Origin of the sequence: Actinotalea alkalitolerans (genome assembly GCF_023369855.1) — a bacterium.
Taxonomy (GTDB): Bacteria; Actinomycetota; Actinomycetes; order Actinomycetales; family Cellulomonadaceae; genus Actinotalea.
The window spans coordinates 182448-239814 of record NZ_JAMBPP010000002.1 but is presented as its reverse complement, the minus strand read 5'-3'; the positions used below and the strand labels follow the sequence as shown (position 1 = coordinate 239814).

The following is a 57367-nucleotide window of genomic DNA, read 5'->3' as shown; positions in this document are numbered from 1 at the left end:
AGCGCCAGGACCTTGCCCAGACCGCGACGGTTGGTCCGCAGCAGCCGGCCCGTGTGCTCGCGCAGCATGGGTCCGTCAGCGATGGGCAGCTTCACGGGGGTCCTCCTCTCGGTGGTGCTCGTGGGTGAAGGGGGTGGCCGGGCGCGGGATGACGGTGCCGGTGGCCGGCGCCCCGTTCGAGGTCTGCGGACCGGTGCGGCTGACGACCGCTCGGTAGAGGGCGGCGACCCGGGCGTCGCCGTCGAGCAGCTCGCGGTGCGTGCCGCGCCCCTGCACCACGCCGTCGGCGACGAGCACCACGTCGTCGACGCGGTCGAGCACGAGCGGGCTCGCGGAGACGATCACCGTGGTGCGCCCGGACCGGGCCTGCGCGAGACGCTGCGCGATGCGTGCCTCGGTGTGCGCGTCCACCGCACTGGTCGGCTCGACCAGCACGAGGACCTCGGGCTCGGTGAGCAGAGCCCGGGCCAGGGCGACCCGCTGGCGCTGACCACCCGAGAAGGACCGGCCCTTCTCGGCCACCAGCCCGTCGAGACCGTCGGGCAGCGAGTCCAGGACGTCGCCCGCATCGGCTGTGGCCAGGGCGCGCATCAGGACCTCGCCGCGGGCGTGGTCGCGCACGTCGAGCTCGTCGCGCAGCACCCCGGTGAACAGCTGCGGGGTCGACTCGGCGACCACGATGCGGCGTCGGACCTCGGCCAGCCCCAGCTCGTCGAGCGGGACCCCGCCGAGGGTCACCCGAGGGGCGTCCTGGAGGTGCTCGCGGCCGAGCAGGCCGACCCGGGTCGCGATCCGGGCGGTCTCGTCCGGGTCAGCGCTGACCAGGGCCGTCACCCGGCCTGCGTGCAGCACCAGACCGCTCGTGATGTCCACGAGGTCTGCGCCGGCTGACGCCGTGGAGCCCCGCACACCCTCGTCCGAGGGGAGGTTCTCCGGGTCGCCCCCGGTGACTGGCACCCGCAGCACGCGCAGGATCTTCTTGACCCCGACCAGCGCGCGGGTCATCACCTGGACCGCCTGGGTCGCTGCGGTGAGCGGCTCGGTGAGGAAGGCCGCGTAGCCGTAGAACGTGACGAGCTGGCCGGGGGTGATCTCCCCGGTGATGGCCAGGCGTGCGCCGAACCACACCACGGCGGCCAGGAAGAGGCCCGGCAGCAGCGTCTGCATCGCGTCGAGCAGTGACTGGGTGTGCGCGACACGCACCCCCGCCCGGCGCACGGCCTGGGACTGCTCGCGGTAGCGCGCGGTGAAGACCTCCTCGCCGCCGATGCCCCGCAGGATCCGCAGACCCGAGACGGTGTCGGCTCCCAGGGTGGTGAGCCGACCGGCGGCCTCGCGCTGCACCGACTGGCGTCGCTGGAGCGGCCGGACCAGCAGGGCCAGCACCGCCGCGACCGCGGGCAGTCCGACCAGGACGGCCACCCCGAGGGTCACCGAGCTGTTGAGCAGCAGGAAGGCGACCATGACGTAGGCCACGACCCCGCCGATGAAGCGCGCCGCGACGAAGAAGACCTCGCCGACCCGCAGCGAGTCCGAGGCCACGGTCGCGACCACCTCGCCGGTGGGCAGCTCGGCGGTGACCGCGTCGCCCGTGCGGCTCACGTGGTGGCCGACGAGCTGGGAGGTGCGGAAGGCGGCGCGCAGCCAGTTCTCGACCTCGAGGCGGTGGCCGACGACGTTGGCCACGACCTGCACCAGGCCGACGGCCAGGAGCAGCAGGCAGCCCACCAGCAGGCTGCGCGAGAGACCGTCGGACAGGCCGGTGTCGACCAGGCGGCCGAGCAGGAAGGGCATCGCGGCCTGCGAGACCGCGGCGACGACCCCGACGGCCGCGCCACCGAGCACGAGCCGACCCTGACGGCGCGCGACCCACCACAGGTAGGCAGGGGCGGACGTCAGCGGAGGGGTACCCGGGTGGGCCGAGGGGAGGGGTCGCACGAGGGGCAACGCTACGTGCCCGGTACGACACCGGGCGACGGATTATCTGGGGGAGGATGGTCCCCGGACGGATCGGCGACGAAGGAGGCTCTGGTGGCGGGCAAGGACTGGGCGACCAAGGCGCGCGCGGCCCTCGGGCGGTACCGCGTGATGGCCTGGATCACGGGTGTGATGCTCCTGGTGCTGTGCGTCGAGCTGCTGCTCAAGTACGTCGTGCAGGCCGGTGACGACGTCATGCGGTGGATCGAGTGGGTGCCGTTCGCGCACGGCTGGATCTACGTCGTGTACCTGGTCACCGTGGTCGACCTGTGGTCGACCATGCGGTGGGGGCTGGGTCGTCTCGTCGGGATGGTGCTCGCCGGTGTGGTGCCGGTGCTGTCCTTCGTGGTCGAGCGCCGTGTGCACCGCGACGGCCTGGACCAGGTCGTGGCCGGCCGACCGCGACGAGGTGACCGGAAGGACCTCCACGCGGTGTCCGCCGGACCGCCGTCCGACTGAGCCCTCGACCACGACCTGCGGTGGGTCCAGGGGCTCATGACCGCCCGGCGCCCGTAGGCCCGTGAGGGGGACCGCGGGCCCTGGGTGGGGCCGACCCCGCGGCCCACGATGGTGGGATGACCTGTCATCCCCGCGCAGCCTCGTCAGACGAGGCCCGTCGGACGGTCACGGTGCTCCCCGCCGACAGCCCCCACCGGGCGAAGCTGCCCGCCGGGGCCTCGAGGACGTCGGTGACGCCGCGGCGGGGCCAGGTCATGCCGAAGGGCCGCAGCAGCAGGACGTCGACGACCGTGCCTGCGCCGTCGAGCAGTGCGACGTCGAGCCGGACGAGCATGCCCACGCCGTGGACCGAGTTCGACGGGCTCAGCAGCAGCGACTCCGGCAGCCGGCGGCGCGCGGCGAGCCCGCGCAGGCGGGTGGCGAAGGTGTCCGCCACCACGACCTGCGCCACGTCGAGCCCGTCCACCACGAGCCGGGGTCCCGCGCTGCCGGGCATGTCACCTTTGCGACGTCTCATCCCGATAGCATGCCCGAGCGCTCACCGGTCGTCGCTCACCAGGGGTACGAGAGCTCAGCTGACGACCGACAGTGACCTTGGTCCACCGAACGGGTGAAAGATTCCGCAGCGGTGTCCTCAGCGGCCGGGGTCAGGCAGGGTGTTCCCGCACGATCAAACAGGGGTGGATGGTTCATGCAGAAGGTCGCCGTCGGTGCCCTCGTCGCTCCCACGGACGACCTCCTCCCACTGCTGGGCGAGCGGACCGTGCTCCTTGCCGACCCGCACAGCGTCGAGGACATGTGGACCGTGGTCGGAGCCGACGTCACGCACCTGGTCCTCCTCGGTGAGCAGCGGCACGAGGCGCTGGTGCGCCGGCACGCAGCCCTGGTCGGCGACCGCGGGGTGGCCGTGTCATGGGTGTGCGTGCCGCACGGCCCCGCCACGGTCGCGGTCCTCGCGCTCCAGGTCGCCTCGTGCGAGCTCGATGCCGGCCTCCTGCCGCTCTTCGCCCGCGAGCTGGAGCGGCGCACCTGGAGCGGCGCGTGGCTGCCGACCGTCGCCCGGCTCGAGCAGCCGGCTCCCAGCCTGGGCCAGCACCTGCGGTCCTGGATGCCCAGCGGTGCCGGCTACCTGGCGACCCTCTCCGGTGAACCGGGTGTCGTGCGGGTCGGGCGACCTGTGCGGGCCTCCGAGCCGGTGCTGGCGCGCTCGGCGCTGGTCTGCGCCGGTGAGGCGATACCCGCCCCGGCGCTCCAGGACGCTCTCGAGCTCGCCGGCGCGCACGAGCACATCGAGCTGCCCGGCCTGAGCCTGGATGCCCGAGGCCGCTTCGGCACGGCCCGCGCCGTCGAGCTGCTCGCGCTGCCGGCCGGCGACGTCATCCCCTACCCGCGGGTCGAGACCCTCGACCGGTGCGCGGTCTGCGGTGCCGTCGTGCCGCAGGAGTTCTGCCAGTACTGCCACGTGCGCCCCGTGCACGCCTCCCTCGAACTGCAAGGAGACCCGAAGTGAATCCCCGTCAGCGTCGTGGAGTGCTGTTCATCCTCCTCTCGGCGCTCCTCGCCGTGGTGGTCTTCTTCGTGGTCGCGAGCTACGTCGCCAACGTCTCGAGCCAGGTGGGGTCGCTCGTGACCGTCTACCGCACGGTCGACACCGTGGCCGCCTACGAGACCCTCGACGAGTCGACGATCGTCGCCGACGAGGTCCCCGCGCGATGGCTGTCGGAGACCGCCCGGATGACCCGTGAGGAGCTCCTCGGGCAGAAGGTCGCGGTGAACCTCGCGGCGGGCACCATGCTCACCGCCGACGTCATCGTCCCGGCCTCCGACCTGAGCCCCACCGAGCGGGAGATCGCGGTCAACGTCGACTCGGTCACCGGCCTGGCCGGGCGGGTCGAGACCGGGGACTTCGTGGACATCTACGCCGTCTTCGCCGACGTCCCCGGACTCTCCAAGCAGGTCAGGGTGCTCGTCCAGAACGTGCGGGTGGTCTCGGTCCGGGGTGAGCAGCGTCGCGTGGACGAGACGGCGATCGGGGGCCAGCAGTCGGTGATCCCGGTCACGCTCGCGCTCGAGCCCAACGACGCGCTCGCGGTCACCTATGCGAGCGCCTTCGCCGACGAGGTGCGGCTGGTCGGCCTGCCCACCGGGACCGGCGAGAACCGCACCGGTGAGAAGTCGGAGTTCGATGCCGAGGACCTCGGCGGGCAGTCGATCCTCGAGGGAGGCAACTGACATGGCGGGCATCGTCGTCATCGGCTGCGCGGACCAGTCGCTCGCCTACGAGCTGCGGTCGCAGCTCGCCGAGGCCGCCGAGGTCGAGGTGGTGGGTGTCGCCGAGACCACCACCGAGCTCACCGCCATGGTCGTCCAGCACGACCCGAACCTCGTGCTGGTCCACGACCAGCTCGGTCCGGAGCCGGTCCACCAGGTCGTGCGCGACCTGAGCCTGCGCCGACCCGCGGCCGTCTCGATCGTCGTCTCGAGCGACAGCGAGCCCGAGGCGCTCGGTGCGGCCATGGATGCCGGTGCGCGGGGCGTGCTCGCGTACCCATTGTCCTTCGCGGACGTCCAGCTCCGGGTGGTCAACGCCCTGGACTGGTCCCGCCACATGATGACCCTGCTCGCGCACTCGGGCCCGGACGAGGCGAACGCCCGGGGTCGGGCGACGGTGGTGGCCGTCACAGGCTCGAAGGGCGGGGTCGGGACCTCGACCGTCGCGACGCACCTCGCCTGGGACGTCAAGCGTGAGGTGCCTTCCTACAAGGTGCTGCTGGTCGACCTCGACCTGGAGAAGGGCGACGTGACCAGCCTGGTCGAGGCCAGGTACCGCACCTCGATCGCGGACCTGTCCAAGGTCGCCCAGGACCTCTCGGTCCGTACGGTCGCCGACGCGGTCTTCGAGCACGAGTCGGGGCTGCACCTGCTCCTCCCGCCCCAGGACGTCCGGGACGTGGAGTGGGTGACACCGGCGGCGATCCGGCAGATCGTCGCCCTGCTGCGCCAGCAGTACGACCTGGTGATCGTCGACGCGGGGGCCCACGTGACCCCGGTCCAGGCAGCGGTCGTGGAGATCGCGGACGAGGTGGTCTCCGTGGTCACCCCCGACCTGATCAGCATGAGGGCGCTGCGGCGCAACCTGGGGTGGTGGGAGTCGCTCGCGGTGCGCAAGCCCGAGACCGTCCATGTCCTGCTCAACCGGCAGTCGCGGCTCGACGAGGTGCAGCCCGAGACCGTCCGGCGGCTGTCACCGAGCCCCCTGCTGGGGACGGTGCTGCCCGACCTGGGACGCAAGCTCCAGACGGCGTCGAACTCCCGTTCGCCCGAGATCCTGACCGACACCGGCTGGTGGAAGGCGCTGCGCGGCGTGGGTCGCGAGCTCGGCCTGGTCCGGGACCTCGCCCAGCCGGCACCCGACGCCCCGGCACCTGCTGGCGAGGCCGCCACCGGTTCGCTCGACCTCGCCCCGGTGGGTCGGCGGGCCACCCGCTCGGCACGGCGCGGGGACCGCGGTTCGGCGTCGGTCGACCTCCTCGGGGTCATCCCGTGGCTCGCGCTGGTGTGCCTGATCGCGTGGCAGCTCGGGGTGGCCGGGATGACCTACGTGTGGACGGGCCATGCGGCCTCCGCCGCGGCCAGATCGGTCTCCCTGCAGGAGACGCTCCCCGAGACACGTGCCGCCGCCGCCGAGCGGATGCCCTCGGGGATGCGATCGGCCATGAGCGTGGAGACCAGCCCGGTGGACGCGTCCTGGGTCTCGGTGCGCACCAACGTCCCCCTGGTCGCCCCCGGGGTGTTCAGCACGCCGTGGCAGGTCCGTATCGACCGCCGGGTCGTGATCGAGCCATGAGCGGGCCACGGATCCGCCCCCCCGGCCGCCGTCGCGACGAGCGCGGCAGCTCGGCGGTCGAGCTGCTCGGTGTCGTCCCGGTCCTCGTCGTGGTGGTGCTCGTCCTGCTGCAGGTGGTCGCGGCCGTGTACACGACCCAGGCGACCAACCAGGCGGCACGGGACGGTGCCCGGGCCCTGAGCATGGGGCAGTCCGCCGAGGTCGCGATCGACAGGTCGCTGCCGAGCGGTCTGTCGCCGCAGAGCATCAGCTACGTCCACGGCGGCCAGGGGGTGCGCCTGGAGGTCCGGGTGCCACGGTGGTCGGTCTTCCCCGTGCTGACCGTCGACCGGACGGCCGTCATGCCCAGGCTCGTCCCGTGAGGGCGGGCTTCAGCGACTGGGCCGGGGCGGGCCGCGAACGGGCCGAGGCCGCGGCCCCGGTCGTCGCGGCGGCGGCCGACCTCGACGAGAACCTCGTCTCGACCTTCAAGCGGAAGCTTCTCGACGAGGTCGACCTGCACGAGCTGGGTCGCCTCGAGGCAGGCCAACGGCGGATCCGGCTCGAGCGGGTCGTCGCCCACCTCGTCTCGACCGAGGGCGTCATCCTCACCACGCGCGAGCGCAACGCCCTCATCCGCAGGGTGGTCGACGAGTCGATCGGCCTGGGTGTGCTCGAGCCGCTGCTCGCCGACGACTCGATCAGCGAGATCATGATCAACGGGCACGACACGATCTACGTCGAGCGTTTCGGCATGATCGAGAAGGTCGCGTCGGGCTTCGCCTCGGAGGAGCAGCTGCGCCAGACGATCGACCGGATCGTGTCGACCGTCAACCGGCGCGTCGACGAGTCGAGCCCGATGGTCGACGCGCGCCTGCCGCCCGACGACCGCATGCCGCGCGGCGCACGCGTCCACGTGGTGCTGCCACCGCTGGTCCTCAACGGCCCCACCGTGACGATCCGGCTCTTCCCCAAGGCCTACGGCCTGGACGAGCTGCTCACCCGCGGCAGCCTGGACCACGCGACGGCCGACCTGCTCGCGGCGTGCGTCCGCGCGCGGATGAACATCATCGTCTCGGGGGGGACGGCGTCGGGCAAGACGACGATGCTCAACGCCCTCTCGGCCTTCATCCAGGGTCGGCAGCGGATCATCACCATCGAGGACGCGGCCGAGCTCTCGCTGTCCCAGGAGCACGTGGTGCGGATGGAGACGCGTCCGGCGAACGTCGAGGGCAGCGGTCAGGTGACCATCCGCGACCTCGTCCGCAACGCCCTGCGCATGCGTCCCGACCGGGTGATCGTCGGTGAGGTCCGCGGCGGTGAGGCCCTGGACATGCTCCAGGCCATGAACACCGGCCACGAGGGCTCGTTGGCCACGGTCCACGCGAACTCGAGCACGGACGCGCTCAACCGGCTCGAGGTGCTCGCCTCGATGAGCGACGTGGAGATCCCGTTCCACGCCCTGCGGGACCAGGTCAACAACGCGATCGACCTCGTCGTGCAGCTGCTGCGCGGGTCGGACGGGACGCGGCGGGTGGTCGAGGTCGGCTACGTGACCTCGCGCAACCGTGAGGACTTCGTCATCCAGCCGCTGATGCGCTGGGACCCGGAGGCGCCCAACGAGAGCGGTCCGCCGGGGCGCTTCCTGCAGTTCGCCGTCCCGCAGGGCCTGGTCGACCGGCTGCGGATCGCCGGTGAGGTGATCGGCCAGGGCACCGACCTGCCGCTCGGCGGCCCGCCGCCGCCCGCGCCGCCGGTCGTCCACGACCCGCTCCTCGGGGGCGTCCCGTGACCGTCCTGATCATCCTCTTCGGCGTGCTCTCGGCCTGTGTGCTCTTCATGGCGGGGGTGCGCGACGTCGCCTCGGTCACCTCGCGTCGTCGTGCCCTGATCCAGGGCATGGCGGCCGACGCCACGGCCGGGCCCGAGACCCGGGTCGAGCGCTGGGACCGTGCGTTCGGGACGACCTCGGCAGGTCGGTGGGTCGAGCGCAGGCTGCTCCTCGCCGGCGAGGAGGACCGGCCGGCGGTGGTGGTCGCCGGGGTGGCCGTGGCGGGTGGTGTGGTGATCGGCTACGTCATGGCCGTCGGCCTGGCACCCGTCTTCGGGCTGCTCGGGATCGTGGCTGTCGTCGTGGGGATCCGCGCGTACCTCGCCCGGGCCACGGAGCGTCGCAACGAGCAGTTCATCGCCCAGATGCCCGAGCTCGCCCGGGTGCTGTCCAACGCCACGAGCGCCGGGCTGTCGATCGCCGCGGCGATCGTCATCGCCGCCGAGGAGCTGTCCAGCCCCGCAGGCCCCGAGCTCGACCGGGTGGTCAGCCGGATGCGTTTCGGGGACAGCCTCGAGACCGCCATGTCGGGTCTCGAGGACCGCCTCCCCTCGCGCGAGGTGTCGGTGCTCGTCTCGACGCTGCTCGTCAGTGCCCGCTCGGGCGGGTCGTTGGTGACGTCGCTGCGCGACATCGCTGACACCCTCGACCAGCGCAAGGAGATCCGCCGCGAGGTCCGGACGACCCTCGCGCAGTCGACCTCGACCGGGTACATGGTGATCGGGATGGGGTTCGGCCTGCTCTTCCTGCTCAACCTCATCCAGCCGGGCACGGTCGAGGCGATGGTCTCGGAGTGGGTCGGGCGTGGCGCCCTGCTGGTGGGGTCCTCGCTGTTCGTCGGAGGCTTCCTGCTCATCCGGAAGATGACGAGGTTCGACGGATGACGCTCACGGTCGTACTCCTGATGGCGCTGGTCGCGGCGGTCGCGGCGGTCCTCATGCTCTACGGGTACCGCCTCATGCGGACCGACGCGATGGACCGGCTCGCGGTCGAGGACCTCGCCCTGCTCAAGGGCCGTGAGCGTCGGCGGGCCGAGGGCGAGTCCCCGCTGCAGCGCCTGGCCCGGCGCCAGGTGCCGCGGCTCCGGCGGCTGCTCGGCCCCGACCGCGTCCACGCCCTGCAGCGCCGGATCGACGAGGCAGGCCGCCCCGACGGTCTGACGGTGGACGGATATCTCGAGCGCACGGCCTGGTGGGCGCTGCTGGTCTCACCGGTCATCCTGGTGCTGCTGCTCCAGGGCAACGTGCTGATGGCGCTGCTGGGTGTCACGGTCCCGGTGATCATGCCGCTGAGCCGGCTCGCCGCGGCGCAGCGCAAGCGCCGCGAGCGCATCGACCGAGACCTGCCCGACTTCCTCGACGTCCTCGCGGTGACCGTGATGGCCGGCGTGAACTTCCGGGCCGCGCTCGCGCGGGTCTCCGAGCGGTTCCGGGGGCCGCTCGCGGAGGAGGTCACCCTGACGCTGCAGCAGATCGCCAACGGCGCCTCGGTCCGTCAGGCCTTCACCGACCTGCGGCGGCGCAGCTCCTCCGAGCCGGTCGCCCAGTTCGTCTCGGCACTGCTGCAGTCCCAGGAGCTCGGTGCCCCGCTGGCCGAGTCCCTCCAGCAGATCGCCGAGGACATGCGCCGCGACAGCGGTCAGCGCCAGCGGCGGGCGGCGGCCAAGACGGCTCCCCGGGTGACCCTGGTGACCTCGATGGTGCTGGTCCCCGGGGCCCTGGTCTTCATCGTGGTGGGGCTGTACGTGGGCGCCGACGTCGACCTGGGCTCCCTGGTGGGGGTGGGCGGATGACTGCCGTCGACCGGGGCTTCGCCCACCGGGTCGTGAGCGCCGCCCTCGTGGTGCGCCTGCTCTCGATCATGATCTCGACCGTTGCCCTGGTCGGGCAGACGATGACCTTCGCGCTGCTGCTCAGCACCATCGCCCTGAGCGCCTCGAGCTTCCTGTGCCTGGTCTACCCCAAGGTGCTCGACTTCGTGATCCGGCACCCGCTCGCCCTCGTGGTCGACATGCTGGTGACGCTGGCCGTGGTCGCCGCCCTCGGGGTGGAGAGCCCGCTCGTCCTGGCGACGTTCTCGACGGCCCTGGTGCTCGGCGTCCTGTTCGAGATGCGGACCGCGGTGGTGGCGACCGTGGTGCTGGTCTCGGGCTACCTGCTGGCCGCCCGCATCGAGGACGCCCCCGGAACCAGCTTCATGACGGCGCTGGGCGTCCCGGCCCTGTACGTGTGCCTGGTGGCCATCGGGTCGGTGGTCCGGTCGGCCCACGACCAGCAGCTGCGGGCGCAGCGCGACGTCGCCGTGGCTCGTGAGAGCGCGGCTGCGTCGGACGAGCGTGCCCGGTTGGCCCGCGAGATGCACGACTCGCTCGGCAAGACCCTGCACGGCATCGCCCTGGCCGCCGACGCGCTCCCGCTGTGGGTCGAGCGGGACCCGGCGGTCGCGGTGGCGCAGGCGAGGGGCCTGGCCGGGGGTGCCCGTCAGGCCGCCGACGAGGCCCGACGTCTGCTGGTACGGATGCGTGTCGACCAGCCCGACCGGCCGCTGGTCGAGGTGCTCGTGTCGTTGTGCGAGCGCTGGCAGGCCGAGCACGGCGTGCCCTGCCGGGTGACCTGCGACGGGGCTGTCGACCTCTCGACCGACGCGCGCTACGAGCTGCTGGCGATCGTGGGCGAGGCGCTCGAGAACGTCGCACGGCACGCCGACGCGACGTCGGTCGAGGTCTCGCTGGACGGTCTGGCGGACGGGGCGGTCCTCGTCGCGGTCGAGGACGACGGCCGCGGCTTCGTGGCACGGGCGGACGGCACGAGCCCGAACGGGCACTTCGGGCTGACCGGCATGCACGAGCGCGCCCGCGAGGCGGGCGCGACCCTGACCGTGGACTCCGCGGTCGGTCAGGGCACCAGGGTTCTCATCCACCATCCGACGAAGGAGCCGGCCGAATGACCGCTGACCCAGGCGCGTCCCCCGCAGGTGTGAGTGCCGACCACCCGGTGCTGTCCCAGGTGAGCGTGGTGATCGTCGACGACAACGCGGTCATCCGGATGGGGTTGCGCAGCCTGGTCGACGCCTCCGACCGGATGCGCGTGGTCGGTGAGGCCAGTGACGGGGAGGAGGCGGTCAGGGTGATCCGGGCGACCCAGCCCGACGTCACGCTGCTGGACGTGCGCATGCCACGCCGTGACGGTGTCCAGGTCGCGGCCGAGGTCGCCGCGTGGACCAAGGTGCTGATGCTGACCTACACCGACTCGCCCGAGGTGATCCGGGCCGCCGTGGAGGCGGGCGCGAGCGGCTACCTCGTGCACGGGCAGTTCGCCTCGCACGAGCTCGAGCGCACCGTGCTCGCCGTGGCCGAGGGCGCCTTCCTGCTCTCCGAGGGTGCGGCGGCGGTGATGCGCACCGTGTGGGCGCAGCCGGCGACCCCGCCTGCGGTGCAGCGTCCCGACGCCGGCCTGAGCGAACGTGAGCGCGAGGTCATGGAGCTGGTGGCCGCGGGGCGCACCAACGGGGCGATCGCCAAGGAGTGCTTCCTGTCGGAGAAGACCGTCAAGAACCACATCAACCACATCTTCGCCAAGCTCGGCGTGCGGACCCGCGCCGAGGCCGTCTCGGTCTGGCTCGGTGGGTCGTAGGGGCCCAGGGGCCCGCGACGTCGGCGGCAGGGTTTGGGCCCAGGAATGGGCCCACGGACCCTGCGGGTGCGCAGCGGCCGCCCGTAGCGTTGCTGGAGTCAGGGCGGGACAGAACGTCTCACACACGGACACGCAGACAGACCAGTGCAGCACACGGGAGCCGGCCGATCATCGGTCGGCCGGCAGAATGGGGAATGACATGACTCGCATGCTCGTCAACACCAGGATCCGCGTCGAGAAGGCTCTCGAGGAGCGCGAGCTGGGCCAGGGCACGCTGGAGTACCTGGGTATCGTGATCGTCGCGGCGATCCTCGTGGTCGCACTCGTCACCGCCTTCAACAGCTTTGACCTGGGCTCCAAGATCACCGAGCAGCTCAACAAGATCACCTCCGCCTGAGCGGAGAGGTCGACCGCCGATCTGGCGTCTGGGCAGGTCGTTCACAGAGCAGGGAGCACGGATGAGTCGGCGGATGCGGGTGCTCGGACGCGGTGACGACGGGCTGGTGACCAGCGTGGTCGTGGCCGTCGTGGCGGTGGCGATCGTCGCGCTGCTCTTCGTCGCGGTGATCCCGCTGCTGTCGGGGACCGAGCAGAGCAGCCGGACCCAGACCTCGGCCGACGCCGCGGCCCTGGCCGGCGCACGCGACGTGCGCGACCTCGTCCTGTCCGAGCTCGGCACGGTCATCACCCCGACCGGCGGTGTGACGCTCGCCGAGCTGCTCGGCTCCGCGCGCGGCTACGGGTCGGCCCAGGCCTACGCCTCCGAGAACGGCGCCGATCTCGTGGAGTACCGCTACGACGCCTACGCCGACGAGGTGGTCGTGCTGACCCGGTTGCGGGAGGCGGCCGACAACGGTCGTCGGCCCGAGGCGCGGGCGACCGCCTCGGTCGGGGTCGAGCTGGCGCGCTGCGGTCTGGACCGCAGCCAGGTGATCATCGGCTACGAGCCGCCGCCCGAGCCCGAGCCCGAGCCGGAACCCGAGCCCCCCGCCCCGGGCGAGCCGGAGCCCGAGCCGGAGCCCGAGCCGGAGCCGGAGCCCGAGCCCGAGCCGGTCCCCATCTACGGCGACGAGTTCCGGTTCCGGTGCCCGGGCTTCGACTCGGGTGCACGGAGCGACATCGGCACGGTGCTCGGGGCGGCCCGTGGCTGGCTCGAGTCCGCACTCCTGCCGCGGCTGGTGCAATGATGCGTCGTCCAGTCGTCACCCGCCGGTCGCTCCGGCAGCTCTCGCAACGCACCACCGGAAGGCCGCCCCGATGACCTCCACCCCGCATGCACGCCCCTGGACCCGGTCCGCGGGAGTGGTCGGCATCGCCGTCCTGCTCCTGGGCGGTGGGGCCGCAGCGGCGACCACCGAGGACCGCAGCACGCTCCCCACGGGGACGGTCGAGGTCGAGGGTCAGCAGACTCCGATCGAGGGCAGCTTCGTCTACCACCAGTTCCACACCGACACCAACCCCGAGATCCGCGGGCTCGTGCACGGTGTGCACCGGGTCGACGGCGCGACGGTGCTCTACTACTCGGTCGGCACGCCTGACGGAGGAGGTGCGACCGACTTCACCGGTGCGATGGCCTTCCCCAACTCGAGCCACCCGTACCGCACCGGTTTCGGGGTCGACCTCAAGCTCATCGACTCGACCAACCTGGTCGCCTACCGGCCCCTGTACGACGGTGAGACCACCTTCGCCTCGCGGACGGTCGACCTCGACGGTGGCACGGGAGACCTGAGGGTCGGCTTCGCCGTCTTCCCCGAGATCGACCCGACGGTCGACGCGGTGCAGGTCGTCATGGCCTGGGGGACCGCCGTCGGCGACGTCGCTGTGCAGGACGGTCCGCTCGAGCCGGTCGGGTCGGACGCGGCGCCGCTGCTCGGCGAGGGCTGGCCGGCGATCCCCTCCGCCGCGGACCTGTCAGGTGCCGACCCCGCTGCGGTCACCTACTCCCTGGTGCGCCGGTTCGGTGACGCCTCGGGGACAGCGGCGACCGAGGAGACCCCCGAGCAGGTGGCCACCACGCTCGACGCCAACGTGCTGTTCGCCGTCAGCTCGGCTGACCTGTCACCGGCCGCCCAGGACGCCCTGGCTGCGGTCGCCGCCGACATCAGGCAACGGGGGACCGGTGAGGTGGTCGTGACGGGTCACACGGACTCCGACGGTGCGGATGCCTCGAACCAGGTGCTCTCCGAGCAGCGCGCGGCCTCGGTGCTGGCTGTGCTCGAGCCCGCGAGCGGGTCCGACGTCACCTTCACCGCAGTCGGTCGGGGCGAGAGCGAACCCGTGGCCAGCAACGCGACCGACGAGGGCAAGCAGCTCAACCGTCGTGTCACCGTGGTCTACAGCGTCAAGGGGGACTCATGAAGAAGCCGCTGCTCATCGGCCTCGGTTCGGTCGGGGTCGTCGTCGTGGGGCTCGTCGCCTTCGCCGCCTGCACACCGTCGGACCCCGAGCCCACGCCCGGGCCGACGTCCTCCGCCTCGCCGGACGCCACGCAGGAGCCCGAGGCCGACGGGTGGACCCGCGCCGAGATCGCCGCTGCGCTCTTCGACGGGGACATCGGCACGTCCGAGGTGCTCGGATCGGTGGACGGGCAGGTGACAGGGCCGTCCTCGGCCTACCCCGCGACGATCGAGGTCACCGACGTCCTCGCGGGCCAGGAGAGCACCCTGGTGCGCTTCACGCTGCGCAACGTGGACGACTCGGACCCGTTGGTGCCGCTCGAGGCCTTCAACGCCGCGACCCCGCTCACGCGTGACACCCGGGACGTGGCCCTGGTGGTCAGCGCCGAGGACCAGCGGCTCCAGCCGTTCCTGGCCGTGACCGACGGGGACAGGACCACCTCCTTCTGCACGTGCTCGACCGCGCCCGTGCAGATGTCGCAACGTGGTCAGCTGCTCTCGGCGACCTTCCCCCCGCTCGATGCCGGCACCGAGCAGGTCTCCCTCGAGCTCCCGGGCTTCCCCCTCGTCGAGGACCTGCCGGTCCGTCGAGACTGAGACGTCGTCGCCGCGGCGACGCTCGGGAGTCCTGTGGCCGGCTGCCACCCCGTGGGCCCAGCCAGCCGGCGCATCTGGGCCCAGCGGTGGGTCCCCGGGCTCAAGGGCTCTCCCGAGCGCGCACCTAGCGTGGATGCACGAGGCCTGCAGGCCGGCGACCGGGAGGGACGACCATGCACCGCAGCATCCGGCGCGACGACCGCGGGGTCAGCTCGCTCGAGCTGCTCGGTGTGGTCACCCTGGTCGCGCTGCTCGTCGCGGGGGTCACCCTGGGCGTCGCACGCTACCCCGACCACCTCGCCTCGGTGCTGTGCCGGTTCGTGGTCGCCGCCGGCGGCGGGGCGGGGTCGTGCGACGTCGGCCCCGTACCGGTGGCCGACGCACCCACCGACGCGGACTTCCAGCCAGGCGTGTGCATGCTGAACTCGACCTCGGAGCAGTACAACGCCGAGGTCAAGGTGTGGTTCCTCTCGATCGGCGACAGCTCGGGCTTCATCGTGCAGGAGTTCTCCGACGGGTCGGTCCGGGCGACGCTCACCGACGGCGCGTCCGTCGGTGCCAGCACGGCCGTGAGCAGCAACACCTTCGACACCGACAAGCTCGGGGACGGCAACGCGGCCGGGCTCGACGTCAACCTGGGTGGCAACCTGACCTTCGGGTACGGGGACACCTGGGAGTTCGACGACGCGGCCCAGTGGACCGCGATGAAGGACCAGCTCGACGACTACCTGATCCAGCGGGTCCAGCTGCAGAACGACCAGTACGGCGGTGTCGCGCTGTGGCTCTGGATGAGTGACGGCTACGTCTCGGCTCCCAAGGACCCGATGGTCTCGTACGCGACCATCGGTGTGGACGTCGCCCTCGACGCGAGCGGTGGGGTGCGGGTGCCGACCGGTCACGACTCGACCGGCAAGGAGACCTTCCTCGACCCGCAGGCGGGCCTGAACCTCGAGGTCTCGGCCGGCGGCTCGGTCGTGGTCGAGACCAACCACGAGACGGGAGAGCGCAGCTACACCTACGAGCTGACCGGCTCGGGGGAGGCCGGTGCCGACGCCGTCGTCGCGCACGCCTCGGGCGAGGGGGAGATCCAGGGAGCCTTCACCACGACGTACGACGCGAACGGTGAGCTGAGCGAGCTCTCGTTCAAGAGCTCGTACGAGGTCGGGTACCAGGCCAGCCTGGGCAACGGCTCGCTGCCGGTCTCCGGCTCGTACGGCGAGGGGGAGACGACCTCGGTGGTGACGACCACGACGATCGGCATCGACGACTCCAACCGCGCACTCGCCGACGAGTGGCTGTCCTTCCGCAACGGTGCGTCCCAGACCCTGTCGCTGCCCTTCGGGGCGATGGTGCCCGACAGGCCCTCGTCCGACCCGTTCCTGCAGCTCCTCTACGAGCAGGGCAGGACCAGCCAGATCGCCTACCACGGGGTCAGTGACGGCTGGGAGTTCGGCCTCGCGGTCAAGAAGGGCTGGGAGTTCGGCTTCAGCATCAGCGCCGAGGAGGCGACCGCGACCAAGACCGACGCGGCCTTCCTCGGAGCGCCCGGCGTGGACGGTTCGCGCGCCTTCATCGACGACGCCCTGTGCAACTGACCGGGAGGACCCCGCTGTGACCTCGACGACCTCGACGACCTCGATGACCCCGACGCCGTCGGTGGCCCGCTCGTACCTGCGTCCCTGGGTGGTGGGCGCCGTGACCTACCTCGTCTCCCTGGCCCTGTGCGTGCTGCTGCTGACCCTGGTCGACCGCACCGCGGGGATCTCGACGGTCGCTGGACTGGCCTGGCTGACCCTCGTGGTGCCACCGGCCGTCGCCGCCGTCGCGGCGACCCTGCTGGTCGGTGGTCTCCGCCGGAGCGAGAGCCGCCACGGTCTGGTGGCCTCGGTCCCCGTCGTGCTGGTCGCCGCCGTGGTGGGCACCGGTGCGCTGCTGGAGGCGCAGGCACGGACGCAGTCCGACGCCTCACCCGGTACGGTCCTGGTGCCCGTGGTCGTCACCCTGGTCGTGGGTGGAGCGCTCGGAGCGGTGCGGGCCCGCACCGCGCGTGGCTCCCGGTCGTGAGCACCGCGGCCCGACGTCGACGTGACCCAGGAGACGATGTCCCCGTGAACGCCCCTCGCAGCACCCGGACCCGCGCGACCCGCCCTGTGGGACTGCTCCTGACGGTGGGGGTCGCCGCGGGGCTCGGCGCCTGCGGTCCCTCGGGCGCGGACGTCCCCGAGGGCTTCGTCCAGGTCGGTTCGGGTCGGCTCGAGGTGGCCGTCCCCCAGGGCTGGGTCCCGGTCGAGGGGGACAGCGAGCTCTGGCCCGGCGGATGGGCCGACGCCGAGCTCGACGACGCGCAGCACCTGCTGATCGTCAGCCCCGAGTTCGGGACCGGCGGGGCGGACCTCGGGCGGTCGACCTTCGTGGCCGGCGCGCAGATCGGCGGGGTCACCGGGTACACCTCGGACGGCTTCAGCGAGCCGGTGCAGACCGATTCCCTGGAGATCGCCCGGAACGACTTCACGTACACCGGCCCGGACGGCGAGCGCTACGAGGGGATCTTCTGGGCGGCGGCCGACCCGCGCAGCGGCGACACGGTCGCGCTGCAGCTCACCGGGAGCGAGCTCCCCGCGGACCTGGTCGACGGCATCGAGGGCAGCATCCGACTGGGTGACGGAGCGGACGACCCGGCCTGACCGGCACGGGTGTCGGTCCCGGGCCCACCGGTGCTGACCTTAGGCGGAGCGGGCCGCTCGTCGTGCGAGCAGCCCGAGACCGAGCAGCACCGGTGCCAGGACCACGAAGAACACCCCGGCGCCCGTGCCGGCGCCCGTTCCCGGGTCGGGGGTGGCCCCGAGTGCGGTGAGGCCGTGAGCGGTGCAGGTCGCGCTCCGCACCCCGAACGTGTCGGCCGTGGTGGTCAGCCAGACGTAGTCACCGGAGCCGAGGCTGTCGGTGATGACCTCCGGTCGGTCGTCACGAGGGCCGACGGGCAGCTCGCCACCCGAGTCACCGGCCCCGGTCCAGCGGCAGGTGACCGTCGAGAGGTCCACGTCGGCCGGCTGACCCCACAGCGCCATGCCCCGGGTGCCGCCCACGACGTCGATCGCGGTACCCGGTGTCGCGGTGGTCTCGACCACGGACGCCCGGGCAGCACCCGAGGGGAAGAGCCCGGTGAGCAGTGCGACGCCCAGCAGGAGGAAGAACGGTGACCCCCACAGGGCCACCGTGCTCCACAGCCGGGTCGCGCGGCGCAGGTTCCGGGAGGTGAACGGACCTGCCCCGGCGCTCACGGCGCGACGGTCACGCTGGCGAGCACGGCGTGCATGGCCTGGTCGGCGTAGCCCTCCGCCGGGCCGACGACGTTCACCACGGCCTGCCCGCCGTCCGGCAGGTCCAGGGCGAGGAACTCGTACTGGAAGATCACGTTCTCCCCGTCCGGCATCGGGAGGTCAGCGGTGTACGCCAGGTACGCGGCACTCTCGGCACCGGGCCAGGAGATCTCCTCCTCGACGACGTCCGTCGCGCCGAGCGTGCTCTCGGCCGTGCGCCGTGCGGAGCCGGCGACCGCGACCGCCCCGTCCTGGGGCGAGTCGGTCACCACGGTGAACGCGCCGCTGCCCGCGCCGTCCTCGGGCGTGGGGGCCTGGAGCCCGAAGCTCGTCGCGTCGGCCACCGCCCCGTCGGCGGGCGCACCGGTGTCGAAGGCCTCCCAGTCGGCCGGGGCGTGCAGCTCGACCGAGCCCTGGGTGTGCGGGGTCCAGCCGTCGGGAGCCTGTGCGGGTGAGAGGTTCTCGCCGCCCGTCGCCTCGTCGGCAGTGGAGCCGCAACCGCCGAGGGCCAGCGCGAGCGAGGTCACGCACAGCAGCGTCCACCCGGCGGGGTGCGAGCGGGGTGACATGGGTCCTCCGGGAGGTGGTGCTGGGCGCGGACGGTGCAGGTGGGGGCGGGACGGCAGGCGGTCAGGCTAACGGGTCGGTGTCAGAAGCACCCGGCACGGTCGACCATCGCCCTGCCGTTCCAGTACTGGGAGCCGGTCGCGGTGCGGGTGGTGTCGATCGAGCTCCCGGCGAGACCCAGCTCGACGCCGACTTTGCCCATCGCGTTGAAGCTGTTCTCACCCGTGGCGAGGGAGTAGGACTCGGTCGTGATGTGCCCGCGCTCCGAGGCGCTCGCGAAGAGGTCGCGTGACAGGCTGGTGGGGCTGAGCCGGTCGGTGGCGATCCGGGCGACGTCGACGCCCTCGGTGACTCCCGGGTAGTAAGGGACGCCCGCCCCGTGCATGATCCGGGTGGCCAGCTCGCGGTCCGCTGCGGTCTGGAGGGGGAAGGAGAGGGTCTGCTCGGTGTACTCGGGTGCGTCGCTGATACCCGATGCGCCGCTGGAGGACTGCTCACCCGTCGCGTTGCCCATCAGGATGCTCGTCATCCGGAACGTGGTCGGGTTGCCGTTGGCGTCGCGGTCGATCTCGATCACCGCGCCGGCCGCGCCCTCGGCGGTGACCTGGACGTAGCTGGCGGTCCCGTCGGGGTCGGCGCCCCACCCAGTCAGACCGCCGTTGATGGCCATCTCGGCACGCAGGTAGTCCGTCGACGTGCCGTCCCGGCGCTCGGTGCGGCCCAGGTACGCGTCGACGGTGGCGGTTGCGTCGGCCGAACCCGTGATCGCGGTGACCCCCGCGGTACCGGCGAGCTCGATGCCACCCTCGACGAACCACTCGTCGGGCTCACGACGTTCGTTGTCGTTGCTGCCTCCCAAGGCCTCGTTGAGCCAGTCGGCACCGTCCCGGACGATGTTGTCGTCGCCGAACCACAGGTCCTTGACCTCGTCCTGGCGCTTGGCCCCCAGGATGTGACGGGCCTGCTCGGGGGATGTCGCGATGTAGCTCTCACCCTGCCCGGCGGCCACCGCAGCGCTGACGTTGGCGTACGCCCCGGCGCCGAACCTCTCGCTGTCGATCGTGGCCGAGAGGTCGAACCCGACGCCGACACCGATGCCGAGGCTGCCGTCCGTGGCCCGGGTGAGCCGGTAGGTGCCGTCGCCGAGCTCGTCGATGGCCCACCGCTCACCGCTCTCGAGGGTGACCACGACGGTGACCTTCTCGTTGCTGTCGTTGCCCTGGGAGCCCACGACGCACGGGGTGTCGGGGATGTAGTCCTCGGGTGCGCGGTCCTGGGCGGCGACCGCACCGCAGTCGCCCTGCCCCAGCGAGATGATCTCGCACAGCGCGACTTGCAGGTGCTCCTGGTAGCGGGTGGCGGTGACCCCCAGGACGAGAGCCGCCACCAGGAGGGCGGCGACCGCGACGATGCCGACGTACTCGAGGGTCCCGACCCCCCTGTCCCGGTCGTCGCGGTGGGGCAGGGCACGGCGCAACGGCGTCAGCATCGGGCGTGGGGTCTCTTCTCGGGTTCGGGACGAGGCGGCTCGTGGGGGCAGACGGGAGGCCTACTGCCGGTATCCGAGCGCTTCGTCGCCGTGCGGAGCGGCCCTGCTCGCGGCCAGGACGGTGACGGTGCCGAGGGCGAGCCATCCGGTCAGGTCCAGGACGGCGGTCAGCGCGCCAGGCGCGACGAACGTCTGCGCGAAGAAGGCGCGCCCGACCCACGAGAACGGGTTGAGGGCGTAGCCCACGACGAGCCCGGCCACACCGGCCAGCACGAGCGAGCTCCGCCGGGCGGACAGCACCCTGCGCCGGACGAGTGCGTAGGGGATCACGACGACCACTGCCGCGGCGACCAGCGCCCGGATGCCCATCGCGGCGCCCAGCTCGTAGGTCGAGACCGCGACCCAGCCACCGACCGCACCGGCAGCCAGCGCCCCGAGGGCGGTCGCGACGGCCACCTGGAGGGTGAGTCCGGTCTGCATGCTGCTCCTCGGGCGATCAGATCGTCGGGTGGGATCTCCATCGTGCTGCAGGACGTCGTCGCGGCGATGGGTCCACGGGCCCGACGCGCCCCGCGCCGGTGGGTCCCCGGTCCTGACTGCGGCGGGGCGCGTCAGGTCCGCGCGGGTCGGGTGACCCGCAGGGCGACGGCGCCCCACACCGCCGCGAGACCTGCGGCGGCGATCAGCCCCAGTCCGACGCCGCGCTGCAGGGGGACCCGCGGGGTCGAGGAGAGTCGCACGGTCTCGAGCGAGCCACCGTCGCAGACGGCCGACGAGGCCGGCCAGGTGCGCCCCCGGTTGTCCGCGAGGTAGACGAGCGCACCGAAGCGCGGGTCGTCGATCACGGCGATGTCCTCGCTGCCGGGGGGAGGGCCGGCGGGCATCGTCTCGGGCGCGCCGCCGGGCCCGCTCGGTGCGGTGCACGTGACAGCCTGAGGGTCGAGGTCGGTGCCCTGCCCCCAGAAGACGGTGTCGTTGCCGAGAGAGGTCGAGATCTCCTCACCAGCCGCCCACTCTGCTGGGCGGACCGTGGGGATGCCGTGGTTGCTGCGGACGAGCACGACAGCAGCGCCGATCCCGAACAGCAGCACGCCCAGGACGGCCAGGTAGCCCGAGGTCCGGACCGCTCGGCGGAGCCGCGTGGCGGCGGTCACGGTGCGAGCTCGAGCGAGCTCAGCACCTCGTGCATCTGCAGCTCGTCGAAGTCCGCGACCGGGGCGACCGAACCGACGAGGACCTGGCTGCCGTCCTCGAGGTCCGCGACGAACCACTCGTAGCGGTACGGCACGCTGGTGCCGGAGGAGTCGGTCGCCTCGGACTCGAACGCCAGGAAGACGGCCGACTCGGCGCCGGGCCACGACACCTGCGAGCGGGCGAAGTCCTCGACCCCGCGGGTCGCGCTCCACTGGTTCTCGAGTGCGTCCACCTCGACCGACGCCGTCCGGTCCGGGTCTGGCGCGACGGTCGTGGTCACGCCGGGGGTGCGGCCCTCGTCGTTCGCTGGCCCCAGCAGGGCGAAGCTCTCCGCGTCAGGGTGAGCAGGATCGGCGGAGGCGCCGTCGACCGGCTCGAAGCCGGCCGGGACGTGCACGGTCACCGTCCCGTAGTCCACCGCCTCCCAGCCGTCCGGCGCCGGACCGGGGACCAGCGGACCGTCGGACGGCGATGCCGGGTCGGTGGTGCACGCAGCGAGGAGGAGCACCGCGGACAGCGCCACGGCACCACCGCTGATCACCCTCCCGAGCTGACTCACGCACCGGGCCGGCTTGCAGTGGACGTGCACGAGTGGGGCCTCCGGGTCGGTCGGTGTCCTGACCTGCGCCAGGGTAGTGCTCACTGCGCGACGCAGCCGGTACGGTCCACCAGGTTCTGGCCGTTCCAGTACCGGTAGCCGGTGGCCGTCCGCTGAACGGCTGTGTACGACCCACCCAGGCCTGCCTCCAGGATGTACTTCGCGTCGAGGTTGGCGCCGTACTCGGTCGTGTCGACCTCGTAGTGCTGCTGGTAGACGTACCCCGTGTCCCGTGCCAGGGACGTGAAGTCCTCGACGTTCTGCGCCATGAAGACCGTGTTGCCGGGCCGGTCCAGCAGGGAGAGGTTGTCGGTCACGCCGTCGACCTCGAGCCCCAACGACTGGGCCAGCCGACCGGCGACCAGCCGGTCGGCGTCGCTGGTCAGCGGAACCTGCACCGTGGTCTCGGTGAAGGACGGGTTGGTCCCCTCGTCGATGTTCTTGCCGTAGGCGTCGGCGTGTGCCATCCCCGTGGTGACGACCCGGACGGCGACGGCCTCACCGCGGGCGTCGCGGTCCACCTCCCAGCGCAGGCTGCCCTCGAAGCTCGCCGTCGCGACGCCGTACCCCTCGACCGAGCTCAGCCACTTGCCCCCCTCGGCCGAGCCGGAGGCGCTCGCGGTGAAGATGTCGGTCGAGGTGCCGTCCGTCCGGTCGACGCGTCCTTCGTACACCCCCATCTCGAGCTCCACACCCGCTGAGCCGTCGATGAGGGTGGCGTTGGCCGAACCGGACAGCTGGATCCCCGCCCGGGTGAACGTCTCGTCGGGGGCGAGGTCCTCGTACCGGGTCGAGCCGCCGAGCTGTTCGGTCGCCCAGTCCCACCCCTGACGAGCGAGGCTGCCGTCGCCGAGGATGACGTCCTTGACGTCGCTCGTCCGTTGGGCGCTCAGGATGGCTTCGGCCGCGGCGCGGTCGGCGGCGTAGAAGACGTCGCCCTCCTGGCCGGTCACCATCGCGGCGGCACCCGCGCTGAGGCTGGCGCCGTAGCGCTCGTCGTCAAGGGTCAGCGAGACGTCGAAGCCCACCCCCACCTCGGCCCCGGCCGCCGCCTCATCGGTGCGGGTGAGGCGGACGCGACCGTCGTCGAGCTGCTCGTACAGCCACGTCTGCCCGCCCTCGACCTGCACCGCGATGGCGACCGCGGCGTCCCACCCTGCTCCGTCGGCGTTGATCACGCAGGGCTCGGGCGGGACGTAGTCCTCAGGGGCACGCTCCTGGGTCGTGACCTCTCCGCACGAGCCCTGGCCGAGCGAGACGATCTCGCACAGCGCCTGGGCGACGCGCGGCCCGTACTGCGTGGCCGAGACGCCGAGGACGACCGCCGCGACCAGCAGTGCGGCGAGGACGACGATGCCGAGGTACTCGATGGTCCCGATGCCGCGCTCGGCATCGCAGCGAGCCCGCGCCAGCCGCAGGGCGAACGTGAGCCTCATCTGACCACCTGCCCGGTCGTGCGGGTCGGTCCCGGTCGGCCGCCCGCTCTCCGGAGCGTCTCCCCCCGTGGTCATGTGGCTCCATCTGTCGTGCCGTGACGTGCTGCCGTGGTCGGCATCTCGATCTTGGCCCATCGCGGGCGAGGGCGATGGGCCCACGGGCCCGTTCTCGGACCCCTCCCGGTGGGCCCGCGCTCGGCCTCCGCGATCGGCTGGCTACCCTGGTGCCGTGACCGACACCGCGCCCCTGCCCGACCACAGACCGGTTCTCGTCGTCGACTTCGGGGCGCAGTACGCGCAGCTGATCGCCCGGCGCGTGCGCGAGGCGAAGGTGTACTCGGAGATCGTGCCGCACACCGCGAGCGTCGAGCAGATGCTCGCCAAGGACCCGTCCGCGATCATCCTGTCGGGTGGTCCGGCATCGGTGTACGCCGACGGTGCGCCGTCGGTCGACCCGGCGCTCTTCGACGCCGGTGTCCCGGTGCTGGGCATCTGCTACGGCTTCCAGGCCATGGCCAAGGCCCTGGGTGGTGACGTGGCCCGCACCGGGGCGCGCGAGTACGGCGGTACGCGGGTGACCGTTCCCGAGTCGGGCGTCCTGCTGACCGGCTCTCCGACCGAGCAGTCGGTGTGGATGAGCCACGGTGACGCGGTGCACGCCGCCCCGGCAGGCTTCTCGGTGCTCGCGAGCTCGACCGGCTCACCGGTCGCAGCCTTCGAGGACCGCGCACGCCGCCTGTTCGGCATGCAGTGGCACCCCGAGGTCAAGCACTCGCCGCTGGGTCAGCACGCCCTGGAGAACTTCCTGTACCGGGGGGCCGGTCTGCGGCCCGACTGGACGGCCGGCAACGTCGTGGCCGAGCAGGTCGAGGCGATCCGCACGGTGGTCGGTGACGCACGCGTCATCTGCGGGCTGTCGGGCGGTGTGGACTCCGCGGTCGCTGCGGCCCTCGTCCAGCGGGCCGTCGGCGACCAGCTGACCTGTGTGTTCGTCGACCACGGCCTGCTACGGCAGGGCGAGGCCGAGCAGGTCGAGACCGACTTCGTCGCCGCGACGGGCGTGCAGCTCAAGGTCGTCGACGCCCGTGCCCGCTTCCTGGACGCCCTGGCCGGTGTGACCGACCCGGAGACCAAGCGGAAGATCATCGGACGCGAGTTCATCCGGGTCTTCGAGGCGGCCGCACGTGAGGTCGTCGAGGACTCGGGTGCGCACGGCGAGGAGGTGCGCTTCCTGGTGCAGGGCACGCTCTACCCCGACGTCGTGGAGTCGGGCGGCGGAGAGGGCGCCGCCAACATCAAGTCCCACCACAACGTCGGCGGCCTGCCTGACGACCTGCAGTTCGAGCTCGTCGAGCCGTTGCGCACCCTGTTCAAGGACGAGGTGCGAGCCGTGGGCCTCGAGCTCGGCCTGCCTGACGCGATCGTCTGGCGCCAGCCCTTCCCGGGGCCGGGTCTGGGGATCCGGATCATCGGTGAGGTGACGGCCGACCGGCTCGAGATCCTGCGTGCCGCCGACGCGATCGCCCGTGAGGAGCTGAGCCACGCCGGCCTGGACCGGACCATCTGGCAGTGTCCCGTGGTGCTGCTGGCCGACGTGCGCTCGGTCGGCGTCCAGGGCGACGGACGCACCTACGGTCACCCGGTGGTGCTACGACCGGTCAGCTCGGAGGACGCGATGACCGCCGACTGGACCCGCGTGCCGTACGAGGTGCTCGCGACCATCTCGACCCGGATCACCAACGAGGTGCCCGAGGTCAACCGGGTGGCCCTGGACGTGACGAGCAAGCCGCCGGGCACGATCGAGTGGGAGTGAGCGCCCGCGGCGTCGGTGTCCCGGCCGCAGGTGCCTCGTGGTGTCGCGGTCGACCCGAGGTTCCCGGTCGGCTCCTTCTCGCCCGGCCGGCTGTCCCGTCACGAACCCTTCGCACGGTGGTCACCGGGTCGGTGTGCAGAGGTCGCCGGGGTCCCGCAGACTGACGGCACGACACGGCGATGACCCAGGGGGGATCATGGACACGGCCATCCAGCACGACGAGCAGCTGCCCGAGGAGCGCGAGGACATCCCGGTGCGATCGGTGAGCAACCCGCGTCGTACCCGTATCTGAGGTCGCCTCGCCCGGGAGGATCCCTGGCCGCGACTAGCCTGTCCTCGTGCGGATCTTCCACGTCTCGGACTGCTATGCGCCGCGGACCGGTGGTATCGAGTCCCAGGTGCGTGACCTCGCCCGTGCCCAGGTGGCACGGGGCCATGAGGTGCACGTCCTCACCGCGACCCCGGCTGCGGGGTCCGCGCCAGGACGGGACGTCCAGGACGACGACGGTGTCCAGGTCCACCGGCTCGGGACCAGGATGCCGTTCGACCTCCCGGTCAACCCCGCGGCGCCGCCCAGGGTGCGCGCCCTGCTGCGCGAGCTGGCGCCCGACGTGGTGCACGTCCACGCCGGGGTCGTGTCACCGTTCGCCTTCGACGGGGCGCGGGTCGCCCTGGACGCGGGCACCCCGCTCGCCATCACCTGGCACTGCATGCTCGACGGTGCGGTCCCGGCGCTGCGTGCGGGGGTGCGGCGCACCGCCTGGCGCGACGCACCGGTCGCACTGAGCGCGGTGAGCGGCGCGGCCGCCGAGCGTGTGGCCGAGGTCTTCGGCGCGCCGGTCGAGGTGATGCCCAACGGGATGGACCTGGCGGGCTGGGCACCCGCGCCGGCGACCGACGGTGCCGCGTCCCCCGACCCGACAGGACGTGGGCTCCGGTGCGTGGCCACCATGCGACTGGCGCCGCGCAAGAGGGGTCCGGCACTGGTCGGTGTGATCGAGGACGCCATGACCCAGCTCCCGCCGGGGGCGCTGGACGTCGAGGTCCTCGGCGACGGGCCGGCCCGCGCGACGATGCAGCGCCGCATCCGGCGTCGCGACCTCACCGGTGTCGTGACGCTGCGCGGGCGGCTTCCCCGGGCCGAGGTGCGGGAGGTCTACCGGCGGGCCGAGGTGTTCCTGGCCCCCGCGGTCCTGGAGGCGTTCGGCATCGCTGCCCTGGAGGCACGTGCTGCGGGTCTGGTGGTCGTGGCGCGCCGCGGGACCGGGATCGAGGAGTTCGTCACGCACGACGTCGACGGCCTGATCGTGGACGACGACGCGGGGATGGCCCGCGCGGTGGTCCGGCTCGCGGTCGATCGTGACCTGCTCGCCCGGCTTCGGGAGGCGGCGCGCAGCGTGCCCCCGGCCTTCGACTGGGCCCGTGCGGTGGCGACGGCGGAGTCGGAGTACCGACGCGCACGGGTGCTGCGAGACGCCGGGGCTTGATCGACACGGGACCATCGACCCACGGACCATTGACCCAGCACTGGCCGTTCTTGAACTGACAACCTTCTTCCAGGAGCTCGGACGACGGGCTCACCGGGACCGGCGCTACCGGATCCGGACCCTTGAAGACATGTCCTGGGAAGGGATTTCACCATGTCCACCACCGTTTCCTCGAACGGCAAGTCCGTCCGCCTCATCGGCCTCGTCGCGATCATCGCGGGTGTCGTCCTGATCGTCGGCGGTGCCCTGACCTGGGGCATGGTCCGTAGCCAGCTCGCTGCCGAGAACATCACCCTGGGCGACGACGTGGCCATGTTCGCCGGCAACACCGTCGACGGCCCGATCGACGCCTACCTGCAGGCCGACATCATCAACCAGCACGCGCTGGCCGGCTCGGACGGCAAGACCTACGCCGAGCTCGACCGCGAGGACCCGGCGCGCGCCAGCGTCATGAACGGCTCGTTCCTGCGTGCCTCGCTGTTCACCTCGGTCATCGCCTTCGGTGTCGCGGCCTTCGCCGCCGGCATGGGCCTGCTGTTCGTCCTCGTCGGCTACGCCCTGCGCCAGCTGGTCCCGGTCGGCACGGTCGTCACCACCCCCGAGAAGGTCGCCGCGATCTGATCGTCGTCGCACCCTGGACGACCGAGGGCCGCACCCGCAGGATCCCCTGCCGGTGCGGCCCTCGCACGTCCCCGCCGTGGTCGCTGCCCTCCGCAGCGACCACGGCGGTCGTCGTCATCGCCTGCGTCGCCGTGCGCCGCTGGCCACCGATCCGACCAGGAGCGCCACCCCGGCCAGGGCGACCAGCCCGATCAGCGCGAGCTGGACGTCGAACACCACCCCTGCGGCGGTGGCCAGGATGCCCACGCCGATCACCGCGACCACCAGGCCCCAGACGACGGTGCCGACCCGCAGCCGCTGCTGATCGGGGCTGGCGGCGGCCGACGTCGGCTGGGTCGAGCCGGGAGCCGGTGCGGTCGCGTCCGACGTCGTGCCCGGCCCGAAGACCTGCTCCGACGGGGTCGGTCCGGCGTCCTGCGGTGGTGTGCCGGCCGTGGTGCGCGGCGGGGTCGATGCCCCGTCCGCCGTCGCCTGGTCCATGGTGTCCTCCGTGATGGTGGCATCGAGCTGCTCGGTCGGCAGGTCGTCGTGCTCGTCGGGGGGTGCTGGCGCCTGCGGGCCGGAGCCCGGGCTGCGCTTCTGCGTGATGCGCTGGGTGATCTCGTCGTCGGGCCGCTCGGTGCTCATCGGCCCTCCTCGATCCGGACCGTGCCCGCACCGACGCTGATCACCAGGTCGATGTCGGAGATCTCGCCGTCGCGCACCGCGGGCGACTCCAGGGTGCGTGCGGTCCCGCCACCCACCCCGCTGCTGACCTGCCCGTCGAGCCATCGCAGCTCACCGGCGAAGATCTCGACCTCGGCGGTGAAGGCACCGTCCCGGGGCACGATCACGGTCACCTCGCCCGCACCGACGCTGATCGGCACCTCGATCGTCGTGCCGTCCAGGGGGAGCTCGGTCAGGTCGATCCGGGCCTCGCCGGCCCCCAGCGAGTACCCGCGCTCGGCCTCGTCGACCTCCCGCGGGGTGTGGGTGAGGTCGCCGAACGTGGTCGAGTAGTCGTTCCACGACCAGTTGGACCAGTTGTTGTTCGTCACCGCGGCCACCGGGAGCAGCACGAGGATGGCCAGGACGGACAGCCCGCCCAGCGGGCCGCTGGTGCGGCCCCGCAGGCCCGAGATGATGATGCCCAGGCCGGCAAGGATCACGGCGACCGCGCCGGCCGTCAGCAGGACCGGCCCGTCGAACTCACCGATCCGCTCGGCGTACAGCAGCCCCGCCAGGGTCAGCAGGCTCAGCGCTGCGATGACGCCCACCACTCCGCTGCCGGGTCCGCCCGCGGAGGGCTTGGGAAGCTGGGTCACCGGCCCGGTCGGTCCGTACGGCGGCTGGTGCGGGGGCTGCGCGGAGGTGTAGGCGGGTGGCGGGCCCGGGTGGACGGGTGGCGTGGGCGCACCCTGCGTGGGGTAGGGCGCGGTGGGGGGCATGGTGGTCGTCGGTCCTTCCGGTCGGTGGGGCGCGGCACTGGCGTAGGTGGGGGCACCCGTGCCGGGGTAGGCGCCCGGGGGCGGGGTGCGGGGCAGGGTCGTGGTGGGCCCGGGTGGGCGACCGCTCGAGGGCGTTCGGTTGGACGCACCCACGACCAGCACGACGATCAGGGCGATGGCGCTGATCCACAGCAGAGCGGTCCAGCCGTTGCCGCTGCCGCCCCACCACATCCCGAGGTTCCACCGGTCGGGCAGCGACAGGCCCGTGGCGAAGACGGCGAAGGCTCCCAGGACGGCGATGTCGAAGTCCCCGCGGAAGAGCTGCTGGAGGTGGATGCGCCCGTCACGCTGCTCGGGGAGCAGCGCCCAGCCCAGCCCGTAGACGACCAGGCCGAGGCCGCCGAGCAGGACGGTCACGGCGAGCAGCCCGCGGACGACGACGACGTCGACGCCGAGCCGTAGTGCGATCCCCCCCGCGACCCCACCGACCCAGCGCTCGTCGGAGCGCACCAGGCCCGCGCGGCGGATGCCGTCGAAGAAGGAGTCCATGCCCGACGGCGCGGGCGGCTGCTGGTGAGGCGGGACCGGCTGCGGGCCGGCCGCGGGGTCGTGCGCCGGGGGCGGAGGTGTGGTGTCCATGACATCGATCCTGGTGCCCGCGGCGGCCACCGGGTATCCGGTGCCCCCCTGATCCCACCCTGAACCCCGGGCGCCGCACCCTGAGCCGAGGTCCGGGCGGACCCTGGAACTCACCCTGGGGAGCATGGGCAGGAGCCCTCGGGCGCCCCTGGCGGGGGTCCCGACGTGTGACGATGCTTCCGTGACCATGACCGAGCGACTGCCGCTGCGCCGCCCCTCCCGGGGCCGCTGGGTCGGTGGGGTGTGCGTGGGGCTGGCGGCCCACCTGGGGCTCCCGGTCGTCACCGTGCGGCTGGTGATGATCCTGCTGACGCCCTTCGGCGGTGCGGGCGTCCTGCTGTACGTCTGGTTCTGGGTCGCGGTCCCCGCAGGGGACCCCGCCCAGGTGGCCGCCGAGACCCGCCCCGCAGCACTCAGCAGGTTGGCTCCGCGGCTGCGCGAGCCGGGTCGGCGGGTGCCGCTGACCGACATCGGCGTGGGCCTGCTGCTGCTGGTCGCCGCGGGCCTGCTGATCGCGGTGCGCGCGGGGGTCGAGATCGACTACTCGTGGGTCGTGCCCACCCTGATCCTGGTCGGTGGGGCGGGCCTGGCGTGGAGCCAGCTCGACGCGGTCGAGCGGGGACGTTGGCTCTCGCGGGCCGGTGGCCGCACGCCGGTGAGCGTGCTCCGGCTGCTCGGGGGGATCGTCCTGACCGGGCTGGGGGTGCTGCTCCTGGTGGGTCAGGACGCACCGCTCGAGGCGCTGGCCCGTTCCGCGGTCGCGGCCCTCGCGGTCCTGGTCGGGGCGGCCCTGGTGCTGGCGCCGTGGTGGCTGCGCCTGGTCAACGAGCTCGGTGACGAGCGTGCCGCCCGGGCCCGGGAGTCCGAGCGCGCCGACATCGCCGCCCACCTGCACGACTCGGTGCTGCAGACCCTCGCCCTGATCCGGGCACGCTCGGACGACCCCGACGCCGTCTCGCGGTACGCACGCGCCCAGGAGCGCGAGCTGCGGGCCTGGCTCTACGACGACCGCACCACCCCCGGCACCTCGCTGGCCGCCGAGCTCAAGGACGTCGTCGCCGAGGTCGAGGACACCCGTGGTGCGGCCATCGAGACGGTGGTCGTGGGCGACTGCGTCCCGGACCTGGCCACCGAGGCGCTGCTCCAGGCCACCCGGGAGGCCCTGATCAACGCGGTCGTGCACGGGCGTCCGCCCGTCTCGCTCTACCTCGAGGTCGCGGCCGAGCGGATCGAGGTCTTCGTCCGTGACCGCGGGGAGGGGTTCGACCTCGCAGAGGTCCCCGCCGACCGCTTCGGCGTGCGAGAGTCGATCATCGGGCGGGTGCGTCGCCGCGGTGGCACGGCCACCGTGCAGAACAAGCCGGGACGGGGCACCGAGGTGCACCTGTGCGTACCGACCACCGAGCAAGAAGGAGAACCCCGATGACCACCGACGTCGACGTCGTGCTCGTGGACGACCACCTCATGTTCCGCGCGGGGGTGCGTGCGTCGCTCGACGCCTCGGTCCACGTGGTGGGCGAGGCCGACGACGTCGACGCGGCGATCACCCTGGTCCGCGCCCTGCAGCCACCCGTGGTCGTGCTCGACGTGCACCTGCCCGGGGGCATGGGCGGAGGTGGGGCCGAGGTGATCACGGCCTGCGCCGACCTGCTGAGCACCACCCGGTTCCTCGCGCTGTCGGTCTCCGACGCGGCCGAGGACGTCGTCGCGGTGATCCGCGCGGGCGCCCGCGGGTACGTCACCAAGGCGATCACCGGTCCGGACCTGTCCGACGCCGTGCGGCGGGTGGCCGGCGGGGACGCGGTCTTCTCCCCACGGCTCGCGGGGTTCGTGCTGGACGCGTTCGGCACCGCAGCGGGCGACGTGGCCACCGGCGACGACGAGCTCGACCGTCTCTCGGCGCGCGAGCGCGAGGTCATGCGGCTGATCGCCCGCGGCTACTCCTACCGGGAGGTGGCCACCGAGCTGTTCATCTCGATCAAGACCGTCGAGACCCACGTGTCGGCGGTGCTGCGCAAGCTCCAGCTGTCCTCGCGGCACGAGCTGACGCGGTGGGCCGCGGCCCGTCGTCTGCTCTAGCAGGTCGAACGCTCAGGCCGGACGGGCGGCGGTCGATGGGGAGGTGACCGTCCCGCGACCCCGTCCCCCCGGAGTGCCCGATGCTGCGCATGAACACGTTGTCCGTCTCCACCCGGTTGATCGCGATCGTCGGTCTCCTCGGGCTGGGTCTGGCCGGTCTGGCCTCGATCGCCTCGGTCCAGATCCACGGGCGGATCATGGAGGAGCGTCAGACCGCCACCCGGATCGTCGTGGAGACCGCCCTGGGCGTCGTGGCCCACTTCGGTCTGGAGCAGGAGGCCGGGCGGCTGAGCGAGGCCGAGGCCCAGGCCGCGGCGATCGCCGCGGTCGGCCAGCTGCGGTACTCGGAGTCGGAGTACTTCTGGATCAACGACATGACCCCGACGATGATCATGCACCCCATCCGCCCCGAGCTCGACGGCACCGACCTGACCGAGAACGTCGACCCGGACGGCAAGCACCTGTTCGTGGAGTTCGTCGACGTGGTCCGCGCCGACGGCTCGGGCTTCGTCGACTACCAGTGGCCCAAGCCGGGTGCCGACGCCCCGCAGCCCAAGGTGTCCTACGTCAGCGGCTACGCCCCCTGGGGCTGGGTGATCGGGTCGGGTGTCTACGTCGACGACGTCCGCACCGTCGCGCTGGCCGAGGCAGCGAAGCTGCTGCTCAGCGGTCTGGGGATCCTGGTGCTGGTCGGTGGCGTGACGATGGTCGTGGGACGCAGCATCGTCACGCCGATCCGGCGGGCCACCGAGGTGCTGGCCAGCGGTGACGTCACGACCCGCCTGCCCGCCGGCGCCCAGAAGACCGAGCTCGAGCAGCTCGCGGCCGCCCTCAACGTGACCCTGGACCGTGCGTCGACCGTCGCGGCCGACGTCGCCGCGGCGGTGGCTCAGCTCGACGCGGCGGCCTCCGACCTGGTGCGCAGCAGCGACGGCATCGCCGAGGACGCCGAGAGCACCGCGCAGCGCACCACCGCCGTCTCGCGCTCGGCCCAGGAGGTGAGCCTCGGGATCGACACCGTGGCCTCGGGCACGCACCAGATGGGCGCGTCGATCAGCGAGATCGCGCAGAACGCGCACGCGGTCGCCAAGATCGCGGTCGAGGCGGTCGAGGCCGCTGAGACCACCAACCGGACGGTCGCCACGCTGGGCGACTCCTCGGCGCAGATCGGCAGCGTGGTGAAGGTCATCACGGCCATCGCCGAGCAGACCAACCTCCTGGCGCTCAACGCGACCATCGAGGCCGCCCGCGCCGGGGACGCCGGCAAGGGGTTCGCCGTGGTGGCGGGAGAGGTCAAGGAGCTCGCGCAGGAGACGGCCCGGGCCACCGGCGACATCTCGGCGCGGGTCGAGGCGATCCAGGGCGCGGTGCTGCAGGCCGCCGGGGAGATCGGGCGGATCAGCGAGATCATCGGACGGATCAACGACTACCAGACCACGATCGCCGGCGCGGTCGAGGAGCAGACCGCGACCACCTCGGACATGGCGGCGAGCATCGCCCGCACGGCCGACGGCAGCCGGGAGATCGCCCTGTCCCTGGGTGAGGTCGGGGCGTCGGCCCAGCGCACCACGGGGCAGATCGCGGGCATCCGGTCGGCGGCCCACGACCTCGCGGCGACCTCGCGGCGCCTGCAGGAGGCCGTCGGGTCGGTGTGAGCGGCCTCGGCCCGGCCGGTCCGGACCGTCCGGGGCTGTGGGCGGTCACGCCTAGGCTTGGGGGGACATGAACTCGCTCTTCTCCGACCTCCCCCTGCCCGGGCTCAGCCGCAGCGACCTCGCGCGGCTGCCCTCGTCCGTCCCGCCCCGGGAGGCCGGGGCCTCACCCGGTGAGGCGCCCGGGACGGTCGAGGTGGCGCGTCGCGAGGCCACCGCCGACGCCCTGCTGCACGGACTGAACACCGAGCAGCGCGCGGCCGTCCTGCACACCGGATCACCGCTGCTCATCGTCGCGGGGGCCGGCTCGGGCAAGACGAGGGTGCTCACGCACCGGATCGCGCACCAGCTCGCGACCCGGCAGGTCCGCGCCTCCGAGGTGCTGGCCATCACCTTCACCAACAAGGCCGCCGCCGAGATGCGCGAGCGGGTCGCCGCGCTGGTCGGCCCGCCCGCCCGCGCGATGTGGGTCTCGACCTTCCACTCGGCCTGCGTGCGCATCCTGCGCAAGGAGGCCGGGACGCTGGGCCTGCGCTCCTCGTTCTCGATCTACGACTCGGCGGACTCCCAGCGGCTGCTCACCCTGGTCGCCCGCGAGCTCGACCTGGACGCCAAGAAGTACCCCGCCCGCTCGCTCGCCGGGAAGATCTCGAACCTCAAGGACGAGCTCGTCGACCCCGAGACCTATGCGACGCGCTCGGGGGCCGCCACGGGTGCCGCGAACGAGGTCGACGAGGTGCTCGCGGCGGTCTACACCCGCTACCAGGCGAGGCTGCGGCAGGCGCACGCCCTGGACTTCGACGACCTGATCATGACGACGGTCAATCTCATGCAGGCCTTCCCGGCCGTGGCCGAGCACTACCGACGCAGGTTCCGCCAGATCCTGGTCGACGAGTACCAGGACACCAACCACGCGCAGTACGTGCTGGTGCGCGAGCTGGCCGGTGCGGCGCAGGGCCTCCCCCCGGCCGAGCTCACCGTGGTGGGCGACGCGGACCAGTCGATCTACGCCTTCCGCGGTGCGACCATCCGCAACATCCTCGAGTTCGAGGCGGACTACCCCAGCGCCCGCACCATCCTGCTCGAGCAGAACTACCGCTCGACCCAGACCATCCTCTCGGCCGCCAACTCGGTGATCTCCCGCAACCCGGGGCGCAAGCCCAAGCGGTTGTGGACCGACTCGGGTGCCGGGCCGCAGATCGTCGGGTACGTCGCGGACTCCGAGCACGAGGAGGCGCGGTTCGTCGCCGAGGAGATCGACCGGCTCGGGGACTCCGAGGGTGTGCGCCCGGGCGACGTCGCGGTCTTCTACCGGACCAACGCGCAGTCGCGCGCCCTGGAGGAGGTGCTGATCCGGGTCGGTCTGCCCTACAAGGTGGTCGGTGGGACCAGGTTCTACGAGCGCAAGGAGGTCAAGGACGCGGTCGCGTACCTGCGGGCCATCGCGAACCCCGACGACGACGTCAACCTGCGCCGCGTCCTCAACGTCCCCAAGCGTGGGCTCGGGGACCGCTCCGAGGCGATGGTCGCGGCCTTCGCCGACCGCGAGCGGATCTCCTTCGGTGCTGCCCTCGAGCGCGTCGACGAGGCCCCCGGGGTCGGTACCCGGGCGCTGACCGGGCTGCGGTCCTTCGCCGCCATGATGTCCGACCTCCGGGACCTGGCTGCCTCGGGCGCCGGACCTGCCGAGGTGCTCGGCGCGGTGCTGGACCGGACCGGGTACCTGGCCGAGCTGCGTGCGAGCGACGACCCCCAGGACGCCTCGCGGGTCGACAACCTGGCCGAGCTGCACGCGGTGGCCTCCGAGTTCGAGCAGTCCGAGCCCGAGGGAGACCTCGCCGACTTCCTCGAACGGGTCTCGCTCGTCGCGGACTCCGACCAGATCCCCGGCGACGACGGCGAGCCGGGTGACGGTCCTGCCGTGCCCGACCAGGGGGTGGTCACCCTGATGACCTTGCACACCGCCAAGGGGCTCGAGTTCCCGGTCGTGTTCGTCACGGGCTGGGAGGACGGCACCTTCCCGCACATGAGGTCCCTGGCCGACCCCGAGCAGCTCGCCGAGGAGCGCCGGCTCGCCTACGTGGGCCTGACCCGGGCCCGGCAGCGGCTCTACATCTCACGGGCCGCGGTGCGCACCGCGTGGGGCGTCCCGAACGAGTTCCCGGCCAGCCGGTTCCTGGACGACGTCCCCGAGGAGCTCGTGGACTGGCGTCGACGCGAGTCGAGCATGGCGACGCTGCGTGCGGGTGGCTCGGGGTGGGGGAGCTCCGGGTCGGGCTGGGGGTCGCGGGGCGGCTCCTCGGGCCCGTCGACCAGCATCGGTTCTCGATCGGGTCCGGTGTCCTCGCGCAAGGTCCCACCCTCGCCCCCCACGGCGAGCTTCGGCTCGGCGACACCTCGGCCTGCCGGCGACGTGCCGAGCCTCGCGGTGGGCGACAAGGTGACGCACGACGCGTACGGGGTCGGCACGGTCGTCGGTGTCGAGGGCGCAGGTCAGAACGCCGTCGCGAAGATCGACTTCGGGGCCGACGGCACCAAGCGCCTGCTGCTGCGGTTCTCGCCGGTCACCAAGCTCTGACGGGCCTGGTCGCTACACTCGGCCCCGATCCCGCACGGCGCCCGGCACCCCGGTGCGCCCCAGCACCCGGGATCTGCCTCAGGGGGATCCACCGTGCTCGACCGCCGACGCTCCGTTCTTGCCTGCCTCGTCCTGGGAGCTGGCGCCATGACGGCGTGCGCCCCGGCCGAGACGCCCGTCCCCGTCCCGACGGTCGTGGAGTCGGTCGAGCCCGAGGCCGTCGCGGACCTCGCCGAGCCGGTGACGAGGGTCGTGCACCTGCAGGGGCTGGACATCGAGGTGGCCGTCGGGCCGGTGGTGGTCGAGGACGGCGTCGGCGTCCTGGCGATCGAGGCTCGCGCGGTGAGCGGGGAGGGCGACGTTATGCTGGGCATCGCCTGGGCCAACCCGTACGGCGCGGGACGGCCCGGACCGGACGCCGTCCGCCTCCTGGACGCCGAGGCCGGCCTGATCTCGACGGTGGCCCAGGACGCCTCGGGCCGGCGCGCCGCCAGCACGGGCATCTACGGCGTCGAGGTCGGCGGCGAGCCGCAGCACATGCACGTCGCGTTCGCCGCCCCGACCACGCCCACCGTCACGGTGCTGGTGCCGGCCGCCGGCCTCTTCGTCGACGTCCCGGTCGTCGCGTCCCAGGACGCACCCGGCGCGGACGACGGGCAGGGCCCAGCCGCGGGTCGGGTGACCCTCGCCGACCTGACCGACGCCGATCCCGGGGACCTCGAGCTCGGGCCGATCCCGATGGAGTCGTACACCGAGCAGGTCGGTGGACAGGTCCGCACCCGGGAGACGGTCGACGAGGTGACGGTCGAGATCGCCTCGGACGTGCTCTTCGCCGTCGACGAGGACGTGCTGAGCCCGCAGGCCGATGCGGCCCTCGACGCGGCGGGCCGCCAGATCGCGGCCTACCCGGCCGGCGCGCTGCGCGTGGTCGGGCACACCGACGACGTCGCGAGCGAGGCGTACAACCAGGCGCTCTCCGAGCGCCGGGCCGCGGCGGTCGCCGCCCGCCTGGGTGAGCTGGTCGACCTGGGTGCGTACGAGGTGAGCGTCGAGGGCAGGGGCGAGAGCGAGCCCGCCGTCGCGGGGACGGGCGAGGCGCAGCGCGCTGTCAACCGGCGCGTCGAGCTGCGCTTCACCCCGGCCGGCGACCGGGCGGCGGACGACGCGCAGGTCGAGCTCGGGGTGCTCCCGGAGAGCACCGGTCCGACGGTCTCGGGTCTGGCGGAGGTCACCGTGGAGCAGGTCTTCGGCTCGCAGACCCGGACCTTCCGTCTCGCGGTCGCGAGCATGCGCCGCATCGACGGGTACCTGGTGGGAGAGCTCACCCTGACGAACGCGGGCGCGGACGACGCGCCCCTGGTCACCGTGCTGGCGGCGGGCGCCTGGGACGCGCGGGGGACCTTCGACGCCTCGCTCCAGGCCGCCGCCAACAGGGTGACCCTGATCAGCGGGGACACCCGCGTCTACCCGCTCGACTACGTCGTCCGCGAGGGGCAGCGGGACCCGGTCGCCGACCGGATCCTGACGGGTCTGGGGCCCGAGGAGACGATGACGGTCACCGTCGTCTGGCCGGACGTCCCGGGGCAGACCGTGACGCTCGACGCGCCCCAGCTGCGCAAGCAGGTCACCGACAGCGTCGGGGTCGACGTCGGGGGCCCACCGTTCCGGATCACTGACGTCCCCGTCACCCGCTGAGGCGCCGGCAGGGATCTCTCGATGTGAAGATACCTGCGTGGCCCGGCTACCATCGCTGAGGGCGACGCGGCCATCACGGGCCGCGGCCGGATCGAGGAAGGGCGGAGCAGGGTGGACCTGTTCGAGTACCAGGCACGGGACGTCTTCGAGAAGCACGGTGTTCCCGTGCTGGGTGGCATCGTTGCCCGAACCCCCGACGAGGCGCGGGCCGCGGCCGAGCAGCTCGGCGGCGGGACGGTCGTCGTCAAGGCTCAGGTCAAGGTCGGTGGCCGCGGCAAGGCGGGTGGCGTCAAGCTCGCCCACTCACCCGACGAGGCCGCTCAGCGCGCCCAGGAGATCCTCGGCCTGGACATCAAGGGCCACGTCGTGGAGACCCTGATGATCGCCCAGGGCGCCAGGATCGCCGAGGAGTACTACTTCTCGGTCCTGCTCGACCGGGCCGAGCGCCGCTACCTCGCGATGGCCAGCGTCGAGGGCGGGGTCGAGATCGAGCAGCTCGCGGTCGAGCGGCCCGAGGCCCTGGCCAAGGTCGCCGTCGACCCGCTGGTCGGGATCGACGCCGCGAAGGCCGCCGAGATCGTCGCCGCGGCAGGGTTCGCGGCCGACGTCGCCGACCAGGTCGCCGACGCGATCCAGAAGCTGTGGGTCGTCTACCGCGAGGAGGACGCCACGCTCGTCGAGGTCAACCCCCTGGTCCGCACCGAGGACGGCCAGATCGTCGCCCTGGACGGCAAGGTCACCCTCGACGCCAACGCGGACTTCCGCCACCCCGAGCACGCCGAGCTCGAGGACGCCGCCGAGACCGACCCGCTCGAGGCACGGGCCAAGGCCAAGAACCTCAACTACGTCAAGCTCGACGGTGCCGTGGGGATCATCGGCAACGGTGCCGGGCTGGTCATGAGCACCCTGGACGTCGTGGCCTACGCGGGCGAGGCGCACGGCGGGGTCAAGCCGGCGAACTTCCTGGACATCGGCGGTGGCGCCTCGGCCGAGATCATGGCTGCAGGCCTGGACATCATCCTGTCCGACCCGCAGGTCAAGTCGGTCTTCGTCAACGTCTTCGGTGGCATCACCGCGTGCGACGCGGTGGCCGACGGGATCGTCCACGCGCTGGAGATCCTGGGGGACCACGCGACCAAGCCGCTCGTCGTCCGCCTGGACGGCAACAACGTGGTCGAGGGTCGCCGCATCCTCGCCGAGGCCGCGCACCCGCTGGTGACGCTGGCCGACACCATGGACGGCGCCGCAGCCAAGGCTGCCGAGCTCGCCAACTCCTGAGCCCCCACGACGACGAGACGAGAGAACACACAGATGGCGATCTTCCTGACCGAGGCATCCAAGGTCATCGTCCAGGGCATGACCGGCTCCGAGGGCCAGAAGCACACCACGCGCATGCTGGCCGGCGGCACTGCCGTGGTCGGCGGAGTCAACCCGCGCAAGGCGGGCACGAGCGTCGACTTCACCGTCGGTGAGGACACCACCGTCTCGGTGCCGGTCTTCGGCTCGGTGGCCGACGCCGTGTCGCAGACCGGCGCCGACGTCTCGGTGATCTTCGTGCCTCCGGCCCACACCAAGGCAGCCGTCCTCGAGGCGATCGAGGCGGGAGTCCCGCTCGTGGTGATCATCACCGAGGGGGTCCCCGTCGCGGACACCGCCGAGTTCTTCACCGCCGCCCAGGCCAAGGGCGTCCGGCTGATCGGACCCAACTGCCCCGGACTGATCAGCCCTGGGAAGTCCAACGTCGGGATCATCCCGGCCGACATCACCGGGCCGGGCCACATCGGCCTGGTCTCCAAGTCGGGCACCCTGACCTACCAGATGATGTACGAGCTGCGGGACTTCGGCTTCTCGACCGCGATCGGCATCGGGGGCGACCCGATCATCGGGACCACGCACATCGACGCCCTGGCGGCCTTCGAGGCGGACCCCGAGACCCACGCGATCGTGATGATCGGTGAGATCGGTGGGGACGCCGAGGAGCGTGCCGCCGCCTACATCGCCGAGCACGTCACCAAGCCGGTGGTCGGCTACGTGGCCGGGTTCACCGCTCCCGAGGGCAAGACGATGGGCCACGCGGGCGCCATCGTCTCGGGATCCTCGGGCACCGCCCAGGCCAAGAAGGAGGCCCTCGAGGCCGCTGGTGTCCGGGTCGGCAAGACCCCGAGCGAGACCGCGAGGATCATGCGCGAGCTGCTCTCCTGAGCACGCCTGCCGCTGCACCACCGACGGCGCCGTCCCTCCCGGGGACGGCGCCGTCCGGCGTCGACGGTGGAGGGGACCGACCCGAGCCCGACACGCCCGCCGTCCTCGGGTGAACGGGCGCGGCCGGGCCGCGGGAGACCATGAGGACGTGACCTCGACCCTCGCCTGGCGATCCCGTGCGAACGCTGCGCTCGAGGGTGCCCCGCGCTGGCTCTCCGGGGTCCTCGCCGGGGTGCAGGGGGCCATGCTCTCGGTGCTGGTCGTGGTGATGCCGGCCCTGGCCGCGTACGTCGCGACGTCGGCCGACCCCTCCAACGCGGAGATCGGCTGGACCCGGTCCGTGGCCGTGGGCGGTGGGCTCTGGCTGCTCGGGCACGGAGGTTCCCTGCTGGTCGACGGCGTGCTGGTCACGCTGACCCCGCTCGGCATCACGACCCTCGCGCTGTTCACCTGCTACGCCTCGGCCCGCCGCTCGGCCTTCCCCGGGGTCGCCGCGTGGCTCGCCGGGATCGGGGGCTACCTCGTGATGGTGCTCATGGTCCTGCTGCTCGCCGGCTCGGCCGGACCGCTGGGCGCCGGCGGGTTCGCCGTGCTGCGGACCCTGGTGGGTGCGTCCGTCGTGGCGGCCCTCGGCCTGGGTGCGGGGACCGTCCGGGTGCGGCGGGTGCGCGAGACCACGCGCCCGCTGTGGAGCCGGGTGCACCCGCTGGTGCGCACGGGGACCGTCGCCGGGCTGATGGTGGTGTGCCTGCTGGTCGGGACCGCCGCTGCGGTCACGATCCTGTGGGTCCTCTCGGGCCGGGCGCCCACGGGGGACGTCATCGCCGGGCTGGGCGTCGACACCTTCGGCGGGTTGCTGCTGGCCGTCGCGCAGCTCGCTCTGCTTCCCAACCTCGTGCTGTGGGTCGTGGCCTGGTTGGCGGGTCCTGGGTTCGTGGTCGGTACCGGTTCGCTGTTCTCGCCGGCTGAGGTCGTCGTCGGTCCGCTGCCCGCGCTGCCCCTGCTGGCGGCGCTGCCGGGGGAGGGCTCGGCGGGGGGCGCGTGGGTGTGGGTGCCGCTGGTCCTGGTCGTGGCCGGAGCGGTCGTCGGGCTGTGGCTGCACCGTCGTGTCCGGGCGACGCGGTGGTGGGAGCCGGTCGTGGTCTCGGCGTGCACCGCGGGTGCTGCCGGGCTGATGACGGCCCTGGCGATGCTCCTGGCCGACGGCGCCGTCGGGCCGGGTCGGATGACGCAGGTGGGTGCGCCCGTCCTCGAGGTGGCGCTGACGGTCGCCGTGGGATCGGGCCTGGGAGCGATGCTGGTGTGCACCCCCGCCGACCGTGAGCTGCGGGCCGCGGTCGGGCGGGCCGTGACCCGCACCGCTGCCCGGCTGCGGACCGGCGCGTCGGGTGTGGGCCCCCGCGCGTCCGGCGAGCAGACCGACCCTCCCGTCGCCTCCGGCGAGCAGGACGTCGCTCCGGCCGCCTCCGGGGGGCAGGACGTCGCGCCGGGCGCCGATCAGCCGGTCGGGCGCTGACCGTACTGCTCGAGGAACTCGGTCAAGGACTCCTGGAACCGGCTCTCGCAGGCCTCGCGGGCAGAGATGGTCAGCGCCCCGCCCAGGCAGTCCTGCCGCTCCATCTGCACCGGCCACAGGGCCAGCAGCAGGAGCATCGACAGGGACATCACGGCGGTGAGCGCGACACCTGAGGCGACCACCGGGACGAGCACGCCGCGCACCCCGGCCCGCCAGATCGCCCGTAGCGCTCGCACGCCCTGGACCAGCGCGGCGAGGGCGAAGCCGAGGGCCGCGACCTGCCAGGGCAGCGCGAGCGAGGACGTCACCAGGCTCGCGAGCATCAGCAGGCCGAAGTGGAGGACCATGCGGCTCGCGGCGCGGACCGCCTCGGGGTCCTGCGGGGGGCGGGGAGGCTTCTCGTGCGGGGCGGACCCGTCCGCAGCGCCGTGCGGACCGTGCGGCGCGGGGGTCTGCGGCCCGGGTGCCGGGGGCGCTCCGGGATCACCGGGGCGCTCCTCGCCACGCGTGCCGCTCGACGGCGGGGCGTACGGGTTGCTCACGGTCGCTCCTGGGGCTCGGTCGGCGTCGCCGAAGGTTCCCAGTCTCCCACCCGCACGCCGGGGTGCCCCACACCGGGGTCTGCGGCTAGGGTCACGGCGTGCCCGTCGACCATCCCCGCACCCCGGCCGGCCCGCCGTCCACGGTGGTTCCCCCGCGCGCTCGGGTCGTGGTGCTGATCTCGGGCGCGGGCTCCAACCTCGCGGCCCTGCTCGACGCGCACGACGACGTCGCCTACGGGGCGCGGGTCGTCGGGGTGGTCAGCGACAACCCTGCGGCCGGCGGTCTGGCGATCGCGCGGGCGGCGGGGGTGGCGACCGCGGTCGTCGCACCCGGCGACTTCCCCGACCGCGCCGCCTGGGACGCCGGGATGGCCGAGGCCGTGCGCGTCTTCGAGCCCGCCTGGGTCGTCAGCGCGGGCTTCATGCGCATCCTCGGCGCGCCCTTCCTTGCACGGTTCGAGGGTCGCATCGTCAACACCCACCCCGCGCTCCTGCCGTCGTTCCCGGGGGCCCACGGTGTGCGGGACGCGCTCGCCTACGGCGTGCGGGTCACCGGGTGCACCGTCCACCTCGTCGACGCCGGGGTGGACACCGGGCCGATCATCGCCCAGGAGGCGGTGGCCGTGGCCGACGACGACGACGAGTCGAGCCTGCACGAGCGGATCAAGTCCGTCGAGCGCGCACTCCTCGTCGAGGTCGTCGGGCGTCTTGCCCGCCGTGGTCTCGAGACCACGGGCCGCCGCGTCCGGCTGGGCTGACCTCACTCGGTCCGTACTGCAGGCCCGCTCGCCCCGGTGAAGGCGGCGAGCGTCTCGGCGACGACCGTGGGCCACGGCGTGGGGGTCAGCCCGAGCGCCACCTGGGAGGCCGTGGAGTCCATCACGAACGGCTCGGTGAACTGGTAGCCCATCGCTGCGACCTCACGCATCATCGGCTGGACCAGGCCGATGGTCCGGACCAGAGCCATCGGCACCGGAGCGACACGCGGCTCGGGAGCACCCGCCGCGGAGGCGAAGCGGCGGGCGAGCTCGCGGAACGTCAGCGGCTCGGGGGAGGGGACGTGCCAGGCCTGACCCCAGGCGGCCTCGGTGGTGGCCGCTGCGGCGAGCGTCCGGGCGAAGTCCGGCAGGTAGGTCCAGGTGTGCAGGACGTCGGCCGCACCGATCGGGCGGACGGTCTTGCCCGCCAGCAGGGGTTCGAGCATCCGGGGGCCGGCGTGGGCGTGCGCCTCGGCACCCGGGCCGAGGTAGTCGCTGCCCCGGACCTCGGTGCTGCGCAGCCGGCCCTCGTGGTGGTGGCGCAGCGCCTGCGTCGACATCGTGGCGCGCACCAGGCCCTTGGTCTCGCGGGTCCGGAAGGGCGAGGCCTCGGTCATGAGCTGCGTGCCGGCGCCGTAGGAGTAGAGGTTGCCGGCGGTCACCAGGACGGCGCCGGTGCGCTCGGCGGCGACGAGGAGCGCCTCGGCCACCGGCGGCCAGTCGGTCGGCCAACGGTGGTAGGGCGGGTTGACGCAGTTGTACAGGGCGTCGGCGTCCTGCGCGGCGGACGTCAGGGCCGCGGCATCAGCGCCGTCCACAGCTGCCCAGCTCAGCCCGGGGCGAGCGGGTCCGGGCGGGCCACCGGAGCGGCTGAGCACGACGACCTCGTGCCCGGCGTCGAGGAGGTGCGTGGCGAGCGTTCGCCCGATGGGGCCCTTGCCGAGGATGACGTGACGGGCCATGGCGGATCTCCTGGTGGGGTGGGTGTCCGGCGAGGAGCCCGCACGGATGTGTGAGCACCGCTCTCGTTCGGGTCGATGCTCCTCGATCCGGAGAGCACTGTCAAGAGCAGTGCTCACACTTGTGATCACTGCTCTCTCGCACCAGACTGGACCCATGGGACACCCGACCGCGCGCGAGCGCGCCCGTGCCGAGTTCACCGCCGACCTGCTCGACGCCGCACGGGCACGGCTGGCCGCCGACGGGGCCGCTGCGCTCTCTCTCCGCGCCGTCGCCCGGGACCTCGGTGTCGCCTCCAGCGCGGTCTACCGCTACGTCCCCTCCCGCGACGGGCTCCTCACGCTCCTCATCATCGAGGCCTACGACGCCGTGGGTACCGCCTGCGAGGCGGCAGCGGCCCAGGCGCGCGAGGCCGGGGCCGCACCGGGGCAGGTCTGGCTCGCCACCGGCCGTGCCTTTCGCGCGTGGGCCCTCGCGCACCCGCACTCGTTCTCCCTCGTCTACGGCACGCCCGTCCCCGGCTACGCCGCACCGACCGACACCGTGCCCCACGCGGTGCGGATCTGGGTCGTGATCGTGGCGACGGTGATCGACGCCCATCGGGACGGCTCGTTGCGCACCGACCGCGCCATGGTGACCGTGCCGACCGGCACCGTCGAGCGCGCCGCCCTGGACCTCGGCGCCCAGGTCGCCTCAGCCACCGCTCGCGCGGGTGACGCGACGGGTGAGCAGGCCTGGGGCGAGGCGGAGGTCGTCGCCTGCTTCGCGCTGTTCTCCACGCTCGTCGGGGCGACCACGGTCGAGCTCTTCGGTCACCTCCGCGGCGCCGCGACGGACCTGGCCGGCGTCTTCGATGCCACGCTCGTGGCCGCCGCGACCGGGATCGGGCTCGTCGTCGAGCCGTGAGGTCGGCCCGGTCGCCGACGCGGCGGTCGGAGCCCCCCGTGGCTGTCCGCGGCGTGGCCGCGGGACACCGGGCACGAGCCAGGTCGGGGTGTCCGGCTACACTCGCCCTGGCCGTGACTGGCGCAACCGAGGTGGGAGCAACCACCGGGGAGCGGCTGAAGTCCCCTGCAGTGCACCGTTCGCCTGGGTGCCTGGGTCCCTGTTGAACAGGTCGGTACCACCAGCACCCGCGCCCCCGCGGTCCGTGCCGGTGGTGGCCGCCCGGTACCGACCAGCGACGACCCAGGAGTTGCCATGTCCCACGGCCCCACCCCCTCCGAGCCCGTGACCGACCCGACGGACCCGCAGACCCGCCGGTCGGTGCGCCGCGCACTGGTCAGCGTGTACGACAAGACCGGGCTGACCGAGCTCGCCGCTGCGCTGCACGTCGCAGGCGTCGAGATCGTCTCGACCGGGTCGACCGCCGCGACCATCGCCTCGGCCGGCATCCCGGTGACCACGGTCGAGGACGTGACCGGGTTCCCCGAGTGCCTCGACGGGCGGGTCAAGACCCTGCACCCCCGGGTGCACGCGGGCATCCTGGCCGACACCCGCCGTGCCGACCACCTGGCCCAGCTCGCCGAGCTGGACGTCCGACCGTTCGAGCTCGTCGTGGTCAACCTCTACCCGTTCGCCGCGACCGTCGCCTCGGGCGCGGCCCCCGACGACGTGGTCGAGCAGATCGACATCGGCGGGCCCTCGATGGTGCGTGCCGCGGCCAAGAACCACCCGAGCGTCGCCGTCGTCGTGGACCCGGCCCGCTACCCCGAGGTCGTCTCGGCCGTCCGCGGGGGAGGCTTCACCCTCGCTGAGCGTCGGGCGCTGGCCGGCGCCGCGTACGCCCACACCGCCTCCTACGACGTCGCGGTCGCGTCGTGGTTCGCCTCGTCCTACGCCCCGGACGAGGTGGCCGAGCGGTCCGGCTTCCCGGCCTTCCTGGGGGCCACCTGGGAGCGGGACGCGGTGCTGCGCTACGGCGAGAACCCCCACCAGAGGGCCGCGCTGTTCGCCACGCCCGACGTCCCCGGGGCGAGCACGGGGCTCGCCCAGGCCGAGCAGCTGCACGGCAAGGAGATGAGCTACAACAACTACGTCGACGCCGATGCCGCCTGGCGTGCCGCGCACGACCACGACCAGCCGGCCGTCGCGATCATCAAGCACGCGAACCCGTGCGGCATCGCCGTGGGGGCGGACATCGCCGACGCGCACGCCAAGGCCCACGCGTGCGACCCGCTCTCGGCCTTCGGTGGTGTGATCGCCGCGAACCGCCCGGTCACCGCGGCGATGGCCGAGCAGGTGGCACCGGTGTTCACCGAGGTGGTCCTCGCCCCCGACTTCGACGACGACGCCGTGGAGATCCTGACCCGCAAGAAGAACGTCCGGCTGCTGCGTGTCCCCGAGCCGGCCGGCACCGCAGCGGTCGAGATGCGTCCGGTCAGCGGCGGGCTGCTGCTCCAGCAGGTCGACCTCATCGACGCCCGTGGGCCGGACGGCGGCGACGACACCTCGTCATGGACCCTGGCCACGGGCGAGCCCGCGGACTCCGAGACGCTGGCCGACCTCGAGTTCGCCTGGCGCTCGGTGCGGGCGGTCAAGTCCAACGCGATCCTGCTCGCCTCGGGCGGGGCGTCGGTGGGCATCGGGATGGGACAGGTCAACCGGGTCGACTCGTGCCGGCTCGCGGTCGAGCGTGCCGACGCCGACGGCCCGAGGGCGCGTGGCGCGGTGGCCGCCTCCGACGCCTTCTTCCCGTTCGCGGACGGTCTGCAGGTGCTGCTGGACGCCGGCGTGCGTGCCGTGGTCCAGCCCGGCGGGTCGGTGCGGGACGACGAGGTCGTCGCCGCGGCCCGCGCCGCAGGCGTGACCCTCTACCTCACCGGGACCCGCCACTTCGCGCACTGAGCCCGGGCCTCAGCGCGCGGCGTCACGCAGCGAGCGGTCGGGGTCGGCGGCGACGGCCCGGTCCAGGTGCGGCAGGGACGCGCCCGAGAACAGCCTGCGGGCGGCGGCCACGTCGCGGGGGCGGTCGACCACCAGCACCGCCCGCAGCTCCTCGGTCCCTGCCGTGAACCACAGGACACCTCCCGACGTGGCCGGGTCGCCTCGCAGCACGACGTCGTCCAGCGGCCCGGGCACGCCGTAGCCGGCGAGCTCGTGGCCCAGCTGCGTCGAGAAGACGTAGGGGGCGGGGTCGTCGGCCGGCCCTCGCGCCGGGTGGCCGAGCAGGCCACGGACAGCCGTCGCCGGTCCGCGCAGCGCACCGTCCCAGTGACCACCGGCGACCCAGCCGTGCCGGGGTGAGCGTCGGCGGGCGAGGTCGCCGACCGCGACCACCCTGCCGGGTGCACCGATCACGCGGTACTGCTCGTCGACCGCGAGCGAGCCGTCGGCGGACACCGGCAGGGCCTCGCCCCACCACCCCGAGGCGGGCCGGGCACCCACCGCGGCCAGGACCACGTCCGCCCCGAGCACCTCGCCGTCGGCGAGCTCGACCGCGCCCGGCCCGACGCGCACGACGCGTGCACCGGTGACCAGCCGGACACCGGCAGCGGCGTACCAGGGGACGGTCAGGGCCCCCACGTCGGCGCCCAGGGCGGTGGCCAGCGGCGCCGACGCGGCCTCGACCACCGTGACCTCGACGCCTGCGGCGGCCGCGACACCGGCGACCTCGGCGCCGATCCACCCTGCACCGATCACCACCAGGCGTGCGCCCGGGGTCAGCGCCGTGCGCAGGAGATGGGCGTCGGCGGCGGTGTGCAGGGTCAGCGCCCCCTGCCACCCCGGGGGGCGCACCGCGGTCGAACCGGTGGCCAGGACCGCGGCGTCCGCCCGGACCCCCCCGGTCGAGGTGACCACCTCGACGTCGTGCGGACCGAGCGTGAGACCTGTGGCCGGCTCGGCCAGCCGGACGTCGTCGGCCAGGTGGAGGTCGGTGCCGAGCTCGTCGCGCAGCCATGCGGGCTCGGTGCGGGTCAGCAGCTCCTTGGACAGGGGCGGACGGTCGTAGGGCTCGAGCCCCTCGCCGCCCAGCACGGTCAGACACCCGTCGAACCCTTCGGCCCGCAGGGCCGCGACCGTCTGCGCCGCCGCCAGCCCGGCGCCCACCACCACGACGGAGCGCATCGTGGGGGAGGGGGGCCGTCCCTCGCCGGGGTCAGGCTGGCTGAGGTCGGTGGGCACCACGTCACGGTAGTCTCCCGGCGTGACACCCGCGCTGCCGGACCCCGCCGAGAGGCACACCGCTCCGGCCCTGTGGCTCGTGGTGCTGGCGCTCGCCGGTGGTGCCGTGACATCGGTGACGGTGGGGGCGCGCGCCGGCTCGCTGGTCGTGGTCGGCACGCTCGTGCTCGCCGCGGTCGCCCGGCTGCTCGGCCGCGGTCGTCGGCCCGAGGGGATCGCCGTGCGCTCGACGACCTTCGACGTCGTGCTGCTGCTGGGGCTGGCCGTCGGTGTCGGGCTCCTGCTGACCACCACGGGGGTCTAGAACCAGGACGGGACGGCCCCGGCCCGAGGGCCAGGACCGTCCCGGGGGACCGTGCGCCGTTCAGCGCGACGGCGTGACCACGACGTCCTGCTCCTCGACGAGGTCGGTCTCCTCCAGGAGCACCAGGGTCTCGACCTGGTCGGTGGAGAACGCCTGGTGGACCAGGCCGGCGACAGCCGCGCCGACCAGCGGGGCGACCCAGAAGAGCCACAGTTGGCCGAGGGCCGCGCTGCCCGCGAACAGCGCGGTCCCGGTCGCCAGGGCAGGGTGCACCGCACCGTTGGTCACCGGTGCGGTGAGCAGGACGAGCGCTGCGTAGGCGAGCCCGACGGCGAACGGGGCCAGGCCGCGTGCGGCACGGCTGCTGGTCGACCCGAGGTACACCGCGACCAGCACGGCACCCGCGACGACCTCGAGCACGAGGGCGGCACGCAGGTCGAAGGTGACCTGCTGCTGGGACAGCACCCACAGCGGCGACTGCTCGCCCCAGCCGTTCGCGGTCGTGGCGATCATCTCCTGCGCGCCGGTCAGGCCGAGCGCCGCAGGCAGGCCGGTGGGGATCGTCACGAACAGCGTGGCGACCGCCGCGCACGCACCCAGCACCTGGGCGAGCCAGTAGGGCACCAGGTCGCGCCAGTCGGTGCGGCCCGCCAGGGCGGAGCCCAGCGTGACGACGGGGTTGAGGTGCCCGCCCGACACATGGGCCAGGGCAGCCATGCCGCCGGCCAGCACCAGGCCCGAGGCCAGGGCGCTGCCGAGGGCCCCCGCACCGCTGAGCGAGGTGTACAGGGCCACGCCGACGCTGACCAGGACCAGGACGTAGACACCGAGCGCCTCTGCCCCGACCCGGGCGAGCAGGCTCGGACCCGTGGTGGTCGCAGGGACCAGGCCGAAGTCGCCGAAGTCGTCGTCCTCGTCGTCGACGAGGTCGTCCGCGGGGTCCTCCTCGAGCTCCCAGCCGTCGGCACGCGGTGGCACCGGGCCGCTCTCGACGGGCTCGGACCCCTCAGGCGCACTCGCGCCGACCTCGACGGTCTCGAGGTCCTCACCCTCGGGTGCGGGTTCGGGGGTGCTGCCGGGCTTCTGCGTGGACATCGTGCTCCCGTCGTGGAGGCGTGCGGGCGCGTCCTGCGCCGTCGTGCCGCATCATGCCAGCGAAACCTGGGTGCATCCTGGAAACGGCCGGGTTCCTCGCGTCGAGGGCCGGGTTCGGTGAGATCTCTCGATGTCGAGTAATCTTGCCCGGAGCATCACCCGGCGCGGACGCCGCCCATGACCGGCGTCGTCGCCCGGGGGCAGGTACGGCACGCAGGCCGCCGGCAGAACGCACGCAGACCACCGGGCGCCCGGCGCCCGACCACAGCACAGCAGGGCACCGCAGAACACAGCAGGGTCCCAACCACCACAGCAACGGGGAGTTCGTCCATGGGCAAGATCAAGGTCGTCGGTCCGGTCGTCGAGCTGGACGGCGACGAGATGACCCGGATCATCTGGCAGTTCATCAAGGAACGCCTGATCCACCCCTACCTGGACATCGACCTGCGGTACTACGACCTGTCGATCGAGAACCGCGACGCGACCGACGACCAGGTCACCGTCGACGCCGCGCACGCCATCAAGGAGCACGGGGTGGGCGTCAAGTGCGCCACCATCACCCCCGACGAGGCCCGGGTCGAGGAGTTCGGCCTCAAGAAGATGTGGGTCTCGCCCAACGGCACGATCCGCAACATCCTCGGCGGGGTCGTCTTCCGTGAGCCGATCATCATCTCCAACATCCCGCGGCTCGTCCCGGGCTGGAACAAGCCGATCATCATCGGGCGCCACGCCTTCGGCGACCAGTACCGCGCGACGAACTTCAAGGTCCCCGGCGCGGGCACGCTCACGATGACCTTCACGCCCGCCGACGGCTCCGAGCCGATCCACCAGCAGGTCGTGACCTACCCGGAGAACGGCGGGGTCGCGATGGGCATGTACAACTTCAGCGACTCGATCCGGGACTTCGCCCGTGCCTCGTTCGCCTACGGCCTGCAGCGTGGCTACCCCGTCTACCTCTCGACCAAGAACACCATCCTCAAGGCCTACGACGGTGCCTTCAAGGACATCTTCCAGGAGGTCTTCGACGCCGAGTTCGCGAGCGACTTCGCGGCCGCGGGCCTGACCTACGAGCACCGCCTGATCGACGACATGGTCGCTGCCGCGATGAAGTGGGAGGGTGGCTACGTCTGGGCCTGCAAGAACTACGACGGCGACGTCCAGTCCGACACCGTCGCCCAGGGCTTCGGCTCGCTCGGCCTGATGACCTCGGTGCTGATGACCCCCGACGGCAGGTGCGTCGAGGCCGAGGCCGCGCACGGCACCGTGACCCGTCACTACCGTCAGCACCAGGCGGGCAAGCCCACCTCGACCAACCCGATCGCGTCGATCTACGCGTGGACCGGTGGCCTCAAGCACCGCGGCAAGCTCGACGGGACCCCCGAGGTCACGACCTTCGCCGAGACCCTCGAGGACGTGGTGGTCACGACGGTCGAGAACGGTCAGATGACCAAGGACCTCGCACTGCTGGTCGGTCCCGAGCAGGAGTGGCTGACCACCGAGGACTTCCTCGCCGCCCTGGACACCAACCTCGCCGCCCGCCTCGCCTGAACCGATCGAAGGAGCACGACATGACGAAGTCACCGGTCACCGTCACCGTCACCGGCGCCGCCGGCCAGATCGGCTACTCGCTGCTGTTCCGCATCGCGTCGGGCGCGATGCTCGGTGGCGACACCCCCGTCCGGCTGCGTCTGCTGGAGATCCCGCAGGGGCTCAAGGCCGCGGAGGGCACCGCGATGGAGCTCGCGGACTGCGCCTTCCCGCTGCTGCAGGCCGTCGACATCCACGACGACCCCCGTGCGGCCTTCGACGGCGTCAACGTCGCCCTGCTGGTCGGGGCGCGTCCGCGCGGCCCGGGCATGGAGCGCGGTGACCTCCTGGAGGCCAACGGCGGGATCTTCAAGCCGCAGGGTGAGGCGATCAACGCCGGTGCCGCCGACGACGTGCGGGTGCTGGTGGTCGGCAACCCGGCGAACACCAACGCGCTGATCGCCCAGGCGCACGCCCCGGACGTCCCGGCGTCGCGGTTCACCGCGATGACGCGCCTGGACCACAACCGGGCGCTGTCGCAGCTGGCCGCTCGCACGGGGGCCGGTGTCGCGGACATCGACCGGGTGACCATCTGGGGCAACCACTCCGCGACGCAGTACCCCGACGTCTTCCACGCCACGATCGGCGGTCGCCCGGCGGTCGACGTGATCGACGACCAGGCCTGGCTCGCGGACACCTTCATCCCGACCGTGGCCAAGCGCGGTGCGGCGATCATCGAGGCGCGCGGCGCGTCGTCGGCAGCCTCGGCGGCCAACGCCGCGATCGACCACGTGCGCGACTGGGTGCTGGGGACGCCTGCCGACAGCTGGACCTCGGCCGGCATCGTCTCGGACGGCTCGTACGGGGTGCCGCAGGGCCTGATCTCCTCCTTCCCGGTCACCTCGACCGGTGGCGACTGGGAGATCGTGCAGGGGCTCGAGATCGACGAGTTCTCCCGCGCGCGCATCGACGCCTCGGTGGCCGAGCTGGTCGAGGAGCGCGATGCGGTCACGGGTCTCGGCCTGATCTGACCGGACCGGAACGTCCGCCCGACGGCGCCCTCCCCTGCGTGGGAGCGGCGCCGTCGGTGTCTGCGGGGTTCCGAGGTGGATGCTGGACCCGTCGGGAGGAGCTGTCATGGAGGTGCTGCGCCTGGCCCTGCGGGTCCGGCCGGGTGCCTCGCGCACCCGGGTGGGCGGGGTGCATGGCGACCGGCTCGTGGTGGCTGTGACCTCGCGTCCTGTGGACGGGCAGGCCACCGACGCGGCGATGCGTGCGGTGGCGGCGGCGCTGGGCCTGCGTCCGCGCCACGTGCGGCTGGTCAGCGGACCGACCTCGCGCGACAAGGTGGTGGAGGTCGACGCGCCGCAGGGGCTGGACGTCCTGGCGGCGGCGGTGGAGGCGCTGCGCGGCACGGGAGACCGCTGAAACCGAAGTCATCCCATTGCTGCAAGTTGCTGAACTCCGTTACTGTCCGGATTGCCCGGTGATATCACCCGGGTGAATCAGGCGACGAGGGAGTCTCCGATGGCCGCGGCCGGGCAGAAGCACGTACGTGTCACCACAGCTCTGACGGCGGCCCTCGCGGTCGCCGTGACCGGGGCCGTCGGCCTCACCGGCCCGCTGGCGCAGCCCGCGGCCGCCGCTGAACGCAGCGTCGCCCTGGTCGGCAGCCTGCAGGACGAGCTCGGCTGCCCGGGTGACTGGCAGCCCGACTGCGCGGAGTCCGAGCTCGCTGCGACCGGGACGGCCGGGGTCCACACCGCCGAGTTCACCCTCCCGGGCGGCAGCTACGAGTACAAGGTCGCGCTCGACGACAGCTGGGACGAGGCCTACGGCCGCGACGGCGGGGACGAGAACATCCCGCTCGTCCTGGCCGGCGAGACCACGCTGCGCTTCACCTTCGACGAGGCCACCCGGCGCATCGCGGTCGTCCCCGTCGACCTCACGGGCGACTACTCGCCGGCCGACGACGCCCTCGTGGCCGCACCCGTGCGCCAGGCCGGGGCCACCGAGCAGTTCTACTTCGTGATGACCGACCGCTTCGCCAACGCCGACCCCACGAACGACACCGCCGGCATCGAGGGCGACCGCCTCGACCACGGCTTCGACCCGACCGACAAGGGCTTCTACCACGGCGGTGACCTGGCCGGTCTGCACGCCAACCTGGACTACATCCAGGGCCTGGGCACCTCGGCGATCTGGCTGACGCCGTCCTTCCTCAACCGACCGGTGCAGGGCACCGGGGCCGACGCCTCGGCCGGTTACCACGGGTACTGGATCACCGACTTCACCCAGATCGACCCCCACCTGGGTACCAACGCCGAGCTCGAGGCGCTGATCGCCGACGCCCACGCCCGCGGCATGAAGGTCTACTTCGACATCATCACCAACCACACCGCCGACGTGATCGACTACGCCGAGGGCCAGTACTCCTACATCGACCAGGCCACCTCGCCCTACCGCACGGCGGACGGGACGCCGTTCAGCCCCACCGACTACGCGGGCACCGGCGACTTCCCTGACCTGGACCCCGAGGTGTCCTTCCCCTACACCCCGGTGATCGCCGAGGAGGACCAGGACCTCAAGGTCCCGGCCTGGCTCAACGACCCCACGCTCTACCACAACCGGGGCAACTCGACGTGGACGGGTGAGTCGGTCACCTTCGGTGACTTCGACGGGCTCGACGACCTGATGACCGAGCACCCCACGGTCGTGGACGGCTTCGTCGAGGTCTACCAGGACTGGGTCGACCTGGGCATCGACGGTTTCCGGATCGACACCGTCAAGCACGTCGACTTCGAGTTCTGGGAGACCTGGACCACCGAGGTGCTCGACTACGCCCACGCCCAGGGCAAGCCCGACTTCTTCATGTTCGGCGAGGTCTACGACGCCGACGCGGCGCTGCTCTCCCCGTACGTGCGGGACACCGACATGAACTCGGTGCTCGACTTCGCGTTCCAGGCCTCGGCGTCGAGCTTCGCGCAGGGCTTCACGCCCGCGACGCTGCGCCAGCTGTTCGCGAGCGACGACCGGTACACGACCCCGGCCACGAGCGCCTCGGCCCTGCCGACGTTCCTCGGCAACCACGACATGGGTCGCATCGGCTACTTCGTGCGCGGGGCCGACGGCGGGACGACAGCCCTCGAGCGCTCGGAGCTGGCCCACTCGCTGATGTACCTGACCCGCGGGCAGCCGGTCGTCTACTACGGCGACGAGCAGGGCTTCGTCGGGGCCGGTGACCTGGGCGGGCGGGACAAGGACGCGCGGCAGTCGCTGTTCGCCTCGCAGGTGCCCGAGTACGTCGACCAGCAGCTGGTCACCGGCGAGACCGCGGGCGCGGTCGACAGGTTCGAGACCGACACCCCGCTCTACACCCACATCGCCGACCTCGCCGCGCTGCGCTCGACGCACCCGGCCCTGGAGACCGGTGCGCAGGTCGAGCGGCCGGTCGAGGGCGCCGGTGCCGGTTCGGTCTACGCCTTCTCCCGCGTGCACCGCGACGAGAAGGTCGAGCACCTGGTCGCCCTCAACAACGCCGCCACGAGCGCACAGGTCACCCTGACCACGCTCACCCCGGGCGCCACCTACACCGCGCTGCACGGCGACCACGCCCCGGTGACCGCCGACGGCGACGGCGTCCTGTCACTCACGGTCCCGGGCCTGGAGGCGGTCGTCCTGGTCGCCGACGCCCCGGTCGCCCCTGCTGCGGGCGGGCCGACCCTCGAGGTGACCGTCCCCGCACCGGGAGCTGCCCTGAGCGGCCTGGCCCCCGTGTCCGCCGACGTCGACGACCACCTCTGGCAGGAGACCTCGTTCGCCTACCGGGTGCTCGGGGACGGCGCGTGGACCGCCCTGGGCACCGCCGAGACGACGGCGCCGCGGATCTTCCACGACGTCCGTGACCTGCCCGAGGGCACCCTGGTGGAGTACCGGGCCGTGACCCAGGACGCCGCCGGGACGCGCGCCGCAGCCTCGACCTTCGCGTCGGTGGGCGTCGCCGTCGACGGGACGGTCCCCGACACCGACCCCGGTGACCTCCTGGTCACCGTTCCCGGGAGCCACAACGCAGCGATGGGATGCCCCGGCGACTGGCAGCCCGCATGCGAGGCTGCGGTGCTCACCGAGCAGGTCGAGGGGATCTACGCCGGGACGTTCGCGATCCCACCGGGCACCTACGAGTACAAGGTCGCCGTCGGCGGCAGCTGGGACGAGAACTACGGCGCGGGCGGCGTCCCGGGCGGGGACAACGTGACCTACACCGTCACCGGTGACGGTCCGCAGCAGGTGACCTTCGTCTACGACCACCGGACGCACTGGTTCACCTCGAGCGCGCAGGGTCCGCTGCTCACCATCCCGGGGAGCCACCAGAGCGAGCTGGGCTGCCCGGGCGACTGGCAGCCCGAGTGCCTGGGCGCCTGGTTGCAGGACCCGGACGGCGACGGCGTGCACACCTTCACGACCGAGGCCATCCCCGCCGGCGCGTACGAGGCCAAGGTCGCGCACGGCCTGAGCTGGGCTGAGAACTACGGCGCCGACGGCGTCCGGGACGGGGCGAACATCCCGTTCGTCTCGCCCGGGGACAAGCCCATCACCTTCACCTACGACCTGGCCACGAACATCCTGACGATCGACGTGACCGACCCCCCGCTCGCCGGCCTGGGGCAGGCCCGCGCGCACTGGGTCGACGCCACCACCATCGCCTGGCCCACGAACCTCCTGCCCGCAGGGGCGGACCCCGCGGACCGGGCCTGGCGGCTGCACCACGCCCCCGACGGGGCGCTCGAGGTGAGCGAGGGCGTCGTCGTCGGCGGAGAGTCGGTCGAGCTCGAGCGCGACCCGGACGGGCTCAGCCAGGAGCAGCGCGACCGCTTCCCGGCTCTGGCCGACCACCTCGCGCTGCGCCTCGACGCGCCACGCGGCGACCTCGAGACCTGGCTCACGGGTGAGCTGCTCGTGGACCAGCGCACCGAGGGTCAGGACGGCGAGCAGGTCGAGGCGATCACGGGGCTCCAGATCCCCGGCGTGGTCGACGACCTCTTCGCGGCCGACGCCGCGGACCGCACCCTGGGTGCCTCGTGGCGGGGGAACAAGCCCTCGCTCGCGCTCTGGGCGCCGACGGCGACCCAGGTCACGCTCCTGCTGTGGAAGCGGGCCGACACCTCGGCCGAGCCCGAGCGGGTTGCGATGTCCCGGCAGCGTGACGGGTCGTGGACGGTCACCGGGAAGAAGGACTGGACCGGCGCCGCCTACCTGTACGAGGTCTCGGTGTACGTCCCGGCCACCGACACGGTCGAGGCCAACCGGGTCACCGACCCCTACTCGGTCGCCCTGACCGTCAACTCCACGCACTCGGTCCTGGTCGACCTCGCTGACCGGGCCCACCGGCCGCGCCAGTGGGAACGGACCGCCCAGCCGGTCGTCGAGCCGGTCGACCAGACGATCTACGAGCTGCACGTGCGGGACTTCTCGATCAGCGACGAGACCGTCCCGGCCGAGCTGCGCGGCACCTACGGGGCCTTCGCCCACGAGGGGGCCGGCCGGGCGCACCTGCGGTCCCTGGCCGACGCGGGCCTGACCACCGTGCACCTGCTGCCGACCTTCGACATCGCCACGATCGAGGAGGTCCGCAGCGCCCAGGCCGAGCCACCCTGCGACCTGGCCTCCTTCGCCCCCGACTCGGCCGAGCAGCAGGCCTGCATCGACCAGGTCCGGGACGCCGACGGCTTCAACTGGGGCTACGACCCGCTGCACTACAGCGTGCCCGAGGGGTCCTACGCGGTCGACCCGCACGGTGGGGCGCGGGTCGCCGAGTTCCGCACCATGGTGGGTGCCCTGCACGCCGACGGCCTGCAGGTCGTGCTCGACAAGGTCTACAACCACACCGCGCAGAGCGGTCAGGGTGAGAAGTCGGTGCTGGACCGGGTGGTCCCGGGCTACTACCACCGGCTCAACGCCGTCGGGCAGGTCGAGACCTCGACCTGCTGCCAGAACATCGCCACCGAGCACCAGATGGCCGAGAAGCTCATGGTCGACTCGGTCGTCACCTGGGCCCGCGACTACAAGGTGGACGGGTTCCGCTTCGACCTGATGGGTCACCACAGCGTCGAGAACATGCAGGCCGTGCGTGACGCCCTCGATGCACTGACCGTGCGACGGGACGGCGTCGACGGGTCGGCGGTGTACCTGTACGGCGAGGGCTGGAACTTCGGCGAGGTCGCCGACAACCGGCTCTTCACCCAGGCGACCCAGGGCCAGCTGGGCGGCACCGGCATCGGGACGTTCAACGACCGGCTGCGCGACGCCGTGCGCGGTGGCGGACCCTTCGACGAGGACCCGCGGCTGCAGGGCTTCGGCAGCGGGGCGTTCACCGACCCGAACGGGGCGCCGGTCAACGGGACCGAGGCCGACCAGCTGGCCCGGGTGCAGCACCAGGCGGACCTGGTCCGGATCGGGCTCGCCGGGAACCTGCGCCACTACACGTTCCTGGCCAGCGACGGCGAGGTGCGGCGCGGTGACGAGCTCGACTACAACGGCTCGCCCGCGGGCTACGCCGACTCCCCGGAGGAGGTCATCACCTACGTCGATGCCCACGACAACGAGACGCTCTTCGACTCGTTGACCCTCAAGCTGCCGGTGGACACCTCGATGGAGGACCGCGTGCGGATGAGCACGCTGTCCCTGGCGACCACCGCGCTGTCCCAGACGCCGTCGTTCTGGCACGCGGGCACCGATCTGCTGCGCAGCAAGTCGCTCGACCGGAACAGCTACAACTCGGGCGACTGGTTCAACGTGCTGGACCTGACCGGTCAGGACAACGGCTTCGGCCGTGGCCTGCCGCCGGCCGCCGACAACCAGGGCAAGTGGCCGTACATGCAGCCCCTGCTGGCCGACCCGTCGCTCAAGCCCGCGCCCGAGCACATCGGCACGGCGTCGGCGGGCGGCCCCGGCCCGCTGCGCCCGCCGGTCCCGACCGCCCTTGTCCCTCCGGGGGGCGCCGCGGCCATCGAGCAGAACGGGACCCT

At 72.7% G+C, this 57367-nt stretch carries 52 protein-coding genes and 1 riboswitch (1 of these 53 running past the window's edge); of the genes, 36 read left to right on the top strand and 16 right to left on the bottom strand.

The window, feature by feature from the left end; genetic code table 11:
- Both M1R94_RS02885 and M1R94_RS02880 read right to left on the bottom strand, forming a co-directional pair.
- Nucleotides 1-95, bottom strand: partial view of an ABC transporter ATP-binding protein gene (locus tag M1R94_RS02885; protein WP_249380161.1) — the start only. It extends 1639 nt beyond the left edge of the window; only the first 95 of its 1734 coding nucleotides appear in the window; it begins with the start codon at nt 93-95; its stop codon lies beyond the left edge, outside the window.
- A complete protein-coding gene (locus M1R94_RS02880; protein ID WP_249380160.1) occupies nt 76-1938 on the bottom strand; it encodes an ABC transporter ATP-binding protein in 1863 nt (620 codons plus the stop codon). Before M1R94_RS02880 ends, M1R94_RS02885 begins: the two co-directional genes overlap by 20 nt.
- A 93-nt stretch (nt 1939-2031) precedes the next feature.
- On the opposite strand from M1R94_RS02880, the gene M1R94_RS02875 reads away from it, so the two are divergent.
- Nucleotides 2032-2436: a DUF3817 domain-containing protein gene (locus M1R94_RS02875; RefSeq protein WP_308199864.1), complete on the top strand. Its 405-nt coding sequence runs from the start codon at nt 2032-2034 to the stop codon at nt 2434-2436.
- Between the two features lie 124 nt (nt 2437-2560).
- Here M1R94_RS02875 and M1R94_RS02870 read toward each other — a convergent pair whose 3' ends face one another.
- Nucleotides 2561-2932, bottom strand: a complete 372-nt coding sequence (locus tag M1R94_RS02870) for a DUF192 domain-containing protein (RefSeq protein WP_249380159.1) — start codon at nt 2930-2932, stop codon at nt 2561-2563.
- Nucleotides 2933-3127: 195 nt separating this feature from the next.
- On the opposite strand from M1R94_RS02870, the gene M1R94_RS02865 reads away from it, so the two are divergent.
- The 16 genes from M1R94_RS02865 to M1R94_RS02790 all read left to right on the top strand — a co-directional run bounded on the left by M1R94_RS02865 (nt 3128) and on the right by M1R94_RS02790 (nt 17402).
- Nucleotides 3128-3946, top strand: a complete 819-nt coding sequence (locus M1R94_RS02865) for a hypothetical protein (protein WP_249380158.1) — start codon at nt 3128-3130, stop codon at nt 3944-3946.
- A complete protein-coding gene (locus M1R94_RS02860; protein ID WP_249380157.1) occupies nt 3943-4668 on the top strand; it encodes an RcpC/CpaB family pilus assembly protein in 726 nt (241 codons plus the stop codon). Before M1R94_RS02865 ends, M1R94_RS02860 begins: the two co-directional genes overlap by 4 nt.
- A 1-nt stretch (nt 4669) precedes the next feature.
- The gene (locus M1R94_RS02855; protein ID WP_249380156.1) at nt 4670-6283 is read left to right on the top strand and encodes an AAA family ATPase; all 1614 of its coding nucleotides are present in this window, start codon (nt 4670-4672) and stop codon (nt 6281-6283) included.
- Nucleotides 6280-6645, top strand: a complete 366-nt coding sequence (locus M1R94_RS02850; RefSeq protein ID WP_249380155.1) for a TadE/TadG family type IV pilus assembly protein — start codon at nt 6280-6282, stop codon at nt 6643-6645. The genes M1R94_RS02855 and M1R94_RS02850 overlap by 4 nt, the downstream gene beginning before the upstream one ends.
- On the top strand, nt 6642-8054 hold the full coding sequence (locus M1R94_RS02845; RefSeq protein WP_249380154.1) for a CpaF family protein: 1413 nt from the start codon (nt 6642-6644) through the stop codon (nt 8052-8054). Before M1R94_RS02850 ends, M1R94_RS02845 begins: the two co-directional genes overlap by 4 nt.
- The gene (locus tag M1R94_RS02840) at nt 8051-8977 is read left to right on the top strand and encodes a type II secretion system F family protein (protein WP_249380153.1); all 927 of its coding nucleotides are present in this window, start codon (nt 8051-8053) and stop codon (nt 8975-8977) included. Before M1R94_RS02845 ends, M1R94_RS02840 begins: the two co-directional genes overlap by 4 nt.
- Entirely contained in the window at nt 8974-9885 is a 912-nt protein-coding gene (locus M1R94_RS02835; protein ID WP_249380152.1) for a type II secretion system F family protein, read from the top strand. The genes M1R94_RS02840 and M1R94_RS02835 overlap by 4 nt, the downstream gene beginning before the upstream one ends.
- Nucleotides 9882-11039 (top strand): sensor histidine kinase, encoded by a 1158-nt coding sequence (locus M1R94_RS02830; RefSeq protein WP_249380151.1) that lies wholly within the window; start codon nt 9882-9884, stop codon nt 11037-11039. The genes M1R94_RS02835 and M1R94_RS02830 overlap by 4 nt, the downstream gene beginning before the upstream one ends.
- On the top strand, nt 11036-11725 hold the full coding sequence (locus M1R94_RS02825) for a response regulator (RefSeq protein ID WP_249380150.1): 690 nt from the start codon (nt 11036-11038) through the stop codon (nt 11723-11725). The genes M1R94_RS02830 and M1R94_RS02825 overlap by 4 nt, the downstream gene beginning before the upstream one ends.
- Nucleotides 11726-11924: 199 nt before the next feature.
- Nucleotides 11925-12122 (top strand): hypothetical protein, encoded by a 198-nt coding sequence (locus M1R94_RS02820; RefSeq protein WP_249380149.1) that lies wholly within the window; start codon nt 11925-11927, stop codon nt 12120-12122.
- A gap of 61 nt (nt 12123-12183) precedes the next feature.
- Complete coding sequence (locus tag M1R94_RS02815; protein WP_249380148.1) at nt 12184-12912, top strand: hypothetical protein; 729 nt, start codon at nt 12184-12186, stop codon at nt 12910-12912.
- A 70-nt stretch (nt 12913-12982) separates the two neighbouring features.
- Nucleotides 12983-14083, top strand: coding sequence for an OmpA family protein (locus M1R94_RS02810; protein WP_249380147.1), 1101 nt, complete (start codon nt 12983-12985; stop codon nt 14081-14083).
- Nucleotides 14080-14718 (top strand): hypothetical protein, encoded by a 639-nt coding sequence (locus M1R94_RS02805; RefSeq protein ID WP_249380146.1) that lies wholly within the window; start codon nt 14080-14082, stop codon nt 14716-14718. Before M1R94_RS02810 ends, M1R94_RS02805 begins: the two co-directional genes overlap by 4 nt.
- Nucleotides 14719-14891: 173 nt before the next feature.
- Nucleotides 14892-16313: a hypothetical protein gene (locus M1R94_RS02800; RefSeq protein ID WP_249380145.1), complete on the top strand. Its 1422-nt coding sequence runs from the start codon at nt 14892-14894 to the stop codon at nt 16311-16313.
- Between the two features lie 16 nt (nt 16314-16329).
- The gene (locus M1R94_RS02795) at nt 16330-16782 is read left to right on the top strand and encodes a hypothetical protein (RefSeq protein ID WP_249380144.1); all 453 of its coding nucleotides are present in this window, start codon (nt 16330-16332) and stop codon (nt 16780-16782) included.
- Between the two features lie 44 nt (nt 16783-16826).
- A complete protein-coding gene (locus M1R94_RS02790; RefSeq protein WP_249380143.1) occupies nt 16827-17402 on the top strand; it encodes a hypothetical protein in 576 nt (191 codons plus the stop codon).
- A gap of 39 nt (nt 17403-17441) precedes the next feature.
- Here M1R94_RS02790 and M1R94_RS02785 read toward each other — a convergent pair whose 3' ends face one another.
- The 7 genes from M1R94_RS02785 to M1R94_RS02755 all read right to left on the bottom strand — a co-directional run bounded on the left by M1R94_RS02785 (nt 17442) and on the right by M1R94_RS02755 (nt 23322).
- Nucleotides 17442-17999, bottom strand: a complete 558-nt coding sequence (locus tag M1R94_RS02785) for a hypothetical protein (protein ID WP_249380142.1) — start codon at nt 17997-17999, stop codon at nt 17442-17444.
- Complete coding sequence (locus M1R94_RS02780) at nt 17996-18607, bottom strand: hypothetical protein (protein WP_249380141.1); 612 nt, start codon at nt 18605-18607, stop codon at nt 17996-17998. Before M1R94_RS02780 ends, M1R94_RS02785 begins: the two co-directional genes overlap by 4 nt.
- 80 nt (nt 18608-18687) lie before the next feature.
- The gene (locus M1R94_RS02775) at nt 18688-20094 is read right to left on the bottom strand and encodes a hypothetical protein (protein ID WP_249380140.1); all 1407 of its coding nucleotides are present in this window, start codon (nt 20092-20094) and stop codon (nt 18688-18690) included.
- A 60-nt stretch (nt 20095-20154) separates the two neighbouring features.
- Nucleotides 20155-20574 carry a hypothetical protein gene (locus M1R94_RS02770; RefSeq protein WP_249380139.1) on the bottom strand — a complete coding sequence of 140 codons (420 nt, stop codon included), beginning with the start codon at nt 20572-20574 and terminating at the stop codon, nt 20155-20157.
- 131 nt (nt 20575-20705) lie between these two features.
- A complete protein-coding gene (locus M1R94_RS02765) occupies nt 20706-21248 on the bottom strand; it encodes a hypothetical protein (protein WP_249380138.1) in 543 nt (180 codons plus the stop codon).
- Nucleotides 21245-21931: a hypothetical protein gene (locus M1R94_RS02760; protein ID WP_249380137.1), complete on the bottom strand. Its 687-nt coding sequence runs from the start codon at nt 21929-21931 to the stop codon at nt 21245-21247. The genes M1R94_RS02765 and M1R94_RS02760 overlap by 4 nt, the downstream gene beginning before the upstream one ends.
- On the bottom strand, nt 21928-23322 hold the full coding sequence (locus M1R94_RS02755) for a hypothetical protein (RefSeq protein WP_249380136.1): 1395 nt from the start codon (nt 23320-23322) through the stop codon (nt 21928-21930). Before M1R94_RS02755 ends, M1R94_RS02760 begins: the two co-directional genes overlap by 4 nt.
- Before the next feature lie 229 nt (nt 23323-23551).
- Between M1R94_RS02755 and guaA the strand changes: the two genes are divergently transcribed.
- The 3 genes from guaA (at nt 23552) to M1R94_RS02740 (ending at nt 27243) form a co-directional block, all read left to right on the top strand.
- Entirely contained in the window at nt 23552-25135 is a 1584-nt protein-coding gene (gene guaA / locus M1R94_RS02750) for a glutamine-hydrolyzing GMP synthase (protein ID WP_249380135.1), read from the top strand.
- A 338-nt stretch (nt 25136-25473) separates the two neighbouring features.
- The gene (locus M1R94_RS20650; RefSeq protein WP_249380134.1) at nt 25474-26622 is read left to right on the top strand and encodes a glycosyltransferase family 4 protein; all 1149 of its coding nucleotides are present in this window, start codon (nt 25474-25476) and stop codon (nt 26620-26622) included.
- Nucleotides 26623-26775: 153 nt separating this feature from the next.
- Nucleotides 26776-27243 carry an aromatic ring-opening dioxygenase LigA gene (locus tag M1R94_RS02740; protein WP_249380133.1) on the top strand — a complete coding sequence of 156 codons (468 nt, stop codon included), beginning with the start codon at nt 26776-26778 and terminating at the stop codon, nt 27241-27243.
- A gap of 114 nt (nt 27244-27357) precedes the next feature.
- Here the strand turns inward: M1R94_RS02740 and M1R94_RS02735 are convergent, their stop codons facing one another.
- Together M1R94_RS02735 and M1R94_RS02730 are read right to left on the bottom strand one after the other, a co-directional pair.
- A complete protein-coding gene (locus M1R94_RS02735) occupies nt 27358-27870 on the bottom strand; it encodes a hypothetical protein (RefSeq protein ID WP_249380132.1) in 513 nt (170 codons plus the stop codon).
- Nucleotides 27867-29309 (bottom strand): PspC domain-containing protein, encoded by a 1443-nt coding sequence (locus M1R94_RS02730; RefSeq protein WP_249380131.1) that lies wholly within the window; start codon nt 29307-29309, stop codon nt 27867-27869. The genes M1R94_RS02735 and M1R94_RS02730 overlap by 4 nt, the downstream gene beginning before the upstream one ends.
- Before the next feature lie 187 nt (nt 29310-29496).
- Here M1R94_RS02730 and M1R94_RS02725 point away from each other — a divergent pair, with 187 nt between their 5' ends.
- The 8 genes from M1R94_RS02725 (at nt 29497) to M1R94_RS02690 (ending at nt 41031) form a co-directional block, all read left to right on the top strand.
- Nucleotides 29497-30735 carry an ATP-binding protein gene (locus tag M1R94_RS02725; protein ID WP_249380286.1) on the top strand — a complete coding sequence of 413 codons (1239 nt, stop codon included), beginning with the start codon at nt 29497-29499 and terminating at the stop codon, nt 30733-30735.
- Entirely contained in the window at nt 30732-31388 is a 657-nt protein-coding gene (locus tag M1R94_RS02720) for a LuxR C-terminal-related transcriptional regulator (protein WP_249380130.1), read from the top strand. The genes M1R94_RS02725 and M1R94_RS02720 overlap by 4 nt, the downstream gene beginning before the upstream one ends.
- A gap of 80 nt (nt 31389-31468) precedes the next feature.
- Nucleotides 31469-33043 (top strand): methyl-accepting chemotaxis protein, encoded by a 1575-nt coding sequence (locus M1R94_RS02715; RefSeq protein ID WP_249380129.1) that lies wholly within the window; start codon nt 31469-31471, stop codon nt 33041-33043.
- A 67-nt stretch (nt 33044-33110) separates the two neighbouring features.
- On the top strand, nt 33111-35618 hold the full coding sequence (pcrA, locus tag M1R94_RS02710; RefSeq protein WP_249380128.1) for a DNA helicase PcrA: 2508 nt from the start codon (nt 33111-33113) through the stop codon (nt 35616-35618).
- Between the two features lie 147 nt (nt 35619-35765).
- Complete coding sequence (locus M1R94_RS20240; RefSeq protein WP_283252805.1) at nt 35766-37313, top strand: OmpA family protein; 1548 nt, start codon at nt 35766-35768, stop codon at nt 37311-37313.
- 111 nt (nt 37314-37424) lie between these two features.
- On the top strand, nt 37425-38591 hold the full coding sequence (sucC, locus tag M1R94_RS02700; protein ID WP_249380127.1) for an ADP-forming succinate--CoA ligase subunit beta: 1167 nt from the start codon (nt 37425-37427) through the stop codon (nt 38589-38591).
- 33 nt (nt 38592-38624) lie between these two features.
- A complete protein-coding gene (sucD, locus tag M1R94_RS02695) occupies nt 38625-39515 on the top strand; it encodes a succinate--CoA ligase subunit alpha (protein WP_249380126.1) in 891 nt (296 codons plus the stop codon).
- Nucleotides 39516-39663: 148 nt separating this feature from the next.
- Entirely contained in the window at nt 39664-41031 is a 1368-nt protein-coding gene (locus tag M1R94_RS02690) for a cell division protein PerM (RefSeq protein ID WP_249380125.1), read from the top strand.
- On the opposite strand, the gene M1R94_RS02685 is transcribed toward M1R94_RS02690, so the two are convergent.
- Nucleotides 41013-41573 (bottom strand): hypothetical protein, encoded by a 561-nt coding sequence (locus tag M1R94_RS02685; protein ID WP_249380124.1) that lies wholly within the window; start codon nt 41571-41573, stop codon nt 41013-41015. The genes M1R94_RS02690 and M1R94_RS02685 overlap by 19 nt on opposite strands.
- Nucleotides 41574-41671: 98 nt before the next feature.
- Here M1R94_RS02685 and purN point away from each other — a divergent pair, with 98 nt between their 5' ends.
- Entirely contained in the window at nt 41672-42331 is a 660-nt protein-coding gene (purN, locus tag M1R94_RS02680; RefSeq protein ID WP_374109420.1) for a phosphoribosylglycinamide formyltransferase, read from the top strand.
- 2 nt (nt 42332-42333) lie between these two features.
- On the opposite strand, the gene M1R94_RS02675 is transcribed toward purN, so the two are convergent.
- Nucleotides 42334-43293: an NAD-dependent epimerase/dehydratase family protein gene (locus M1R94_RS02675; protein ID WP_249380123.1), complete on the bottom strand. Its 960-nt coding sequence runs from the start codon at nt 43291-43293 to the stop codon at nt 42334-42336.
- A 154-nt stretch (nt 43294-43447) separates the two neighbouring features.
- On the opposite strand from M1R94_RS02675, the gene M1R94_RS02670 reads away from it, so the two are divergent.
- On the top strand, nt 43448-44197 hold the full coding sequence (locus M1R94_RS02670) for a TetR/AcrR family transcriptional regulator (protein ID WP_249380122.1): 750 nt from the start codon (nt 43448-43450) through the stop codon (nt 44195-44197).
- 103 nt (nt 44198-44300) lie between these two features.
- Nucleotides 44301-44393, top strand: a riboswitch (ZMP/ZTP riboswitch).
- A gap of 98 nt (nt 44394-44491) precedes the next feature.
- Nucleotides 44492-46138, top strand: coding sequence for a bifunctional phosphoribosylaminoimidazolecarboxamide formyltransferase/IMP cyclohydrolase (purH, locus tag M1R94_RS02665; protein ID WP_249380121.1), 1647 nt, complete (start codon nt 44492-44494; stop codon nt 46136-46138).
- 9 nt (nt 46139-46147) lie between these two features.
- On the opposite strand, the gene M1R94_RS02660 is transcribed toward purH, so the two are convergent.
- Nucleotides 46148-47416 (bottom strand): NAD(P)/FAD-dependent oxidoreductase, encoded by a 1269-nt coding sequence (locus M1R94_RS02660; RefSeq protein WP_249380120.1) that lies wholly within the window; start codon nt 47414-47416, stop codon nt 46148-46150.
- 22 nt (nt 47417-47438) lie between these two features.
- Here M1R94_RS02660 and M1R94_RS02655 point away from each other — a divergent pair, with 22 nt between their 5' ends.
- On the top strand, nt 47439-47720 hold the full coding sequence (locus M1R94_RS02655; RefSeq protein WP_249380119.1) for a DUF3017 domain-containing protein: 282 nt from the start codon (nt 47439-47441) through the stop codon (nt 47718-47720).
- Between the two features lie 60 nt (nt 47721-47780).
- On the opposite strand, the gene M1R94_RS02650 is transcribed toward M1R94_RS02655, so the two are convergent.
- Entirely contained in the window at nt 47781-48815 is a 1035-nt protein-coding gene (locus M1R94_RS02650; protein ID WP_249380118.1) for an aquaporin, read from the bottom strand.
- 330 nt (nt 48816-49145) lie between these two features.
- On the opposite strand from M1R94_RS02650, the gene M1R94_RS02645 reads away from it, so the two are divergent.
- The 4 genes from M1R94_RS02645 to pulA all read left to right on the top strand — a co-directional run.
- Complete coding sequence (locus M1R94_RS02645; RefSeq protein ID WP_249380117.1) at nt 49146-50363, top strand: NADP-dependent isocitrate dehydrogenase; 1218 nt, start codon at nt 49146-49148, stop codon at nt 50361-50363.
- Nucleotides 50364-50383: 20 nt separating this feature from the next.
- Nucleotides 50384-51373 carry a malate dehydrogenase gene (locus tag M1R94_RS02640; protein ID WP_249380116.1) on the top strand — a complete coding sequence of 330 codons (990 nt, stop codon included), beginning with the start codon at nt 50384-50386 and terminating at the stop codon, nt 51371-51373.
- Nucleotides 51374-51479: 106 nt separating this feature from the next.
- Nucleotides 51480-51770 carry a DUF167 domain-containing protein gene (locus M1R94_RS02635; RefSeq protein WP_249380115.1) on the top strand — a complete coding sequence of 97 codons (291 nt, stop codon included), beginning with the start codon at nt 51480-51482 and terminating at the stop codon, nt 51768-51770.
- Between the two features lie 99 nt (nt 51771-51869).
- Nucleotides 51870-57367, top strand: a 5498-nt coding sequence (pulA, locus tag M1R94_RS02630; RefSeq protein ID WP_249380114.1) for a pullulanase-type alpha-1,6-glucosidase, incomplete at its 3' end; no start/stop codon positions are given.

Excerpts from the sequence above, each read along its gene's own strand:
- M1R94_RS02870 (WP_249380159.1), bottom strand. The coding sequence starts at position 2,932 with ATGCCCGGCAGCGCGGGACCCCGGCTCGTGGTGGACGGGCTCGACGTG.
- M1R94_RS02865 (WP_249380158.1), top strand. The coding sequence starts at position 3,128 with ATGCAGAAGGTCGCCGTCGGTGCCCTCGTCGCTCCCACGGACGACCTC.
- M1R94_RS02855 (WP_249380156.1), top strand. The coding sequence starts at position 4,670 with ATGGCGGGCATCGTCGTCATCGGCTGCGCGGACCAGTCGCTCGCCTAC.
- M1R94_RS02850 (WP_249380155.1), top strand. The coding sequence starts at position 6,280 with ATGAGCGGGCCACGGATCCGCCCCCCCGGCCGCCGTCGCGACGAGCGC.
- M1R94_RS02835 (WP_249380152.1), top strand. The coding sequence starts at position 8,974 with ATGACGCTCACGGTCGTACTCCTGATGGCGCTGGTCGCGGCGGTCGCG.
- M1R94_RS02830 (WP_249380151.1), top strand. The coding sequence starts at position 9,882 with ATGACTGCCGTCGACCGGGGCTTCGCCCACCGGGTCGTGAGCGCCGCC.
- M1R94_RS02825 (WP_249380150.1), top strand. The coding sequence starts at position 11,036 with ATGACCGCTGACCCAGGCGCGTCCCCCGCAGGTGTGAGTGCCGACCAC.
- M1R94_RS02820 (WP_249380149.1), top strand. The coding sequence starts at position 11,925 with ATGACTCGCATGCTCGTCAACACCAGGATCCGCGTCGAGAAGGCTCTC.
- M1R94_RS02815 (WP_249380148.1), top strand. The coding sequence starts at position 12,184 with ATGAGTCGGCGGATGCGGGTGCTCGGACGCGGTGACGACGGGCTGGTG.
- M1R94_RS02810 (WP_249380147.1), top strand. The coding sequence starts at position 12,983 with ATGACCTCCACCCCGCATGCACGCCCCTGGACCCGGTCCGCGGGAGTG.
- M1R94_RS02805 (WP_249380146.1), top strand. The coding sequence starts at position 14,080 with ATGAAGAAGCCGCTGCTCATCGGCCTCGGTTCGGTCGGGGTCGTCGTC.
- M1R94_RS02800 (WP_249380145.1), top strand. The coding sequence starts at position 14,892 with ATGCACCGCAGCATCCGGCGCGACGACCGCGGGGTCAGCTCGCTCGAG.
- M1R94_RS02780 (WP_249380141.1), bottom strand. The coding sequence starts at position 18,607 with ATGTCACCCCGCTCGCACCCCGCCGGGTGGACGCTGCTGTGCGTGACC.
- M1R94_RS02775 (WP_249380140.1), bottom strand. The coding sequence starts at position 20,094 with ATGCTGACGCCGTTGCGCCGTGCCCTGCCCCACCGCGACGACCGGGAC.
- M1R94_RS02770 (WP_249380139.1), bottom strand. The coding sequence starts at position 20,574 with ATGCAGACCGGACTCACCCTCCAGGTGGCCGTCGCGACCGCCCTCGGG.
- M1R94_RS02755 (WP_249380136.1), bottom strand. The coding sequence starts at position 23,322 with ATGAGGCTCACGTTCGCCCTGCGGCTGGCGCGGGCTCGCTGCGATGCC.
- M1R94_RS02740 (WP_249380133.1), top strand. The coding sequence starts at position 26,776 with ATGTCCACCACCGTTTCCTCGAACGGCAAGTCCGTCCGCCTCATCGGC.
- M1R94_RS02735 (WP_249380132.1), bottom strand. The coding sequence starts at position 27,870 with ATGAGCACCGAGCGGCCCGACGACGAGATCACCCAGCGCATCACGCAG.
- M1R94_RS02730 (WP_249380131.1), bottom strand. The coding sequence starts at position 29,309 with ATGGACACCACACCTCCGCCCCCGGCGCACGACCCCGCGGCCGGCCCG.
- M1R94_RS02725 (WP_249380286.1), top strand. The coding sequence starts at position 29,497 with ATGACCGAGCGACTGCCGCTGCGCCGCCCCTCCCGGGGCCGCTGGGTC.
- M1R94_RS02720 (WP_249380130.1), top strand. The coding sequence starts at position 30,732 with ATGACCACCGACGTCGACGTCGTGCTCGTGGACGACCACCTCATGTTC.
- M1R94_RS02715 (WP_249380129.1), top strand. The coding sequence starts at position 31,469 with ATGCTGCGCATGAACACGTTGTCCGTCTCCACCCGGTTGATCGCGATC.
- pcrA (WP_249380128.1), top strand. The coding sequence starts at position 33,111 with ATGAACTCGCTCTTCTCCGACCTCCCCCTGCCCGGGCTCAGCCGCAGC.
- M1R94_RS20240 (WP_283252805.1), top strand. The coding sequence starts at position 35,766 with ATGACGGCGTGCGCCCCGGCCGAGACGCCCGTCCCCGTCCCGACGGTC.
- sucD (WP_249380126.1), top strand. The coding sequence starts at position 38,625 with ATGGCGATCTTCCTGACCGAGGCATCCAAGGTCATCGTCCAGGGCATG.
- M1R94_RS02675 (WP_249380123.1), bottom strand. The coding sequence starts at position 43,293 with ATGGCCCGTCACGTCATCCTCGGCAAGGGCCCCATCGGGCGAACGCTC.
- M1R94_RS02670 (WP_249380122.1), top strand. The coding sequence starts at position 43,448 with ATGGGACACCCGACCGCGCGCGAGCGCGCCCGTGCCGAGTTCACCGCC.
- purH (WP_249380121.1), top strand. The coding sequence starts at position 44,492 with ATGTCCCACGGCCCCACCCCCTCCGAGCCCGTGACCGACCCGACGGAC.
- M1R94_RS02650 (WP_249380118.1), bottom strand. The coding sequence starts at position 48,815 with ATGTCCACGCAGAAGCCCGGCAGCACCCCCGAACCCGCACCCGAGGGT.
- M1R94_RS02645 (WP_249380117.1), top strand. The coding sequence starts at position 49,146 with ATGGGCAAGATCAAGGTCGTCGGTCCGGTCGTCGAGCTGGACGGCGAC.
- M1R94_RS02640 (WP_249380116.1), top strand. The coding sequence starts at position 50,384 with ATGACGAAGTCACCGGTCACCGTCACCGTCACCGGCGCCGCCGGCCAG.
- M1R94_RS02635 (WP_249380115.1), top strand. The coding sequence starts at position 51,480 with ATGGAGGTGCTGCGCCTGGCCCTGCGGGTCCGGCCGGGTGCCTCGCGC.